The organism is Pseudomonas sp. NBRC 111138, assembly GCF_001320835.1.
Taxonomy (GTDB): domain Bacteria; phylum Pseudomonadota; class Gammaproteobacteria; order Pseudomonadales; family Pseudomonadaceae; genus Aquipseudomonas; species Aquipseudomonas paracarnis.
Genome location: NZ_BCBO01000053.1, coordinates 1 through 40,403, shown reverse-complemented (window position 1 = coordinate 40,403; position 40,403 = coordinate 1). Strand labels below are relative to the sequence as shown.

Annotated in this window: 36 protein-coding genes; 21 read left to right on the top strand and 15 right to left on the bottom strand. The window is 61.4% G+C overall.

Annotation, left to right across the window (positions count from 1 at the left end):
• Both APH41_RS09875 and araH read left to right on the top strand, forming a co-directional pair.
• Window positions 1-497 (top strand): ATP-binding cassette domain-containing protein (locus APH41_RS09875; RefSeq protein ID WP_156359040.1); only part of this gene is annotated, 497 nt, incomplete at its 5' end.
• A gap of 9 nt (window positions 498-506) precedes the next feature.
• Window positions 507-1,475, top strand: coding sequence for an L-arabinose ABC transporter permease AraH (gene araH, locus APH41_RS09870; RefSeq protein WP_054918732.1), 969 nt, complete (start codon window positions 507-509; stop codon window positions 1,473-1,475).
• A gap of 115 nt (window positions 1,476-1,590) precedes the next feature.
• Here araH and APH41_RS09865 read toward each other — a convergent pair whose 3' ends face one another.
• A complete protein-coding gene (locus APH41_RS09865; RefSeq protein WP_054898567.1) occupies window positions 1,591-2,739 on the bottom strand; it encodes an aldose epimerase family protein in 1,149 nt (382 codons plus the stop codon).
• A gap of 138 nt (window positions 2,740-2,877) precedes the next feature.
• Between APH41_RS09865 and APH41_RS09860 the strand changes: the two genes are divergently transcribed.
• Complete coding sequence (locus APH41_RS09860; protein ID WP_054918730.1) at window positions 2,878-3,645, top strand: SDR family NAD(P)-dependent oxidoreductase; 768 nt, start codon at window positions 2,878-2,880, stop codon at window positions 3,643-3,645.
• A 132-nt stretch (window positions 3,646-3,777) separates the two neighbouring features.
• Here the strand turns inward: APH41_RS09860 and APH41_RS09855 are convergent, their stop codons facing one another.
• Both APH41_RS09855 and mug read right to left on the bottom strand, forming a co-directional pair.
• Window positions 3,778-4,374, bottom strand: coding sequence for a glutathione S-transferase family protein (locus APH41_RS09855; protein ID WP_034127278.1), 597 nt, complete (start codon window positions 4,372-4,374; stop codon window positions 3,778-3,780).
• A gap of 30 nt (window positions 4,375-4,404) precedes the next feature.
• On the bottom strand, window positions 4,405-4,938 hold the full coding sequence (gene mug, locus APH41_RS09850) for a G/U mismatch-specific DNA glycosylase (RefSeq protein ID WP_054918728.1): 534 nt from the start codon (window positions 4,936-4,938) through the stop codon (window positions 4,405-4,407).
• A gap of 95 nt (window positions 4,939-5,033) precedes the next feature.
• On the opposite strand from mug, the gene yghU reads away from it, so the two are divergent.
• On the top strand, window positions 5,034-5,861 hold the full coding sequence (gene yghU, locus APH41_RS09845) for a glutathione-dependent disulfide-bond oxidoreductase (RefSeq protein ID WP_034127280.1): 828 nt from the start codon (window positions 5,034-5,036) through the stop codon (window positions 5,859-5,861).
• A 160-nt stretch (window positions 5,862-6,021) separates the two neighbouring features.
• On the opposite strand, the gene APH41_RS09840 is transcribed toward yghU, so the two are convergent.
• The 3 genes from APH41_RS09840 to APH41_RS09830 are packed head-to-tail and all read right to left on the bottom strand — an operon-like array spanning window position 6,022 to window position 8,763.
• The gene (locus tag APH41_RS09840; RefSeq protein WP_034127281.1) at window positions 6,022-6,948 is read right to left on the bottom strand and encodes a sugar ABC transporter substrate-binding protein; all 927 of its coding nucleotides are present in this window, start codon (window positions 6,946-6,948) and stop codon (window positions 6,022-6,024) included.
• A 19-nt stretch (window positions 6,949-6,967) separates the two neighbouring features.
• The gene (locus APH41_RS09835) at window positions 6,968-7,747 is read right to left on the bottom strand and encodes a TIM barrel protein (RefSeq protein WP_054898562.1); all 780 of its coding nucleotides are present in this window, start codon (window positions 7,745-7,747) and stop codon (window positions 6,968-6,970) included.
• On the bottom strand, window positions 7,747-8,763 hold the full coding sequence (locus APH41_RS09830; protein ID WP_054918726.1) for a Gfo/Idh/MocA family oxidoreductase: 1,017 nt from the start codon (window positions 8,761-8,763) through the stop codon (window positions 7,747-7,749). The genes APH41_RS09835 and APH41_RS09830 overlap by 1 nt, the downstream gene beginning before the upstream one ends.
• Window positions 8,764-8,950: 187 nt before the next feature.
• On the opposite strand from APH41_RS09830, the gene APH41_RS09825 reads away from it, so the two are divergent.
• Entirely contained in the window at window positions 8,951-10,912 is a 1,962-nt protein-coding gene (locus tag APH41_RS09825; RefSeq protein WP_054918724.1) for a sigma-54-dependent Fis family transcriptional regulator, read from the top strand.
• 18 nt (window positions 10,913-10,930) lie between these two features.
• On the opposite strand, the gene APH41_RS09820 is transcribed toward APH41_RS09825, so the two are convergent.
• Window positions 10,931-11,980 (bottom strand): LacI family DNA-binding transcriptional regulator, encoded by a 1,050-nt coding sequence (locus APH41_RS09820; protein ID WP_054898559.1) that lies wholly within the window; start codon window positions 11,978-11,980, stop codon window positions 10,931-10,933.
• A gap of 161 nt (window positions 11,981-12,141) precedes the next feature.
• Here APH41_RS09820 and APH41_RS09815 point away from each other — a divergent pair, with 161 nt between their 5' ends.
• The 5 genes from APH41_RS09815 (at window position 12,142) to APH41_RS09795 (ending at window position 16,670) form a co-directional block, all read left to right on the top strand.
• Window positions 12,142-13,224, top strand: a complete 1,083-nt coding sequence (locus tag APH41_RS09815; RefSeq protein WP_054918722.1) for a fatty acid desaturase family protein — start codon at window positions 12,142-12,144, stop codon at window positions 13,222-13,224.
• Window positions 13,225-13,326: 102 nt separating this feature from the next.
• Window positions 13,327-13,653, top strand: a complete 327-nt coding sequence (locus tag APH41_RS09810) for a MocE family 2Fe-2S type ferredoxin (protein ID WP_034127287.1) — start codon at window positions 13,327-13,329, stop codon at window positions 13,651-13,653.
• On the top strand, window positions 13,650-14,849 hold the full coding sequence (locus APH41_RS09805; protein ID WP_054918720.1) for an NAD(P)/FAD-dependent oxidoreductase: 1,200 nt from the start codon (window positions 13,650-13,652) through the stop codon (window positions 14,847-14,849). Before APH41_RS09810 ends, APH41_RS09805 begins: the two co-directional genes overlap by 4 nt.
• A gap of 2 nt (window positions 14,850-14,851) precedes the next feature.
• Complete coding sequence (locus APH41_RS09800; protein WP_054918718.1) at window positions 14,852-15,670, top strand: sugar phosphate isomerase/epimerase; 819 nt, start codon at window positions 14,852-14,854, stop codon at window positions 15,668-15,670.
• A gap of 46 nt (window positions 15,671-15,716) precedes the next feature.
• A complete protein-coding gene (locus tag APH41_RS09795; RefSeq protein WP_054918716.1) occupies window positions 15,717-16,670 on the top strand; it encodes a Dyp-type peroxidase in 954 nt (317 codons plus the stop codon).
• A gap of 106 nt (window positions 16,671-16,776) precedes the next feature.
• Here APH41_RS09795 and APH41_RS09790 read toward each other — a convergent pair whose 3' ends face one another.
• The gene (locus APH41_RS09790; protein ID WP_034127291.1) at window positions 16,777-17,649 is read right to left on the bottom strand and encodes an undecaprenyl-diphosphate phosphatase; all 873 of its coding nucleotides are present in this window, start codon (window positions 17,647-17,649) and stop codon (window positions 16,777-16,779) included.
• A gap of 47 nt (window positions 17,650-17,696) precedes the next feature.
• Here APH41_RS09790 and APH41_RS09785 point away from each other — a divergent pair, with 47 nt between their 5' ends.
• The gene (locus APH41_RS09785) at window positions 17,697-18,335 is read left to right on the top strand and encodes a GNAT family N-acetyltransferase (RefSeq protein ID WP_054918714.1); all 639 of its coding nucleotides are present in this window, start codon (window positions 17,697-17,699) and stop codon (window positions 18,333-18,335) included.
• Between the two features lie 579 nt (window positions 18,336-18,914).
• Here the strand turns inward: APH41_RS09785 and APH41_RS09780 are convergent.
• The gene (locus APH41_RS09780; RefSeq protein WP_034127293.1) at window positions 18,915-19,853 is read right to left on the bottom strand and encodes a GlxA family transcriptional regulator; all 939 of its coding nucleotides are present in this window, start codon (window positions 19,851-19,853) and stop codon (window positions 18,915-18,917) included.
• Between the two features lie 173 nt (window positions 19,854-20,026).
• Between APH41_RS09780 and APH41_RS09775 the strand changes: the two genes are divergently transcribed.
• The 3 genes from APH41_RS09775 to APH41_RS09765 all read left to right on the top strand — a co-directional run bounded on the left by APH41_RS09775 (window position 20,027) and on the right by APH41_RS09765 (window position 22,539).
• Window positions 20,027-20,656, top strand: a complete 630-nt coding sequence (locus tag APH41_RS09775; RefSeq protein ID WP_054898552.1) for a TetR/AcrR family transcriptional regulator — start codon at window positions 20,027-20,029, stop codon at window positions 20,654-20,656.
• The gene (locus APH41_RS09770; protein ID WP_054898551.1) at window positions 20,653-21,330 is read left to right on the top strand and encodes a type 1 glutamine amidotransferase domain-containing protein; all 678 of its coding nucleotides are present in this window, start codon (window positions 20,653-20,655) and stop codon (window positions 21,328-21,330) included. The genes APH41_RS09775 and APH41_RS09770 overlap by 4 nt, the downstream gene beginning before the upstream one ends.
• A 78-nt stretch (window positions 21,331-21,408) precedes the next feature.
• Window positions 21,409-22,539: an alkene reductase gene (locus APH41_RS09765; protein WP_054918711.1), complete on the top strand. Its 1,131-nt coding sequence runs from the start codon at window positions 21,409-21,411 to the stop codon at window positions 22,537-22,539.
• A gap of 185 nt (window positions 22,540-22,724) precedes the next feature.
• Here the strand turns inward: APH41_RS09765 and APH41_RS09760 are convergent, their stop codons facing one another.
• Complete coding sequence (locus APH41_RS09760) at window positions 22,725-23,723, bottom strand: NAD(P)H-quinone oxidoreductase (protein WP_054918707.1); 999 nt, start codon at window positions 23,721-23,723, stop codon at window positions 22,725-22,727.
• A 183-nt stretch (window positions 23,724-23,906) separates the two neighbouring features.
• Here APH41_RS09760 and APH41_RS09755 point away from each other — a divergent pair, with 183 nt between their 5' ends.
• Window positions 23,907-24,293, top strand: a complete 387-nt coding sequence (locus APH41_RS09755) for a DoxX family protein (RefSeq protein ID WP_034127298.1) — start codon at window positions 23,907-23,909, stop codon at window positions 24,291-24,293.
• A 150-nt stretch (window positions 24,294-24,443) separates the two neighbouring features.
• Here APH41_RS09755 and APH41_RS09750 read toward each other — a convergent pair whose 3' ends face one another.
• From APH41_RS09750 to APH41_RS09735, 4 genes are all read right to left on the bottom strand, one after another.
• Window positions 24,444-25,262, bottom strand: a complete 819-nt coding sequence (locus tag APH41_RS09750; protein ID WP_054898548.1) for an alpha/beta fold hydrolase — start codon at window positions 25,260-25,262, stop codon at window positions 24,444-24,446.
• A 93-nt stretch (window positions 25,263-25,355) separates the two neighbouring features.
• A complete protein-coding gene (locus APH41_RS09745; RefSeq protein WP_054898547.1) occupies window positions 25,356-26,747 on the bottom strand; it encodes an alginate export family protein in 1,392 nt (463 codons plus the stop codon).
• Window positions 26,744-27,640, bottom strand: a complete 897-nt coding sequence (locus tag APH41_RS09740) for a VOC family protein (protein ID WP_054918704.1) — start codon at window positions 27,638-27,640, stop codon at window positions 26,744-26,746. Before APH41_RS09740 ends, APH41_RS09745 begins: the two co-directional genes overlap by 4 nt.
• A gap of 826 nt (window positions 27,641-28,466) precedes the next feature.
• Window positions 28,467-29,039: a LuxR C-terminal-related transcriptional regulator gene (locus APH41_RS09735; RefSeq protein WP_003190613.1), complete on the bottom strand. Its 573-nt coding sequence runs from the start codon at window positions 29,037-29,039 to the stop codon at window positions 28,467-28,469.
• 130 nt (window positions 29,040-29,169) lie between these two features.
• Between APH41_RS09735 and APH41_RS09730 the strand changes: the two genes are divergently transcribed.
• Genes APH41_RS09730 through APH41_RS09720 form a run of 3 tightly spaced genes read left to right on the top strand, consistent with a single transcriptional unit; the run spans window position 29,170 to window position 33,234 of the window.
• Window positions 29,170-30,348, top strand: coding sequence for an acetyl-CoA acetyltransferase (locus tag APH41_RS09730; protein ID WP_054898545.1), 1,179 nt, complete (start codon window positions 29,170-29,172; stop codon window positions 30,346-30,348).
• Between the two features lie 3 nt (window positions 30,349-30,351).
• Entirely contained in the window at window positions 30,352-31,881 is a 1,530-nt protein-coding gene (locus APH41_RS09725; RefSeq protein ID WP_054918701.1) for a class I adenylate-forming enzyme family protein, read from the top strand.
• Between the two features lie 33 nt (window positions 31,882-31,914).
• Window positions 31,915-33,234, top strand: a complete 1,320-nt coding sequence (locus APH41_RS09720; protein ID WP_054918699.1) for an MFS transporter — start codon at window positions 31,915-31,917, stop codon at window positions 33,232-33,234.
• A gap of 62 nt (window positions 33,235-33,296) precedes the next feature.
• Here APH41_RS09720 and APH41_RS09715 read toward each other — a convergent pair whose 3' ends face one another.
• Window positions 33,297-37,853, bottom strand: coding sequence for a DUF6543 domain-containing protein (locus APH41_RS09715; protein ID WP_156359039.1), 4,557 nt, complete (start codon window positions 37,851-37,853; stop codon window positions 33,297-33,299).
• Window positions 37,854-38,069: 216 nt separating this feature from the next.
• On the opposite strand from APH41_RS09715, the gene APH41_RS09710 reads away from it, so the two are divergent.
• From APH41_RS09710 to APH41_RS09700, 3 genes are read left to right on the top strand one after another with little or no spacing between them, the layout of a single operon-like run.
• Window positions 38,070-38,624: a histidine phosphatase family protein gene (locus APH41_RS09710; RefSeq protein ID WP_034127306.1), complete on the top strand. Its 555-nt coding sequence runs from the start codon at window positions 38,070-38,072 to the stop codon at window positions 38,622-38,624.
• A 45-nt stretch (window positions 38,625-38,669) separates the two neighbouring features.
• A complete protein-coding gene (gene cobF / locus APH41_RS09705) occupies window positions 38,670-39,425 on the top strand; it encodes a precorrin-6A synthase (deacetylating) (protein WP_034127307.1) in 756 nt (251 codons plus the stop codon).
• A gap of 10 nt (window positions 39,426-39,435) precedes the next feature.
• Complete coding sequence (locus APH41_RS09700) at window positions 39,436-40,152, top strand: alpha/beta hydrolase (RefSeq protein WP_054898540.1); 717 nt, start codon at window positions 39,436-39,438, stop codon at window positions 40,150-40,152.
• The last annotated feature ends 251 nt before the right edge of the window (window positions 40,153-40,403 follow it).

Genomic DNA, 40,403 nt, shown 5'->3' with positions numbered 1-40,403 from the left:
AGGATCGCAAGAAAGAGGGCATCATCCCGCTGGGCAGCGTCGCTGAGAACATCAACATCAGCGCCCGTGGCGCCCATTCCACCTTTGGCTGGCTGTTGCGCGAAGGCTGGGAGAAAGGTAACGCCGACCGGCAGATCCAGGCGATGCGGGTCAAAACGCCGAACGCGGCGCAGAAGATCCTGTACCTGTCCGGTGGCAACCAACAGAAAGCCATCCTTGGCCGCTGGTTGTCGATGCCGATGAAGATCCTGCTGCTGGACGAACCCACCCGGGGTATCGACATCGGCGCCAAGTCGGAGATCTACCAGATCATCCATAACCTGGCGGCCAGCGGTATAGCGGTGATCGTGGTGTCCAGCGACCTGATGGAAGTGATGGGCATCTCCGACCGCATCCTGGTGCTGTGCGAAGGCGCCCTGCGCGGCGAACAACTGCGCGAGCACGCGACTGAATCCAACCTGCTGCAACTGGCCTTGCCACGCGGCCTGGCGAACTGAGAGACGACCATGACTATCCAAAACAACGCGCTGCCCTCGGCACGCAAACCCCTCGATATGCGCGCATTGCTCGATAACTGGGCGATGCTCTTGGCGGCGGTGGGCATCTTCGTACTGTGCGCGCTGCTGATCGATAACTTCCTCTCGCCACTGAACATGCGCGGTCTGGGCCTGGCTATTTCCACTGTGGGCATCGCCGCGTGCACCATGCTGTTCTGCCTGGCCTCGGGGCACTTCGACTTGTCGGTAGGCTCGGTGATCGCCTGCGCCGGCGTGGTTGCGGCGATTGTGATGCGCGATACCGACAGCGTGATGCTGGGCATTGGCGCAGCGCTGCTGATGGGCCTGATGGTGGGGTTGATCAATGGCATCGTGATCGCCAAGCTGCGGGTCAACGCCTTGATCACTACGCTGGCGACCCTGCAAATCGTGCGCGGCCTGGCTTACATCTTTGCCGACGGCAAGGCGGTAGGCGTGTCCCAGGAGCAATTCTTCGTGTTCGGCAACGGCCAATTGTTCGGCGTGCCGGTGCCGATCCTGATCACTATTGTCTGCTTCCTGTTTTTCGGCTGGCTGCTCAACTACACCACCTATGGGCGCAACACCATGGCCATCGGCGGTAACCCGGAGGCGGCGCTGCTGGCGGGCGTGAACGTTGACCGCACCAAGATCCTGATATTTGCCGTGCACGGCCTGATTGGCGCGCTGGCGGGAGTGATCCTGGCTTCACGCATGACCTCCGGCCAGCCGATGATCGGCCAGGGCTTCGAGCTGACGGTGATCTCGGCCTGCGTGCTGGGTGGGGTGTCGCTGAGCGGCGGCATCGGCATGATCCGCCATGTGATTGCCGGGGTGTTGATTCTGGCGATCATCGAGAATGCGATGAACCTGAAGAACATCGATACCTTCTACCAGTATGTGATCCGTGGTTCGATCCTGCTATTGGCCGTGGTCATCGACCGCATGAAACAACGCTGAGCCCAGGCGCTGTGAAAAACCAATGTGGGAGCTGGCTTGCCTGCGATAGCGTTGGTTCAGGCAATAATTGTGTAGCCTGTGCCACCGCTATCGCAGGCAAGCCAGCTCCCACAATTTAATCAGCGGTGAACTTGAAAATAGTGTGTTGGGTGTAAGTCTGCCCAGGATTCAAGCGGGTCGAGGCAAAACTCGGTTGGTTAGGCGCATCCGGAAAATGCTGAGTCTCCAAAGTAAACCCACTCCAATGCTGATAGGTCTTGCCGCCTTTGCCCTTCACCGAACCGTCGAGGAAGTTGCTGGTATAAAACTGTACGCCGGGCTCTGTGGTGTAGAGCTGCAAACGCCGTCCTGATTCAGGATCATGCACCTCGGCGGCCAACTGCTTGACGTCCCCTTTGGTATCCAGCGCCCAGTTGAAGTCGAAGCCACCTTGCTTGGGCTCGGCGAATTTAAGCTGCGGATGGTCTGCCTTGATGTGCTGGCCGATGGGTGTGGGCTTCAGGAAGTCCATTGGCGTGCCCTTGACCGGCGCCAGTTCGCCGGTGGGAATCAAGGTGGCATTCACCGGTGTGTAGTGGCTGGCGTGCAAGGTGGCGACCTGCTTGAGAATGTCGCCATTGCCCGCGCCGGCCAGGTTGAAGTAGCTGTGGTTGGTGAGGTTGAGCACCGTGGGCTTGTCGGTGGTGGCGGTGTAGTCGATGTGCAGTTCGTTGTTGTCGTTGAGGCGGTAGGTGACCTCGGTCTTCAAGTTGCCCGGAAAGCCCATTTCCCCGTCCTTGGACAGGTAGGTGAGGGTGACCCCCACCGAGTCTTTGTCCTTGACCGATTTGGCTTGCCACACCTGCTTGTCGAAGCCCTGGGCGCCGCCATGCAATGAGTTGGGGCCGTCGTTGAGCGGCACCTGGTAGCGTTTGCCGTCGAGTTCGAAGGCGCCGCCGGCCAGGCGATTGCCGAAGCGGCCGATGGTGGCGCCAAAAAACGCGGTACCGCCTTGATAGCCTTGCACGTCGTCGAAGCCCAGCACCACGTCGTCGAGCTTGCCGTGTTTGTCCGGCACCTTGAGCGACTGCAGCACACCGCCGTAAGTGATCACCGTGGCTTGCATGCCGTGGCTGTTGCGCAACACGTATTGTTCGACGGCGGTGCCATCGTTGGTTTTACCGAAGGGTTTGTGTTCGCTGCTAAGGCCGGCTGCGTGCGCGCCGCCGCTGGCGATCAGCATAGACAGCGCGAGGCCGGACAGCAGGTATCGAGGGTGCTTCATGGTCGAACTTCCTTTTGTTGTTTTGCTGGAATAGTTCTACTAATTTGAGATATTTTGTCGATATGACAGCAGATTTATAGCCTTTAACGCCGTTCTTGCAAAATAAAATAAGACTAATTAAGCGGAGCACTGATTGTTATGACTACCCAGCAAGCGATTTATCCCGACCTCAAGGACAAAACCGTGCTGGTTTCCGGCGGGGCTTCGGGGATTGGCGAGTTCATGGTGCGGGCCTTCGCCGCGCAGGGTGCCAAGGTGGCGTTTGTGGACCGTGCACAGAGCCAGGGTGAACGCCTGGCGGCGCTGCTGAACTCCAAAGGGCACAGTGTCGAGTTCGAGTGCTGCGATATCACCGACGAGATCGGCTACCGTGCGGCGATCGGGCGTTTCGAGCACTCCCTGGGGTCGATCACGGTACTGGTCAACAATGCGGCGAACGATGTGCGCCACAGCCTGGAAGAAATCGACTCGCACATGTTCGACCAACTGATTGCGGTCAACCTCAAGCACGCCTTCTTTGCCGCAAAGGCGGTGGTGCCCATGATGAAGGAGGCCGGTAGCGGCTCGATCATCAACCTGGGCTCGGTGGGCTGGATGATGGCCTCGGCCGGCTACCCCGTATACGCCGCCAGCAAGGCTGCCGCTCACGGCATGACCCGAGCCCTGGCGCGTGAACTGGGGCCCAACCATATCCGCGTCAACACCTTGGTGCCGGGTTGGGTGATGACCGAAAAACAACTGGCCATGTGGGTCGACGACGCCGCCAAGGAGCTCATCGCCCGCAGTCAGTGCCTGCCCGGCAGCGTGATGCCGGAACACATCGCCAACATGGCGCTGTTTTTGGCCTCGGATGCCTCGGCGATGTGCTCGGCGCAGAACTTTATCGTCGACGGCGGGTGGGTGTAGCGACACCAACAGGGCTCCCTGTAGGAGCGAGCTTGCTCGCGAAAAACGTCAACGATAACGCGTGTAGCCTGAGTAAACGCGGCGTCTATGAGTTTTTCGCGAGCAAGCTCGCTCCTACACATTAGGGCGAGTTCATTCGATGGGGTAACGCTTGAACGCCGGGTGCTGCTCCAGGCGTTCAGCATGGCGCTTGAGGTTGGGGAACGCATCGGCCTTCACCACCGAGGCCACGGTGAACTGGCTGAACGACCAGGCGACCGCTGCGGTGAGGGAGGCCTGGGTCAGCGCCTCGTTGCCCGCCAGTTGCTTGTCCAGCAACGTATAGGCCGCCAGCAATTGCCCGGTAACGCGCTCAAGCCAAGGCGCATGCAATTTTTCAGCGGGGCGCAGGTTGTGTTCATAGACGATCTGCACGCTTTTTTCACAGGCCGCCAGCGCGAGCCCAAGCAGTTGCAGGTCGCGGGCGCGTGCCGCCGGTTGTTGGGGCAGCAGCTTTTTGTCAGCCGGCGCCAGCGCTTCCAGGTAATCGAGGATCAGGCTCGAATCCATCAGCATCGTCCCATCGTCCAGCACCAGGGAAGGGGCCTTGACCACCGGGTTGATCTGGGCAAATTCAGCGTAAGTACTGAACACCGACAGCGGTTCATGCACAAAGTCCACCCCGTATAACTCCAGGGAAACAGCCACGCGGCGTACGTAGGGCGAGTCCAGCATTCCGACCAGTTTCATGCAGCCTCCATTGCTTACAGGGTGTTGGGCTCACGAGATTAAGGGCGCGGGCCTGGATTGCGCAACGGCGTTGTGCAGCAGCCGATACGCCTGCACCAATTGATCCAGGCTGAACGCCAGGTTGCGCCCGCTGGGGTTGGGCAGCACCCATACCCAGGCGTCGCCCAGTAGCTGCGCTTGCAAACCCCAGGCGACCTCGCGCTGGCCGGTCAGTGCGCTATAGCCGGGCTTGCCGAGGAACGCGACGAAACGCGGGGCATGGCGGCGAACTTTATGTTCGAGCGCCGCAGCCGCGTCCTGGAACTCATGCCGCGCCAACTCGCCTGCACTGGCCGTTGGCCGTGCCACCAAAGTGGTCAATCCGCAACCGTAGTGCAGCAAGGTGGCGCCGTCTTGCGGGCGAATTTCATTGGGCGTGAAACCGGCCAGGTGCACGGTGCGCCAGAAACGATTGCTGCGATTGGCAAAATGCAGGCCGAGGGCTGCCGAGCCCTTGCCAGGGTTGATGCCGCAGAACAGTACGTGCAAGTGGTCGGCGAGGAGGTCGTCGAGTCGATCATTCATGCCGGATCTTCCATGCTGATAGGTGTGACGAATCATCGACCTTTGGTTTAGTCTGGAGCGCTTAGTTGATCGCAAGCGCCTCTGGAGCATTGATTATGACCGAGTACGTACCTGCCAAAGTCTGGACCTGGGACACCGAAAGCGGCGGCACCTTCGCCAGCATCAACCGGCCCATCGCCGGCGCCACTCACGAAAAGCCGCTGCCGGTGGGCAAGCACCCGCTGCAGTTATACTCCCTGGCCACGCCCAATGGGCAGAAGGTCACGATCCTGCTGGAAGAGCTGCTGGCCCTGGGGCACAGCGGCGCGGAATACGACGCCTGGCTGATCAAGATCGGCGACGGCGACCAGTTCGGCAGTGGCTTTGTGGCGGTGAACCCGAACTCGAAGATTCCGGCGCTGATGGACCACAGCGGCGCCACACCGATTCGCGTGTTCGAATCAGGCGCGATTTTGCAGTACCTGGCCGAGAAGTTCGGTGCGTTCCTGCCCACGGAGCCCGCCGCACGGGCTGAATGCCTGTCGTGGCTGTTCTGGCAGATGGGCAGCGCGCCTTACCTGGGGGGCGGCTTTGGGCATTTCTATGCCTATGCGCCGAGCAAGATGGAATACCCGATCAACCGCTTCGCCATGGAGACCAAGCGCCAATTGGATGTGCTGGATAAGCGCCTGGCGGTCAGCCAATACATCGCCGGGGATGAATACACCATTGCCGATATCGCCATATGGCCTTGGTACGGTGGGTTGGTCAAAGGCCGTTTGTATGGTGCGGCAGAGTTTTTGTCGGTGCATGAATACAAGCATGTGATGCGCTGGGCGGATGCGATTGATGCGCGGCCGGCGGTGCAGCGTGGGCGGCGGGTGAACCGGGTGTCGGGGGATGATCAGTTGCCCGAGCGCCATGATGCAAGTGACCTGGATTGATACGATAACCACGTGGCGAGGGAGCTTGCTCCCGCTGGGGCGCGAAGCGGCCCCGCTCTTTGTTTAAAAAGGCTGGGACTGCTACGCAGTCCAGCGGGAGCAAGCTCCCTCGCCACAGTTGCCGCTTCTGCCTTCGATAGTATCCAGCTGATTGTTCGAGTTATTTGTAGCGCTGCTCAAACACCCCCACCTGCTCAGGCGTGATCAGCTCGAAAGGCACCCACACCTGCGCGTCAACTTGCTCGCCCTTGATCATCCGCACCGCCGCTTGCACGGCCTGGGCAGCCTGGGCCTTGGGGTCTTGGAACACTGAGCCCGCCAGCAGCCCGCGCTTGATCGCTGCCAGGCCATCGGGCAAGCCGTCGATGCCGACAATCGCAATCTCGCCCTTGGCCTTGCCCGCTTGCTGCAAGGCCATGGCCGCGCCAATCGCCATTTCATCGTTGTTGGCGACAATGGCATTGAACGGGGTACCGGCCAGCAACCAGTTGCTGGTCAGGTCCATCCCCTTGCTGCGCTGCCATTCGGCGCTTTGTTGCTCGACGATCTTGATCCCAGGAAAGTCCTTGAGCACCTGTTTGACCCCCTCGGTGCGGGCATGGGTGGCGTTCTGCGCAAGGTCGCCCATGACGATCGCCACGTTGCCTTTGCCACCCAGTTTTTGGGCGAGGTAACGCATCTGCAATTGCCCCGCTTCGATGTCGTTGGAGGCCACGGTGACCACGCCCTCAGGCAGCGTACGCTCATCCGGGTGGCGGTTGACGTACACCAGCGGTGTCTTCGCCGCCACGGCAGCGCGGGTGATGTTGGCGGTGGCGGCGGTGTCGACCGGCAGCACGATCACCGCATCGACCTTCTGGTTGAGAAAGCCTTCGACCTGATTGAGCTGGCGCACTACATCGCCCTGGGCGTCTTCGAATTGGATCTGCACGTCCTGGTGTTTCGCTGCCGCCTCCAGGCCGGTGCGCACATAGGTCATGAAGTTATCGTCCACCCGGGCAATGCTCACGCCGATGCGATAGGCAGCGAAGGTCCACTGGCTGAACACCAACAACAGCGCGGCCACTAGTAATGAATAACGGTGCATGAGGCTGTTCCTTTTATTGTTATAGGGTGAATGCCTGACGGAAACGCTCCAGGGCCGACTCGCTGTCGCCGCTGGCCCAGCCCTCCAGGCCGACCACACCGGTGTAACCCATGGCGTGCAAGGCCCGGGCAATGGCCGGGTAGTGGATTTCGCCCGTGCCGGGCTCCTTGCGTCCAGGCACATCAGCGACCTGGATTTCGCCGATGGCGCTGCCAGCGCGCTGGATCAATTCGATCAGGTTACCTTCGCCAATCTGCGCGTGGTACAGGTCCAGGTTCATCTTCAAATGCGGGCTGCCGACGGCTTCGATCAGGGCCAGGGTGTCGTCGGCACGTGCGAACGGTGTACCTGGGTGATCGACGGCGGTGTTGAGGTTTTCCAGCAGGAACACGCGGCCGGCGTCTTCTCCCAGGCGCGCGATTTTTTCCAGGCTCTTGCAAGCGCTCAGCCACATGCGCCCGGTGGTGTGGCTGACGGGCTGCACGGGCAGGCCGCCTTCACCCAGGCCCGTGCCATGCAGATTGAGGCTGGGACAATTGAGGCGCTCGGCAATGCCCAGGGACTCACGGGCGCTGTCGAGCAATTGGCGGATGCCGTCGGGGTCGGTGAGGGTGCCGGTGAGGTAGCCGGTCATCGAGGTGAAGTCCGCGCCGGTCGCCGCCAAGGCATTGATGTCCTTGTCGGCCCAACTCCAGATTTCGGCGCTGAAGCCCAAGGCATGAATACGTTTGACCCGTTCGATGAAGGGCAGTTCGAGAAACACCATTTCGGCACTGACGGCCAATTTGAACGGCATCATTAGCGGGCTCCTTGAACGGCCACGGCCTTGCCGGTTTGGTACGACTCAATGCAGGCACGGGCAATTGCCAGGGCTGCACGCGCATCTTCACCGCTGGCCAGGGGCTTGGCGCCGCTGCGCAGGCAGTCGACAAAGTGGTTGAGCTCGGCAATGTAGGCGTCGCGCAGCAGGTCGGTGTCCATCCGCTGGGTGTCTGCCTGGATGCCCTCGGCCAGGTAGCGCACCAGGTCGCAGTCGTTAAGGCTGCCCATGCTCAGCATGCCCTTGCTGCCGAACACTTCGCCGCGCACGTCGTAGCCATACACGGCCTGGAAGCTGGCTTCGGCGGTGGCAATGGCGCCGTTGTCAAAGCGCAGGGTGACCACGGCGGTGTCGAGCAAACCTTGGCTTTTGAATTGCGGGGCAATCAGCGCGTCGGCCATCACCTGCACCTGTACCACTTCGGCCTCAGGGTTGAGGTAGCGCAAGGTGTCGAAGTCGTGGATCAGGGTTTCGAGGAAGATCACCCATTGCGGTGAGTTGGCCGGGTTGTTCAGCGCCGGGTCGCGGGTCAGCGAGCGTAGCAGCTGCGGCGTGCCAATACGTCCGGCGACGACGTCGAGGTGCGCAGTGCGAAAGCTCTTGGCGAAGCGCCGATTGAAGCCGACCTGCAACGGCACCCGTGCATCGGCAGCGGCGGCGATGGCGCGGTCGGCTTCGTCCAGGGTAATCGCCATGGGCTTTTCGCAGAAGATACCCTTGCCGGCGCGTGCGGCGTTGATCACCAGCTCCGCGTGGCTACGGGCAGGGGCGGCGATGAGCACGCCGTCGATGTCCGGGTCGTCCAGCAGCTGTTGCGGGTCGGTGTAGGCCTTGTCCACCCCCAGTTCTGCTGCCAGGCGAGCGGCCTGGCCTGGGACGGGATCGGCGATGGCGGCGAGGCAGGCACCGGGGATGTGGCGTGCGGCGGTAAGGCCATGGAAGCTGCCCATGCGGCCGGCACCGATCAAGCCCAGGCGGATGTTCTGTGTACTCATGAAGCGACCCCTTTTGTTGTTGTGGGCCCCCAGGACCGTCCTGGGTGACATTGGGGCAGGAGCAAGGCCTGTGCCAATTTATAACTGGCTGATTTATATGGGGTTATTATTTTAATTAAACAAAAAGTGTTCATGTTTGTGACATGTCTATACTGACATGTCGAAAATATGAACATGGATAACCGCAATGACCCAGGCGTTCAGTGTGCAAGACCTCGAATACCTCACGAACCTGGGGCCTGCCGCGCTGAACGACGGGCCCATTGCCGCGTTGGAACAGGCGTGGCGCCAATGCCTGGCTGGCCAAGTCGTGCGTCCCGACGGCGTACGCCAAGTCATCTGGGATTCCTGGCGACGCAGTGTCGAGGCGGGTATCGAGCCCGGTAACAGCGACTACCGCTTTGTTGCGCCTCATGTGCTGGCGGCGACCCTGGCCCACCATCGCGCCCTGATCGCCGCCGCCGCGCAGGTCATGCATGGATTGCTGGCTTACAACCCGCGGGGGCATATCAACCTCACGGATGCCGAGGGCACGACTCTGTATTTTTGCGGGCTGGACATCACCCCGGTGGGCAGTCGCTTGCTCGAATCGGTGCAAGGCACCAACTGCACCGGCCTGGCCCTGGCCGAAGATCGCCTGGTGTATGTGCTGGCTGAAGAAAATTTCGCCAGCGGCCTGCGCCAGCGCCACATGCACTGCGCCGCCGCGCCGATCAAAGATGCCCAAGGCCAGACCCTGGCCATGCTCACCCTGACCGCCGAGCCCGGCTGGTTTCATTTCCATACCCTGGGCACCGTTCAAGCGGCGGCCGAAGCGGTGTCGCGGCAGATGGCGCTGCAGGTGTTGCTGGAAGAACAACAGGCCGTACTCGAAGTGCTCAACGAAGGCTTGGTGGTGCTCGATGAGCGTGGCTGCATCAAGGCGCTCAACCGTTATGCGCGGCAATTGTTCGGGGTAGGGCGTGAGTTGATCGGCAGTCCTTTCCAGCGCCTGGGCCGCAGTGAACTGAGCGACGCGCTGGGTGAGCCTGTGCGCGACCGCGATTGCACCTTCCACTTGCACGACGGCAGCCAACTCGCCTGCCTGGTTTCGGTATGCCCACTGGAGCAGGGTGGGGTGATCGTGTCGGTGCGCGAAAACCGCCGTATCCGCGAGATTACCCGGCGCATTATCGGCACCCAGGCCCGCTATACCTTCGAGACCATCCTGGGCACCTCGCGGGCCATACAAGACGCACTGCACTTGGGGCGTATCGCCAGTCGCAGCGAGTCCACCACCTTGATCCTCGGCGAAAGCGGCACCGGCAAGGAACTGTTTGCCCAGGCCATTCATAACGGCAGCGAGCGTTGCAACGGCCCGTTTGTGGCGGTCAACTGCGGCGCGATCCCACGGGACCTGGTGCAGAGCGAACTGTTCGGCCACGTCGAAGGCGCGTTCACCGGCTCGGCGCGGGGTGGGGCGGCAGGCAAGTTCGAACTGGCGGATGGCGGCACCATCTTCCTGGATGAAATCGGCGACATGTCCTTCGATGCCCAGGTCAGTCTGCTACGGGTTTTGCAGGAGGGTGAAATCACCCGCGTCGGGGCCAAGCAATCGCGGCAAGTCGACGTGCGCATCATCGCCGCCACCCATCGCAACCTGAGCCAGGCGGTGGCCGAGGGTGCGTTTCGTGAAGACCTTTACTACCGACTCAACGTGCTGAACCTGAGCGTGCCGCCACTGCGCATGCGCCGTGACGATATCCCATTGCTGGCGCGGCACTTCCTGCAGCGCTGTGCCCGCTCGCTACGTAAAGCGGTACAAGGTTTCGCGCCGGATGCGTTGGCGTTGCTGTCAGCCCATGGTTGGCCGGGCAACGTGCGGGAATTGGAGAACGTCATTGAGCGGGCGACCAACCTGGCGATGGGCGAGCTGATTCAATCGACCGACTTGCCGCTGGAAACCCCGCAACGCACCACGTTGCGCGCCTACCAGCCCCAGCCCGCGCAGGATTTGAGCAGCCATGAAATGCACGCCATCGTTGCCGCGCTCACCAGCACCCGCGGCAACATTCGTCTGGCCGCACAGCAACTGGATGTGTCGCGGGGCGGTCTGTACAACAAGATGAGTCGGTTTGGCTTGAGCGCCGCCGATTTCCGTGAGCGCTGAAACCTCAAGCCAAACCGATCAGCTGCACAGGTTTTCCGGGGTCACTATCTGCGGCGGTATATGCACGCGGTGCCTCAATGGGTCAAACCCCTCATCACTCTGCAAGCGCACCAGCAACTCCACCAGCGCCACGGCCGTCTGCCGTGGCTGCGAGTCCATCACCACATCAATCAAGCCGTTGCTCAATGCCTGACGCGACAAGGGCGTGGACTCTTGCAGGATGCAGCACAGCGTCGGGCGCTTGGGCAGTTGCGCCAGGGCGTTGATCACACCGTCGCCACCACCGCCCACCACGCATAACCCACGCAAATCGGTATGGCGGCTGAGCAGGTCGAGCGTGGCTTCTTCGGTGATGTCGCAGTTGTCCAGGTTGATCAGCGGCTCCAACGGCTTGAGCCCCGGCGCGTGTTCGGCCAGGTAGCTGTGCAAGCCCTCGACCCGTGCCTGATGGCCGAGAAAACGATGGCCGCCCAACAGGATGCCCACGCTGCCTTTGCGTGCGCCGCAAGTGCGCGCCAACAGCCAGCCCATGGTGCGCCCGACCACGTGGTTGTCCTGGCCCACATAGGGTTCGGCGGCGTGTTCATGGATGTCCGAGAGCAGGGCCACCACCGGCACGCCCGCTGTGCGGATCTGCGCCAGGCAGGCGTTGATCAACGGATGGGCGAAGCTGACTACCGCGAGGGCGTCGCACTGCACGGCCAGTTGTTCGATTTGCGCGACGATGGCGGAGGGCGTGCGGTCGTTGATGTAGTCGAACTGGCAGCTCAGGTTGGCGGTGGCGTGATGCTGCGCTGCCTCGCTGATGGCGTGGGCCAACTGCGCATAAAAGGCTTGGGCTGTGCCCAGCAACAGCACGCCGAAACGGTAGGTGGGCCGACGTTCGCGAATGCGCTGGCCGATCAACCGTGCGGCGAAATAGCCCACCGCTTCGGCGGCCTGGAACACCTGTTCGGCCGTGCCGGGGTTGACCGGCGCGCGGGCGTTCAGCACGCGGTCGACGGTGGCTACGCTGAGCCCCGCATGGGCGGCAACGGTGGCGATGGTTGGGCGTTTGTTGTTGTGCATGGCAGGCCCCTTGAGCGTCTTGATAGAAAACTATCAAGCCCCGCTGGGCCTGGATGATAGCTTGATAGGGAATGGATTCAAGGCCTTGAGGGTGATTTAACCGCGCTCTATCGTGGGTTTCGCAAAGCCCCTGAAACCCACGCTTGCGGAGAACAATAACAATGCCTGGACACACCGCTCACCGCGCTCGGCGCGACTACAGCCTCACCGGCCCCGAAGCGGCCCGCGCCGCCGACAAGGGCCTGGTCTCGGCCCGTTGGTACCAGTCGCCCATCCCGCGCAATCGCATGAAGGCCCTGATGCAACGCCGTGACGGCCCGGCCTTGCGCGACACCGCCCTGTGGTTCTCGACGTTGTTGGCCACCGGTGTCGGCGGCTACTGGTTCTGGGGCACTTGGGCCTGCGTGCCATTCTTTATCGCCTACGGTGTGCTCTACGGTACGGCCTCCAACCCGCGCTGGCACGAAACCGGCCACGGCACGGCCTTCAAGACCCGCTGGATGAACGATGCGCTGTATCAGGTGGCGAGCTTCATGTGCCTCTTCGAACCCCACGTGTGGCGCTGGAGCCATGCTCGTCATCACACCGACACCATCGTCGTCGGCCGTGACCCGGAGATCGTCGAACCGCGCCCGCCAAGCTTATGGATGATGGCCCTCAGCCTGTTCAACCTGCCTCTGGCCTGGAAGACTTTCAGCGGCGTGGCCCGCCATGCGCTCGGGCGAATGAGCGCCCAGGAGCAGGACTTCATCCCCGAATCAGAGTGGCCCAAGGTGTACCGAGATGCACGTATCTGGGGCGGCCTCTACGCCCTGATCATCGGCACCGCGCTGTACCTGCACAGCTGGTTGCCGCTGATGCTGGTGGGCCTGCCCAGCCTCTATGGCGCGTGGCTCGGTTACCTGTTTGGAATCAGCCAACACGTGGGCCTGGCCGAAGATGTGCTCGACCACCGCAGTAACTGCCGCACCATCTACATGAACCGCGTGCTGCGCTTTATCTACATGAACATGAACTACCACCTCGAACATCACATGTACCCGATGGTGCCTTACCACGCGCTCAGTCAACTGCACGAAGAGATCCGCAGCGACTGCCCGCCGCCGTATGCCAACTTGTGGCAGGCCTACCAGGAAATCATTCCGACGATCTGGCGCCAGCGCAGCGACCCCGGCTATTTCGTCCAACGCCCCACCCGTGGCGAGGGAGCTTGCTCCCGCTGGGCTGCGCAGCAGCCCCAATAACCCTTCAGACCTACACCGTACAGACGAATCCAGGGCCGCTTCTCAGCCCAGCGCGAGCAAGCTCCCCCCACAGAGTAAGAGCCAGTCATTGGAGATAAATGTATGAACGATCAATGGATCGACGTCTGCGCCGTGGGCGAAATAGAAGCAGAAGACGTGCTGCGCTTCGACCACGGCGCGCAGACCTACGCGGTGTTCCGTTCAGCCGATAACGAATTCTTCGCCACCGCCGGCCTGTGCACCCACGAGAAAATCCACCTGGCCGACGGCCTGGTGATGGACCATGTGATCGAGTGCCCCAAGCACAACGGGCGCTTTGATTACCGCTCCGGCAAGGCCTTGGGCGCGCCGGTGTGCGTCAACCTCAAGACCTACCCCGTGCGGGTGGATGCGGGGCGGGTGCTGCTCGCCGTCACGGCCGAAGGATGAACGCCCCCCTGATCATCGTCGGCGCCGGCCATGCTGGTGGCCGTGCGGCACTGACCCTGCGTGAAGAAGGCTACAGCGGGCGCCTGATCCTGATCGGCGATGAAGCGCATCTGCCCTACGAACGGCCACCGTTGTCCAAGGGCTTGCTGCAAGGTTCGAGCGACCTGGCGCAATGCAGCCTGTGCGACAGCCAGCAGTTGGCGGCGCTCGGGGTCGAGCATATCGCCGCCAACCCGGTCAGCCGCCTGGAGCCCCAGCACCACCGGCTGCAATTGGCCGATGGCCAATGGTTGACCTACGCCGGCCTGCTGCTGGCCACCGGAGGCCGGGCGCGACGCTTACCCCAAGAGCAGGCCAACGTGTTTTACCTGCGCACCCATGATGACGCGTTGGTCTTGCGCAATGAATTAAAGCCAGGCGCCAGGCTGGTGGTGGTCGGCGGTGGTTTTATCGGCTTGGAGGTGGCGGCGACAGCGCGGGGCCTGGGCTGCGAGGTTACGTTGCTGGAAGCCGGGCCACGGTTGGCAGGGCGGGTTTTGCCGCCGGTGATCAGTGACGCGTTGCTGGCCTTGCACCGTGAGCAGGGTGTGGATGTGCGTTTGAACGTCGCGCTGGAGTGCATCCACGTCGACGCCGTGCAACTGGTCGACGGGCAACGGCTGCCCTGCGACCTGGTGGTGGTCGGCATTGGCATGCAGCCCAACATCGAGTTGGCCGCGGCGGCGGGCTTGGAAGTCGGGCAGGGCATTCGTGTCGACGCGCAGTTGCGCACCAGTGCGGCGGATATCTATGCGGCGGGGGATGTGTGCGAGTTTCGCCTAGCGGACCTTTATCAGCGCCAGGAAACCTGGCGCAACGCCGAAGCCCAGGGCCGTCTCGCGGCGTTGAACCTGCTGGGGCGGGAGCTGGCGTTCGAGACGATCCCGGGTTTCTGGTCCGATCAATACGCGTGGGGCTTGCACACCGTCGGGGTGATGACGGCGCTGATGGTTCGCCGGGAATTGCCAGACGGCGGCCAGCTGCTGTTCTACCTGGACGACCATCACCGTTTGCAGGGCGCCTGCAGTTGGGCCTTGGGTAACCGCGCAGCCAAGGACATCAAGCTGTGCGAGCACTTGATTACTGCCCGAATCCCGCTCAACCCGGCCAGCCTGGCCGACCCTGAGGTATCCCTGAAGCTGTTATTGCGAGGCTGACCATGCACCAGTTGTTAGTATTCCAATCGATGTGGGCCATGCAAACCGAGCCCGGCAGCCTCGAAGCGCAACTGGACCGCATCGCCGCCGCCGGTTATGACGGCATCACCGACCATTACTGGGCACCTGCATCGGTGCAGCGCCTGCACGCGGCGGCCACGGCCAGGGGCTTGCAGATTGAAGGGCAACTGTTCCCGCAATCGGTGGAAGATCTAGCCAGGGCATTGGAGGTGATCAGCCGTCACGGCTGTCACCACCTCACCTTGCAAGCCGACGTGCGCCCGCGTACCCAGGCCGAGGCGGCCAGGCTGATCGACGGCTGGCAACGCCTGGCCGAACAGGTGGACTTCCCGATCCTGCTGGAAACCCACCGTTACCGGCTCACCAACGACCTATTGTTCACCCTCGATCTGCTGGCACAGATGCCCGATCTGAAACTGCTCGCAGACCTTTCCCACTACGTGGTTGGCCGCGAGTTGCCCGAGCCCGGCAGTGTGGAAGACGACGAACAGATACGCACCATCCTGCGTCACAGCTGGGGCTTTCATGGCCGCATCGCCAGCAGCGAACAGGTGCAGGTTGGTCTGGATTTCCCCCAGCACCAACCGTGGGTCGAGCGGTTTACCGGCTGGTGGCGCTACGGGATCGAACACTGGCTGGGCCGCGCTGACAGTCCGCAGAGCTTGTCCTTCACTTGCGAGTTGGGCCCGCCACCCTATGCGATTACCGACGCACAGGGCCGCGAACTCACCGATCGCTGGGCCGAGGCGCTCAAGCTCAAAGCCCTGATTCGCCTGGTGTGGGCCAGTTGCCATCGATGATCTGCTAATCTGCGCGGGTTCACCGCCCTCAGCCTGTGGAATGCCCATGAAAACCTGCCCCGTCCGTCCCCCGCTCGAACCACAATCGGTGTGCCACCCGATCACCAGCAGCGCGATCTTCATGGTCGCCACCCTGGCGCCCGATGCGGTTGAAAACGTGCGGGCCTGGTGCGCCGACATCGCAGGCCTGGTGCGCTCGGTAGGCAAGCGCGTGCCCTCGGGCAACCTGACTTGCGTTTGCGGGTTTGGCTCGGATGCCTGGGACCGCCTGTTCGGCGCGCCGCGCCCGGCGGCCTTGCATCCGTTTCGCGAGTTCGGTGTGCAAGGGCGCAAGGCAGTGTCGACCCCCGGCGACATCCTGCTGCACATCCGTGCCGAGCAGATGGACCTGTGTTTCGAGCTGGCGACCCAGCTGATGGCGGCCCTGGGTGATAGCGTGAAGGTGGTCGATGAGGTCCAGGGCTTTCGCTACTTCGATATGCGCAGCATCATCGGTTTCGTCGACGGCACCGAGAACCCGGTGGGGCGCAAGGCCGAGGCGTTTACCCTGGTGGGCGATGAAGACCCTGAGTTCGAAGGCGGCAGCTATGTGCTGGTGCAGAAATACCTGCACAACATGACCGCGTGGAATGGCTTGACGGTGGAGGCTCAAGAGAAGGTGATCGGGCGCACCAAATTATCGGACATCGAACTGGACGAAGACGCCAAGCCGAGCAACTCCCACAGCGCCCTGACAGTGATCACTGACCAGGACGGTGAAGAAGTGAAGATCCTGCGCGACAACATGCCCTTCGGCCGCCCAGGCGCGGGCGAATTCGGCACTTATTTCATCGGCTACGCACGCTCGCCTCAGCCTCTGGAACAGATGCTGGAAAACATGTTCGTCGGCCGCCCGGCCGGCAATTACGACCGCTTGCTCGACTTCAGCACGGCGGTGACCGGCGGCCTGTTCTTCGTGCCCTCGGCCGACTTGCTCGAAGCACTGGCCGACCGCCAATAACCTGTAGGAGCGAGCTTGCTCGCGAAAAACGTCAACGATAACGCGGGCATTCTGTATGTACGCGGTGGCCTTGGGTTTTTCGCGAGCAAGCTCGCTCCTACAAGGGTCAGGTAAGCAGGCCGGTGCTGACGGCCACGATCAAAAACACCCCCAGCAGCGCACGGTAGATCACGAACGGCCAGGTGGAGAAACGCTCCAGAAATTTCATCAGGCCCCAGATGGCAAAGAACGCCGAGATGCTCGCCACCACCAAGCCAAAGATCAAGTGCGGCCAGGCGTGGGCGGGCAGGTCGGCGCGCAGCAGCACCCACAACTCTTTCAAGCCGGCCAGGGCGATGGCCGGCAAGCCCAGCAGGAAGGAAAACCGCGCTGCCTCTTCGCGTTTGAAGTTCAGGAACAGCGCTGCGGTCAACGTGGAGCCCGAACGCGATACGCCCGGTATCAACGCGCCAATCTGCGCAACTCCCACAATCAAGGCATCGCGCAGGCGCATTTGGCTCACGTCGCGTGTATGCCGGGCACGCAGTTCGGCCACTGCCAGCAGCACCGCCATCACCACGCAGGAAATGCCGATCACCATCAGCCCGCGCAAGGGTGAGTTGCACGCATTCAAGGTCGACGACAACGCCAGGCCGGCGATGCCAATCGGTACGGTTGCCAGCACAATCGCCACGGCGAGCTTGAACCAGCGGTCGTTGTAGTCGCCCCGGCGCACCGCACTGATGCTGCCGGTGGTGACCTGACGCACATCGCGCCAGAAATAGCTGACTACCGCCGCCAGCGCCGCCAATTGCATGGCCGCGGAAAACGCCGAGCCGGGGTCTTGCCAGCCGAGCAGGGCGGGCACAACGCGCATATGGGCGGTGGACGACACCGGCAGCAATTCAGTAATGCCCTGGATCACCCCAAGGATGAAGATTTGCAGGTAATCCAGGGAGGCAAAGCCCACATCCAGGCCGGCGGTACAGACGTTGGTCAAAATACGTGTCCTTGAGCAATAGGGGAAACCGGCGAAGTTTATTCTAAATGTTTCAGGATTTCGGCCAGGGCAACCGCTATTTGCAATCGGTTCAGCTAATAGAAAGGATTCGCCAGGCCATTGGCGTGGGCAGCACTTTTGTGAACAATGGCGCCCTGCGTTTTTCCACCGAGAGCCCCATGCCCGAAACCACCGTCGAATTGATCCAGACCGGCCCCGAAGAAGCTGAACTGATCCGTAATCTTTACCAGTACTACGCCTATGAGTCTTCGGATTGGGAACAGGAAGATGTCGAGACCGATGGGCGTTACTACATCCATGACGAACACCTGGCTCGCTACTGGAGCGACCCGCAATGGAGCGCCAACCTGTTGCTGGTAGACGGCTATATCGCCGGTTTCCTGTTGATCGAAAGCAGCGAACTGCCGGGCATCGACGCCCTGGAACTGGCTGACCTGTTCATCCTCAAGCGCTACCGCCGCAAAGGCATCGGCCGCGCCATCGCCAGCCAGGTGCTGTGCAGCGGCTCGGCCAATTGGTTGGTGCGTTTCTATGATCAGGACGAGGTTTCCCAGGCGTTCTGGCGCACCGTACTGGATAACTTGCCGCGTCCGGTGCAGAGCATTGAACTGGACGATGAGCCGCAGTTGGTGAGCTACCTGATTACCCGGGCTTCGTTGCATTGAGGGGTTGGGGCTTTCTCTCGATGAGCATAGATATCTGAACAAGGCTGTGGCGATCAACCCCGTAACCACGATGCGAAGCGAGCCGCTCGTGATCTTGCTCTTGATCTGCTCTTGATCTGCTTTTGACCTTGATCTTAGGCGCCCCGTTAAACCACGCTGGCCGGAATTCGACAGGGATTTGGGGGGTAAACCGGCAGGGATGCCGGTTTAGCCGCCCCGCGCCATGGATGGCGCGTGGCGGCGGCCCCCCAAATCACTGGCGGATTACGGGCACACCGAGCCTAAGCGAGGTGCCGAGTGGTGGGGCAAGAGCCCTTTGGTTACTTTGGGGCTTTTCCAAAGTGACCCGCCGTCAGGGCGGAACCCTAAGTGGCCGTTACCGCAGGAATGGATATGTACGCAATCCAACTGTGTCGGCTGTCAGGCCGCCTTCGCGAGCAAGCCCGCTCCCACAGTTTGATCGCGGGGTGTCAGGTAGGTAAGTGTCGGCTGGTAGGCCGCCATCGCAGGCAAGCCAGCTCCCACATTGGATCATGGCACTTCAGGTAGATAGGCGTCGGCTGTCAGGCCGTCACGGGCCTAGCCCGGGTTGAACAGCACCTGCTGCATCGCCTGGGGCGGCTGCCCGAAGGCCCTGAGGAACGCCTGGCGCATGCGCTCGCGATCACCAAACCCGGTTTCGCGCGCCACCACTTCCACCGGGTGGCGGCTGGTTTCCATCATTGCCCGCGCAGCTTCCACCCGCAGGGCCTCAATGGCCTTGGCCGGGGTCTGCCCGGTTTCTTCGCGAAACACCCGGCTGAACTGGCGTGGGCTGAGCCGGGCGACGTCGGCCAGTGCGTCCACCGACAAATCATGGGTGAGGTTTTCACGGGCATAGGCCAGGGCCAACTGCACGCGGTCGGACTTGGGGTCCAGTTCCAGCAAGGCCGACAGTTGCGACTGCTCGCTGCCACGGCGCTGGGCAATCACCAGTTTGCGTGCAATGCGACGGGCCAGGTCGCTGCCCAGGTCGTCCTCCACCATCGCCAGCGCCAGGTCGACCCCGGCGCTCATGCCCGCACCGGTCCACACCTGGCCGTCGACAATGAACAACTTGTCCTCTTCCAGGCGAATATCCGGGTAACGCTTGCGAAACGCGGGTGCGTGGATCCAGTGGGTGGTGGTGCGCTTGCCAGCCAGCAGGCCAGCCTCGGCCAGCACAAAGATGCCCATGCATAACGACGCCACCCGGCGCGACTGCGCGGACGCGGCCTTGACCAGTTCCAGCAGGTTGGCTTCCGGCAGGCGAAACTCCAGGTAGCCGCTGACAATCAAGGTGTCATAGCCCTCTGGGCGCAGCGCGCTGGTGTTCACCGAAAAGCCCTGGGAGGTCATCACGGCGCCGCCGCTTTCCGACACCAGGTGAAACTCATAGGCCGGCTCGCCGCGCAGCAGGTTGGCACACTCGAACACCGAGCCCAGGCTGAGGCTCAACGACTGGAAATTCGGGTAAACCATCAGCGCAACGCTGTGCATTGCATCTCTCCAAGGGGCAGGGGAGAGGCGATTGTCGGCGTGTGCCGGGCAAACGGCAACCGACTTTCGTGCGTGTCCGGAATCCTTGCGGATATGACATTGTGAGCCAATGCCGCGCTGCCTAACATGAGCCCAACGCACTAGACGACTGGTCTAATCGCAGAGGGGCAAGCATGAGCAACGCAAGCAGCAGTGCGCGGCAAGCGATTCTTGAACGGGCGCAATCCATTGTCGGGGCCAAGGGGTTTTCGGCGGTGGGCTTGAACGAGATCCTTCAAGCGGCGCAAGTGCCCAAGGGCTCGTTTTATCACTACTTCAACTCCAAAGATGCCTTTGGCGTGGTGTTACTCGATACCTATTTCGACCACTACGTCGAGGGCATGCAGCAGCTGTTCGATCAGCCGGGATTGACCCACCACGCCAAGCTGATGCGTTATTGGCAAGGCTGGATCGACAACCACACCGGCTGCACCGACGCCGGCAAATGCCTGGCCGTGAAGCTTGGGGCGGAGGTCTCCGATCTGTCAGAACCCATGCGGCTGGCGCTGCAACGCGGTACTTCGCGCACCATCGACTTGCTTGCCGTGGCCCTTCAACGCGGCGTCGAAGACGGCTCGCTCAGGTTCGAGCAGGCCCCCGAAAGCCTGGCCAGGCGTTTGTATGCGCTATGGTTGGGAACCAGCGTCATGGGCAAGATCACCCGTACCACCGCGCCGTTCACCGAGGCGCTGCTGCTGACCCAACAGTTGTTGGGCAGCCCTGAAAACCCTGTTATTCACATCGATCGAGGCACTGGAAAATGAAAGTATTAATGGTACTGACCTCTCACGACCAGCTTGGCGATACCGGGCGCAAGACCGGCTTCTGGCTCGAAGAATTCGCCGCACCTTATTACGCGTTCAAGGACGCTGGCGCCGAAGTGGTGCTGGCTTCTCCGGCCGGCGGCCAGCCGCCGTTGGACCCCAAGAGCGATGAACCGGATGCGCAAACCGAGCAGACCGAGCGCTTCGGCAAAGACCCGGCTGCGCAGCAAGCCCTGGCGACCACCGTGAAGCTGGACTCGGTCAATGCCGCCGACTTCGACACCGTGTTCTACCCAGGCGGCCACGGTCCGCTGTGGGACCTGGCGGAGTCGCCGGTGTCCATCGCGCTGATCGAAGCTTTCGAGCGGGCCGGCAAGCCCGTTGGCTTTGTGTGCCATGCACCGGGTGCCTTGCGTCACGTCAAGGCAGTTAACGGTGAGCCGTTGATCAAGGGCCGCCGCGTCACCGGGTTCTCCAATTCGGAAGAGGCCGCTGTGCAGTTGACCGAGGTCGTGCCGTTCCTGATTGAAGATGAATTCCGTAAATTGGGCGGCCTGTATGAGAAGGGCGCCGACTGGCAATCCTTCGTCATTGTCGACGGTTTGCTGGTGACTGGGCAAAACCCAGGCAGCTCCAGCGAAGTGGCCAAGGCCCTGCTGACACTCTGCGCTTAAATTAATCAACCGATCTACGCGGTGGCGACTCCCAGGAGTCGCCACGGTTTTCGTTCGTCCTGAATTTGGAATATCGCCGTGCCTGACTGCATCTTGAACACCCCGATCAAGCTGGGGCATCACCGCTTGAACAACCGTGTTGTACTGCCACCGCTGACCCGCCAGCGCAGCGCCCAGCCGGGTAATATCGCCACCGACCTGATGGCCGAGTATTACCGTCAACGGGCCAGTGCCGGGTTCATGGTCAGCGAGGGTACGCAGATCGAACCCCGGGGCCAGGGCTACGCGTGGACGCCGGGCCTTCATACACCGGCGCAAATCGAGGGTTGGCGCAAAGTCACTGCAGCGGTGCATGCCGAGGGCGGTGTGATCTTCGCCCAGTTATGGCATGTGGGGCGGGTGTCCCATAACGCGCTGCAACCTGACGGTGGTGCCCCGGTGGGCCCGTCTGCGCTGCCGGCGTTGCAAGCCAAAGCCTTCATTGAAACCGGGCCGGGTAGGGGTGAACTGGTGCAGCCACCCGTCCCCCGTGCCTTGACCACGCTGGAAATCGAAGAGCTGGTAGGGCACTACGCCCAGGCTGCGCGCAATGCCCTGGACGCCGGGTTCGACGGCGTGGAAATTCACGCGGCCAACGGCTACCTGGTCAACCAGTTCATCTCGGCCCATTCCAACCTCCGTGAGGATGAGTACGGCGGCTCGCTGGACAATCGCCTGCGCTTGCTGCGCGAGATTGTCGAAGCGGTGTGCAAAGTGGTGGGGCCGGAACGCCTGGGCGTGCGCTTTTCGCCGCTGTTCAGTGGCACCGATCAGGACCGGGTCTACATCGGCCTGGTGGAAGAAGACCCGCACCTTACCTATATCGAAGCGATCAAAGTGCTGGAAGCGTCGGGCATCGCCTATGTGTCCATTGCCGAAGCCGATTGGGACAACGCCCCCGACCTGCCCGACACATTTCGCCAGGCCGTGCGCGCCACCTTCAGCGGCAGGATCATCTACGCCGGGCGCTACACCGCCGAGCGCGGCGCACGGCTGGTAGAGGCCGGGTTGGCGGACTTGATCGCCTTTGGACGGCCCTTCATTGCCAACCCGGACTTGCCCCAGCGGCTGTTCAATGGCTGGCCGTTGAATGCGTTGAAGGCCGAAGGCTTGTATGGCGGGACACAGGCGGGGTATGTGGATTATCCGGTGTATGCCCAACAGCCGTGATAGCCCATGATGGCCTGTGTTTTATCCAGGGTGGGAGGAGGCTTGCCCTAACGCCGGTCAGTTAAACGAACGCTATGCTCGAAGTAATGAAGATCAAATGTGGGAGCTGGCTTGCCTGCGAAAGCGGTCGTGCAGTAACAGATACAGTGACTGACACACCACCTTTGCGGGCAAGTCGAATCGCCTCACTCCACCCGCAACACAATCTTGCCGATATGGTCCCCACCTTCCATCCTCGCATGGGCCTGGGCGGCGTCGGTGTAGGCGTAGACCTGGTCGATAATCGGCAGGCAGCGCCCGGCACTGAGTACCGGCCACACGTGTTCGCGCAGTTGCTGGGCAATCTCGGCCTTTTCTTCCCGCGTGCGGGCCCGCAGCAGCGAGCCGGTGATCACCGCGCGTTTGCCGAGGATGGTCAGCAGGTCGACGTCGTTGGCCTTGGCGCCACCGAGGAAGCCGAGGATCACCAGGTGGCCGTCCATGCCCAGGGCCTTGAGGTTATTGTTGAGGTACGAGGCGCCCATGATGTCGAGGATCACGTTGACGCCTTTGCCATCGGTCTGTTTGGCGATGACCTCGGCAAATGCCTGTTCGCGGTAGTTGATCGGCTCGGCACCGAGCTTGGCAATCGCCGCGCATTTGTCGGCGCTGCCCGCCGTGGCGAATGCCTGGATGCCGAATTCCTGGCAGAGCATCAACGCGGTGGTACCGATGCCGCTGGTGCCGCCGTGGATCAAGGCGCGCTGGCCTTTGCGGGCACCGCCGAGCCCGAACAGGTTGGCCCAGACCGTAAAGAACGTTTCCGGCACGGCAGCGGCCTGAATCCAGTCCATGCCTGCGGGGATCGGCAGCGCCTGGCTGGCCGGCACCGCGCAATACTGCGCATAGCCGCCGCCATTGGTCAGGGCGCAAACCTTGTCGCCCAGGCTGTATTCGTTCACGCCAGTGCCCAGCGCCACCACTTCACCGGCCACTTCCAACCCCGGAATCGGGCTCATGCCGGGCTTCATCGGGTATTTACCCGCGCGCTGCAAGGCGTCTGGGCGGTTGACCCCGGCGGCGTGCACGCGAATCAGAATCTCGCCCGGCCCGGCCACTGGCACGTCGGCGCTGCGCGGCTGCAAGACCTCGGGCCCGCCAGGGGTGGTGATTTCGATCAGGGTCATTTCTTGTGGAAGCGTCATGGAAAAGTTCCTGTAGCGATGAGCGTATGGGTTGGGACCGTAGCGCGGGGTCGGCAGTTCAGCAAGATCATGCCGGGTTCTTCGGGCAATGCAAACGCAGGCTTTCAGCACAAGCCTGCAAGTGCGTCGGCGTGGCTTCGGACACACTGGCTGCCGCTCATTTTTGACGGACACAGGTGGCGTATGAACGAAGCGAGAAATCAGGATATCGGGTTGTTGTTCCTGCGGGTCAGCGGGGCGTTGTTCCTGCTGTGGGTGCATGGGTTGCCCAAGTTGCTCCACTACAGCGAGCAATTGAAGCTGATCGAGGACCCGTTTCACTTGGGCGCCCATGTCACGTTGCTGCTGGCGATCTTTGCCGAGGTGCTGTGCCCGCTGCTGATCGTCGCGGGCGTGCTGGTGCGCCTGGCGTGCCTGCCGATCCTGGCGGTGCTGGTCATCGCGTTGCTGGTGGTGCACCCGGAGTGGACGCTGTTCGAAGGGCAGTTCGGCTGGCTGCTGTTGATCATCTTTACCAGCGTGCTGATCGCAGGGCCGGGGCGGCTGGTGCTGAGCCAGCGCTTTGCCTGAACAAAAAAGGCCGGGCTCGCCCGGCCTTCTGCCTTCTGTAGGAGCGAGCTTGCTCGCGAAAAACGCATAGGCGCCGCGTTCATTCAGCAAGCACGCGTTATCGTTGACGTTCTTCGCGAGCAAGCTCGCTCCTACAGGGGCATCAAGATGTCAACGGTTCAGGAATCCCAACAGGTCTTCATTGAGCTGTTGAGCGTGGGTCACGGCAAACCCGTGAGGCGCATCCTTGTACACCTTCAGTTGCGCGCCCTTGATCATTTCAGCAGCCACCTTGCCGGTGGTTTCGAACGGCACGATCTGGTCGCCGTCGCCATGGATCACCAGGGTCGGCACGTCGATTTTGGCCATGTCCGGGCGGAAGTCGGTTTGCGAGAACGCCGTGACGCAATCCACGGTGGATTTGAGCGACGCGAGCATGGCGATCTGCAGGGTTTGGCTGAGCACACCCTCCGAAACGTGCTGGCCTTTATTGAGACCGAAGAATGGCGTGTTGAAGTCGCTGATGAACTGCGCACGATCCTTCAACAGGCCGGCCTTGATGCCATCGAACACCTCGCCTGGCACGCCTTGGGGGTAGTCGGCTTGCTGACCGAAGATCGGCGTGACCGCGCCCAACAACACCAGGCCGGCGACACGGGCACTGCCGTGGCGGGCGATGTAGCGCGCCACGTCACCGCCACCCATGGAGAAGCCCACCAGGGTCACGTCCTGCAGGTCAAGGTGTTCGATCAACTGGGCGATATCGTCAGCGAAGGTGTCGTAGTCGTTACCGGTCCATGGCTGGTCCGAGCGGCCAAAACCACGACGGTCAAAGGCAATGGTGCGAAAGCCACGGCTGCTCAGGTATTCCATCTGGTATTCCCACATGTCCGCATCCAGCGGCCAGCCGTGGCTGAACAGCACGGGCTTACCGCTGCCCCAGTCCTTGAAGTAGATCTGGGTACCGTCTTTGGCAACGAATGTGCTCATCTGAAACTCCTTGCAGGGCTGAAAAAGGGCGGTGTAAAAACCGCCTCACTATTGCCGTAAACCTGAGCCCAGGCTTGTATGGGTGTGCTTGTCTCACCAACTGAACTTGAGCTCCATGCCCAGGTAATTGCTGTCGTGCCCACCGGCATCACGCAGCGTCTGGCCGACCGCGTAGTGCACCGCTTCGACCGCACCGCTGAGGTTGGGCGTAAAGGCGTAGTCGGTGCGCAGTTGGCCGTAGGCGCCGGTCCAGCGCTCGCCTTGGCCCGCCGTGCCAGCCACGGCCAGGTTGGGCTGGGTGTAGACGGCGTCTGCGGTGGTCTGCCGCCACAGCAGGCCGACGGCGGTTTGCACGCTGAGCTTGGCGAGGGGCTTGACGGTGATCGACGGCTTGACGTGGATCAGGTTGCTGTAGCCGGTGTAGCCCGCCAGGGAAAAGTAATAGCCATTGGGGAACAGCGGGTTGAAGGTGCCGACCCGGCCGTCACCGGCCTGGCGGTCACCGGAAGCGATATCCAGTTGCAGGCCGATACGCGGCTTCCAGGCCAGCGTGTCAAAGGTGTAGCCGGTGCGGCTGCCACCGGCCCAGGCGCGAATCGTCTTGCTGCCCACCGAGCCGCGTTGCAGCATGGCTTCGACGTCCCAGTCGAAACCCTGGGCTGCGCCACCCAGGCGGGCGTCCAGCAACTGGCGCGTCTCTTCGCCGTCGGCGTCCAGGTAATGGGCGGCGCTGCGCTCGTACACGCCGTAATAGGCCGACAGCTCATTGGTGCCGCCCACCAGCCGCTCGACTCGTAGCATGTGGAAGCGCGCGTCGCTGTTGGACTTGTCGTCGAAATGCCGGCCATCCTGGTACTGCACCGGTTGGCTGGCGATCCCGATGAAGCGCCATTGCGGCGTTTCCCAGTCCGCCCACAACGCATCGAAGGACTGCCGCACATTCGGGCCGTCCCGTGACGAGATGAAACGCTGCAAGTCGAAGGCGAAATCCTGGCGGCCAGCCCGTGCCTTGAAGGTGCCAGCGCTGAAGGTCTTCACGTATTCGGCAAAGGCCAGGCGCAGGTCGACGCGGTTCTGGTCGGCACCGCCAATGGTGGTCTTGTCATAGGCCCGCACATCTTCCAACTGGGTGAACAGCCGCCAGTGTTCGTTCAGGTGCAAGTCGGCGTGCACCTGAAAGCGCTGGATCAGGTAGCGGTCACGCGGTACATCCCGCACGCCGAACCCGCTGGCGTCGTTCATCTCGAAACGTTCACGCAAGGTTGCGCCCAACGACAAGTAGGTGAACGGGTTGGCGGCGGACAGTGGGATGTACTTGAGGTTGTCCAGCGGTTGCGTGCGCAATGCCGGGTCCTTGAGCACAGACCAGTCTTCCTGCCAGCGGTTGGCCTTGATCGCCGGGCGTACCAGCTGGTCGTCGGCCTGCACGCTGCCAGCAAGCAACGGCCACAGCACAGCCAGGCTCCAGCCTGCGTGACGAATCATTTTGCCGCGCTGAGTTGGTGGATTTCTGCGACATAACCGCCCGGGAACTCCACCAACGCACTGCGCCGACCTTTGCTGTCGAACGCCGGCACCAGCACTGTGGCGCCAGAGCCAGTGGCCTTGCCCAGGGTGGCGGCGAGGTCGTTGACCTGGTAACCGGTGGTGTCGTGGCCGAACGGGTAGGGCAGTTGGCCGTTGGTGACCAGCACCGCCATGCGCCCGAACGGCGATTCGATCTCGACGCGGCGGTAGTGGCCGCCGGCCTGGCCGACATCAACCCCAGGGGCGTGCTTGTCGTCGCTCACTACCTTGCCGTGGGAGAAACCCAGGAATGCCTTGATAAACCGCTCGGCGCTGTCGTTGGACACATACACACGGTTTTCCGGCACGGTGTCGAAGGCGGCGTAATCCGGGGTCTTGGTGTGCCAGTAGAGCTGCATGTTCACACCGCCCGGCCATTGCACCACGGCATCACGGCCGATGGGGTCGGGGAAATCGCTGACGATTACGTCGGCGCCATTTTCACGCGCGGCCTTGAGGGCCACGTCCATGTCCTTGACCAGATAGCCGTTGCGTTCCTGGCCGAACGGGTGAGGCACGGGGGTGGTAAAGCCGAACAACGACACGGTGCCCGCCGGGGTCTGGAGCAATTGCGAGGTGGTGCTGCTCGGCACCGGCAGCACGTTGACCACGACCTGGGGCGTGCTTTTGCCGCCGAAGGTGGCGAGGAAACTCTGGGCAAAACGGTCCACATCGGCCGGTGCCACATACACATGGCTGGTGTCGTACTGCGGCGCCACGGCCACGTTCGGGGTGGCGGCAAACGCGTTGCTCATCATCGCACTTGCCAGCAGCGTCAATGCCAGCGATACCTTGGTTGCTGTGTTACCCATGCCCGTTCTCCAGCGCTTCTGAGGGTTCGAAAGCCGTGAGGTTAGGGGGGCAGGGCGGTGGGGAATTGTATGGACGTGCTCGGTTGAACGTTTCAGCTACGCGGCCCAGACAGCCGACGCCTGTCTACCTGACGCCCCTCAATCCAAATATGGAAGCTGGCTTGCCTGAGATGACGGCCTGCCAGCCGACGCTTCTCTAGCTGATACCCCACGATCAAACTGTGGGAGCTGGCTTGCCTGCGAAGGCGGCCTGAGAGCCGACCATAATCTTGGATCAGACCGTGTACATATCCATTATTTAGGTCATGGCTGCTTATGGTTCCGCTTTTACAGCGGCTCACTTTTGAAAAGCCGGAATGCCGGCCCAGACAAAAGTAAGCAAAACGCTCTTGCCCCACCACTCGGCACCTCGCTTAGGCTCGGTGTGCCCTCACTCCGGCTTGAATCCGTGGGCCGCCGTCATGGGCCATCCTTGGCCCAGGACGGCTAACCCGGCGTCCTGCCGGGTTACCCACGAATTCAAGCCTGCGTTCGGCCAGCGTGGTTTAACGGGGCGCCTGAGATCAAGATCAAAAGCAGATCAAGAGCGGCTCGCTTCGCATCGTAGTTACCGGTGGCTGCGGCGAACTGCACAGTTGTGTAGATACCTATGCTGCGATGACGACGTTTCAGTCACTGCATCTATTACTGCACGACCGCTTTCGCAGGCAAGCCAGCTCCCACATTTGATCTTCGTTGCGTTGGGCATTGCGTTCGCTTAACTGTGCGGCATTGGGGCTGCCCACACATTTGGATGGCGGGGCATCGGTTAAACAGCCGTTATCGGTCAGGCCACCATAATGATCTTCGACACCAACTCCACCACCGTCTTGGCCTGCAATTTCTTCATCAACCGCGCCCGGTGCACCTCAACGGTGCGGTGGGAGATCGCCAGGCGCAGGGCAATTTCTTTGGATTTGAACCCGTTGACGATGTGCATGGCGATTTCCCGCTCCCGGGGCGTGAGGTCGCCGGTGCCCTGGTGCATGCGGTCCAGGCGTTCGAAGTGCCAGATCATCAGCTTGAACGGGTCTTTGGGGGTGAGGGTGTAGCCGTGGGACTTGGCCCAGAACACTTCGCCATTGTGGTGCTGCATGAAGCGTTCATCGGAATAAAAGCCGTTGTCGCTGTCGAGCAGCCAATCATGGCTGCGCTTGCCGATGGCGTGGTAGTCGGCCTGGGACGGGTAGATCAGCAAGGTCAGCTGGTTGACCAGTGCGTCGCGCGTATAGCCGAACAGCTTCAGGAAAGCGTCGTTGCAGTCGAGAATCACGCGGTCGCTGGTGACGATCTGCGGGGCAGGGGACAGCTTGAACGCCAGGCGTTCGAGGTCGGGAAATTGCTGGGCTAGCGCGGTCATGGGGCATCCTGCCTCGTTGTTCAATGCCCTGGGGCGCTACTTACCCGTGTAAGTAGTTACACGAATTGGCGCACGATCAGGGGTGGGTCATTGTAAGTAAAGTCCGAATCAAGAACAGAAGAAATTGATTATGCCTGCTGATTGCGTCTCCATTGTTGCCGCTGGTCACTCCCGCTTTGGTCGCCTGGAAGGCACGACGCTGGAAGACCTGATCGTCCAGGTGACCCGCGAAGCCCTGAGCGACGCCGAGATTGACGCGTCGCAAATCGATGCGTTGTTCCTCGGCCATTTCAACTCGGGGCTGGTGCCCGACGGGTTTGCCGCCTCATTGCTATTGCAAGCCGACCCCGGGCTGCGCTTCAAACCGGCTACTCGCTGTGAAAACGCCTGTGCATCCGGCTCGGCGGCGATTCAGGCGGGGGTCAATGCGATCCTCTCCGGCAGCGCTGAGCTGGTGCTGGTGGTGGGCGCCGAGAAGATGACCCACACCAGCACTGCCGCGGTCACCCAAGCCTTGGCCGGGGCCGGCTACCAGAACGACCCGGCCGAAGCCGGCCTGAGTTTCCCCCAGTTGTTCGGCCGCGCCGCCCGCCAATACGCCGAGCGTTACCACTGCCCGCTGGGCTCGATGGCGGCCATCGCTACCAAAAACCACTCCAATGCCATGGCCAACCCGCTGGCGCAGATGCATCGGGAGATGAATTTCGAACACTGCAACAACGTGTCCCAAAGCAACCCGTTCGTGGCTGACTCCCTGCGCCTGACCGATTGCTCACTGATCAGCGATGGCGCAGCCGCGATCATCCTCGCCTCGCCCAAACGTGCGCGGGCGTTCCGTCGCGAGGTGCAAATCCGGGCGATGACCCAGGTCAACGACACCTTGCCCATCGCCCAGCGTGACATCCTCGCCTTTGAGGGCCCGCAACGCGCGATCCATGCAGCGCTGCGCGGGGCGAATGTGACCTTGGCTGACCTGAGCTTCGCCGAAGTGCACGACTGCTTCACCATTGCCGAGTTGCTGATCTATGAAGCCATGGGCCTGGCGCCCAAGGGCGAAGGCCATCGCGTGCTCGACAGCGGGGTGGTGCGCGCCGGCGGGCGCTTACCGGTGAACCTTTCCGGCGGACTCAAGGCCAAGGGGCATCCCGTCGGCGCCACGGGGGTGTCCATGCATGCCTTGGCGTTCCGGCAATTGACCGGCGAGCCGATTGGCCTGGCGGTGCCCAACCCGGAGTTCGGCCTGGTGTTCAACATGGGCGGCATGGCGGTGGCCAACTACGCCTCGGTCCTGCAGGCACGCCGGAGCTGAGTCATGAACATTGCCAACTGGCTGCACGACACCCAGCGTCGGGCCCCGCAACGCCCGGCATTGTTCGACGGCAGCGTGCAAGTGGCCGACTACGCCAGCTTCGCCGCCCACGTGCGCCAACGCGCCGCGCACCTGGTGGAGCAGCATGGCCTGGTGCCGGGAGACGCGGTGGCGCTGCTGATGAAAAACAGCTGCGACTACCTGGAACTGCTCTACGCCATCTGGTGGATGGGCGGGGTGGCGGTGCCGATCAACGCCAAGCTGCACCCCAGCGAAGCGGCGTGGATTGCCGATAATGCCGAGGCGCGGTTGATCTTTACCGACGGCGGCCAGGTGTTTTCATCGCGGGATTTGCCCGCGCATTGCACGGAATTGGACGGCCACCCGCTGCCGCCCAGCCATGGTTGGCCCAGCCTGGAACAGCCGGTGCCCCGCCAGGATCACGACCTCGCCTGGCTGTTCTATACCTCTGGTACCACCGGGCGCTCCAAGGGCGTGATGCTGTCGCACGGCAACCTGATCGCCATGTCGCTGTGCTACGCCACGGATGTCGATCAAGTGAGCGCCGACGATGCGGCGCTGTATGCCGCGCCCATGTCCCACGGCGCCGGCCTGTACAACTTCATCCATGTGCGCTGCGGCGCCCGCCATGTGGTGCCGGCCTCCCATGGCTTCGATGCCGCCGAGCTGTTCGGGCTGGCCGAGCACATGGGCCAGGTGTCGCTGTTTGCTGCGCCGACCATGGTCAAGCGCATGGTCGAACAGGCCCGGCGCCAGGATTATCACGGCGCCGGCATCAAGACCATCGTCTACGGCGGCGGCCCCATGTACCTCGCCGACCTGCGCGAAGCAGTCGACACCTTCGGCCCGCGCCTGGTGCAGATCTACGGCCAGGGCGAGAGCCCGATGACCATCAGCGTCTTGCCCCGCGCCTTGATCGCCGAACGCCAGCGTCCCGACTGGGCCACCCTGGCCGCCTCGGTGGGCCACGCGCAAGCCTGTGTCGAGATCCGCATTCTCGATGCCGAGCACCAGCCACTGCCCACCGGCCAACGCGGTGAAATCGCGGTGCGTGGCGCCACGGTGATGCAAGGCTACTGGCGCAACCCGCAGGCCACGCGCCAGACGCTGGTGGACGGTTGGCTGCTGACCGGCGACATCGGCTACCTCGACCCGGCCGGCTACCTGACCCTGACGGATCGCTCCAAGGACGTGATCATCAGTGGCGGCAGCAACGTGTACCCCCGTGAAGTCGAGGAAGTGCTGGCCCAGCATCCCGAGGTGTTCGAAGTGTGCGTGGTGGGCGAGCCCGACGCGCAATGGGGGGAGTCGGTGGTGGCCTTCGTGGTGACCCGCAGCGGCCAGCCGCTGGACGAAGGCGAGCTGACGGCGTGGTTCCTGGCGCGCATGGCCTCGTTCAAAAAGCCGAAAAAATATGTGTGGCGCAGCGATTTGCCGAAGAACAGCTACGGCAAGATTCTCAAGACCGACTTGCGGCATTGGCTGCAAACCGCGAGTATCGCCGCGCTTTAACATGGATCGATAATCAGACAAGGAGTCCCCACGATGGGCAATCCCGCACAAGACACCGTCCGCAAGCGCCGCCGTGCGTTTCTGGGCGCCACCTCCGGCCACTTGATCGAGTGGTACGACTACGGCGTGTATGGCTTTCTCGCGGTCTATATCGGCCAGGCGTTCTTCGTCTCCGATGACCCCACCACCAGCCTGTTGGCCAGCTTTGCCGCGTTTGCGCTGAGCTTTTTTATCCGCCCTTTGGGTGGGCTGTTCTTCGGCCCGCTGGCAGACAAGATCGGCCGGCGCAAAACCCTGATCATGGCGCTGGTGATGATGACCGGCTCCACGGTGATGCTGGGCCTGTTGCCGACCTACGCCAGCCTGGGCATCGCCGCACCGATCCTGTTGATCCTGGTGCGCTGCGTGCAGGGCTTCTCGGCGGGCGGCGAAATCGGTACGGTCACCAGCTTCATCTCTGAATACGCCGGCCCCGGTCGCCGTGGCTTTGCCACCTGCTGGCTGATGGTCACCGCCGTGCTCGGCCTGCTGCTCGGTGGCGCCGTGGCCAACGGCATGACCTGGGTGCTGGGCGCCGAGGTCATGCAGGAATGGGCCTGGCGCGTACCGTTCCTGATCGCCGCGCCCCTGGGCTTTATTTCCATGTACATTCGCCTCAAGCTCGAAGACAGCCCCGAGTTCCTCGCCCTGCAACGCGCCGGGCAAACTTCGCGGGCGCCGCTGCGTGAGGTCTGGCAGTGGAAGCGGGCGATTGCCCTGGTGTTCTTTATCATCACCTTGCACAGCTCGATCTTTTACCTGGTGCTGACGTTCGCCTCGACCTACATGGCCAAGATCCTCAAGTTCGACAGTGGCACCACCTTGCTCTACGTGTTCGTCGCCAGCTTCTCGGCGGCTTTCGTGATGCCGTTTGGCGGGGCCTTTACCGATAAATACGGGCGCAAGCCGTTCCTGATGGTGATCGGCACGCTGGCGACCCTGGCGATGTTCTGGCTGTTCAAATCCGCCCCGACCGCCACCCCGGCGACCTTCTTCGCGCCGTTGATGGCGGTGGCGATTCTGTTCGGGCTGTACGCGTCGTCAACCTATGCGTTGATGAGTGAGCTGTTGCCGACGCGGATTCGCTCCACTGGGATTGCCGTGGCGTATAACGTGCCTGTCGCGGTGTTTGGCGGCAGTGCGCCGTTGATTTCCACCTGGTTGATCAAGGTGACAGGCGACATTACTTCGCCGTGGTATTTCTATGTAGCGACCGGGGTGGTGTCGTTGGTAGCGCTGGTGGTGTTGCGCAAGGAGGACTTCGTGGTCGGTGCCACGCCTAGGGTGGCGTCTGCGAAAACGGCGCTGGCCTGACGCCGTGTTTGCATCTTGGTAATCAAACGGCAGGGTTGCGTTGGCAAACCTGCCGCAACAGGCTATCGGGCTGAATTGGCTGGCAACACGTGGGTCGCGGCCAGGGCAGGGTAGGAGTAATGTGGCCGGTAATCGACAAGTTCTTGAACCATCTCAGGCTCTTTCTGGGTGCCAATATTGAATCGCAGCAGCGTTCCTGATGTCTTTTCCACCGTATTAAGGTGGTTGTTCTTGGCAAAATCCAACTTCACTTTCGAGTCAGCGAGCAACTTTATGTCGCGTGGAGAAAGCGTGGGGTATTTCGCTTTGAATTCCCGATAGTACGTTTTGAACAGGCCCGTTGGGTCTTTGCCCAAAAAATAATCCATGTGCACAGGACCTGCGAATGACTTGGTGGGTATGTTGGTCAGGTTGGAGATTTCATCACCCAGCGAGTTCGGGCCGTTTGCGCCGGAATAGCAGACGCGAAGCACAATGTTTTTATATTTGCTGAAGTCAATTTTTTCCGCACGAAGTTTATTGACGATGTCTTGCGCCGAATAGAACTTGCCGTTTGCGCCTACGACTTTCGCGGGCTCTCCGGTGGCCGGTTCAGTCCCATGTCCGAATATATTGAGCCGTGGGGCGCCTTTGTAAATATCCTCGAAGGTTTGTATGTCGCCATCGATGGCCTTGAAACCCCTCCATGGACCGCCCAACCGAATCACTTCACGTAATGCTGACTCAGGCGAAGGCGCCGCCGGTAAATCACCTACGCGTTTTTCCTGCGGTACCGTATGAATGGCCGCGACTCCAGTACGTGCGGAGGTTTGAGTGGGGTGTGCTCTTGCGAGGTGAAGCATTAACATCGCTATGTTGATGAATAAATCTGTTGCGGCTGCTTCTTTGTTTCCTTCCCTGCTCCCGGCAAGCGTCTTGATATCACTTATGATGCTGTCTGCCTGAAACGGCATACCGATTAAAAAGGCACTCTCTGGCATGAACAGAAATGCCGTATTGAGTAATAGGCCTGCCCCTTCTTTAATCCTTTCCCAGCGACTTTCCCCGTTGGATACGGCTTGGTGTTTGGCCAGCGATGTCAGCGCCCTTGAATTTGCTTCATACAAGTAGCTCATCAGTTGCGCGGTTTGCAGCTCGGACGACAGGTCGTGAGTCGCCAGTGTGGGCGGCGCAGGCGTGAACACGGGCGTATATGTCGGCATATGCGGTTCGCGAAAGCCATCGTGCCTGTAGACGGCGCGGGTTGTCTCATCAGGCAGCCAGGCAAGAATGTCTTTTTGTAGCTCCTTCTGTGTCTGGACAGACTCCATTAGCGCCTGGCGCGAAGGAAACTGCAGCAGAGGGGCGCTGGAATTCAACGGGCGATAAAGAATGTGCGGGCCGACTGTGATGTCCTTGGGTTCGATCAGGAACATGTTTTCGACCACATCGGGCACCGCGCCGGGCAGGCGCATGAGCGCCAACGGGCGCACGGTGATTTCGTTGCCATTGACGAACTTCTTCCCTGGCGTTGGATCCAGTATTGCCTGGAGGTAACGAAAACCCATGGCGTTATCGAAGCCAGCCTCGCCTTTGGCCGTCAGTTCCAGGGCCCTCATTTTCAGTTCAATCGGGACTTGCTCGGCGAACAGCGCTTGGCGCCTGGTTTTTTTTTCAGGATCGTCGAGCAGCTCGCGCCTGACTAATTCGGGGTAGTTCTTGCCGGCATCGATTTGCTGAATCAGCTTACCCAGTTCGCCCTCTTTTCCGAGCTTGGCTAGATGAATGCCCGTCGGTTTGTGACGCACCTCCACCCGACCTTTTGGTAATCCTGAAAGGTTGCGTACAAAGGTTTCGGTGAAGGGCAGGGTGGTGGTTTGGGTTGATCCGAATCCGCTGGCCGGGGCGCCATAGGGAGTGTGAAAGATGACTTCCAGATCCTTGATGTCATAGTGAAAGGGTGGAGGGTTGAGGGCTTTGATCTGTTCCTGGATATAAGTGCTAATGTCCGGAATATCACTGCCAAAGCTCTTGCCCTTGTGCCGGCGCTCGAAGCCCGCCATCTCCAGAAGCAGGTCATGGTAAATAAAGCGATTGGCATCCGAGGCGGTTTTCGACCATTCGGGACGCTTGAGCCCGGACTCTTGGGATGGTCGCGCCACGATCAGCGCGGGATCAGTGTCGGCGTTGGCGTCCCCGTTGTTAATCATGACGTTCGCTTGCAGGTAGAACGCATCAGCGTCGAAGGCTTTCAGGCTGGGCTTGTCGGTGCGGGTCGGTGGTTGCGCCGCGGGGTTTTGCTGTTCCCAGGCCTGCTGGGCTGCATCCAGGGAAGCATAAGGAGTAACCTTTCCGCTGGGTTCGCACATCAGCACAGCGAGGGTGCGGTCCCCAGCCTTGCGTTCGATGAACAGGTTAGGGGTTTGAACGTTCGGGCTGTCTGGGTTGGCCGGGTCAGTGCGGACCATGAAGTGAATGGTTGTCTTGGAGTTGTCTGTGGGGTTGAGGTGCCCGTGGGGAAACCTTGCTACCGTATCCAGTGTTTCGCGCTGTATGTCATTGAGACCTGGGGATTTTAAACTGGCCAGGCGCAGGTTGCTGTGCAGCAGCTGGCCGAGCATTGACCGGCGACTACCCGCGTAAATCGGGGTGACACCGAGCGCTGTGTCGGCACTCAGCCCAGGGGCCGGCTCATTGAACGGCGGCTCATTCCAATACGTGATCTTTGCCGCTCGAAGCGTTTCGTTCAGCTTGCCGGGCAACTCGCTCATAGCCTTCTGTAGCGCTGACCTATCGATAGGAAGTGCAGTACCCGCAGGTTTGCCGGTACGGGCGAGCACGTCCTCGCGCGTATCGACGAATTTGCCAGCGCTGTCGAAAACCGGCGCGGCGCCTCCAGCGACATGGCTGATGATCATTTCCATCAGCGGTGTTTCAATGTGCTCACCTGGATTGTCCGGATCGGGAACGGCGAACGCCAACTGCTCCACATCGAGGTTCAATGACGCATCGATGGCGTCCTTGAGTAATCCCGATACGACCGATTGCAATCCGGGCTCTGCGTTAAACAGACGGTGGGCGATGTCGCTCACGGGGCTGGCGACGGGCGGCTTGGCGGTGGTTACCGGCGCAGGCGCTTGAACGACAATAGGTGTTGGAGGGGGTTTGATGCCTGCAAGTGCTTGTAGGGTTGCCTGCTGCAGTTCGCGAATCCCACGCGAGGTGTCAGCAGAAGGGTTGTTTTTTTTCAAGGAGGGGAAGCCATCGCGGATGAGCCCTGCGACTTGTTCGAGCCACTTCTGCTCTGAGCCGGTTTCCCGAGTCACGCCGTAAAAGTCCAGCATCATAGAGAGATCCAGCGCTTGCTGGGTACGAACGGGCCCCTCGTAGACCGAGCCGCTTCTCCCGTATTTTCGGGCTGCGCTTGAAATGTCGGGTTCAAGGGCCGCCCATTGGGGGCAAGTCGACGTGCGCAAAACAATCGATTTACGGCTGCCGTCAGGGTTTCGTACGTAGCCTTCCAACTGGCCTGTCGGCAAGTGGATAAACAAGGATGAAACCTCGAGATTATGTTCTTTCGCAAACGCCAGGAAAGCGGGGCTGGAGAAGCATTTGCCGAACGCCTCGCGTGTGTGTGCGTAGGTAGAGTCGTCAGGCACATTCAGGAGGGGGAGAAAGGTTAGCGACTGATCATCAATGCGCCTTTGATAGCCGATCCTCGTGAGGATTCTGGCACACTCCCGTGCTACTTCCCGATCAGCCGCCTCGACGCGTTCGGCGGGCGTCGGTGTGCGACTGGAGTCGGCAAGTGTGCCGCTGCGTTCAAAGGTGGCTTGGGTGATCGTCTCCTTCACGCTACGTTGTGCTTGCCTGGCACGCAAGGTCTGTTGCGAGATGTCCAATGGCAGGGGGCCGTTGGGGATGACCAGAGAGGGGAATGTATCGGCTTGCTGGAGTGCCGCGATCACGGCCCGCGGATTGCGCGTGAGCTCGGTTCTAGCGATAGCGTAGAAGTCTCCGACCAGGTAACTGGGAGGCGTGTGTTCGCCGGTGTAGCGGAACCAGGTCGTCGACGGGGCGCCCAGCTCTCTGGCCGCTGCGGCGACGTCCGCCGATGCCTGTGACCAGCCAGGGGTGAACTCCGTGAAGCTGTTGGGGGAGCCATTGATCATGCACGTCATGGTTCCCTCTTGAGGGTTCCAGCTGAAATTGGACAGGTCGATGTGATGGGCTTTGGCAAAGGTTGCAAACGGCTCTGCCCTGAGCGCCTGGTTAAAACGTGCCCACGCTTGGCCGAAGCTGGAAAAAGGCGGAACCTGGGTGAGGGTCGGGGCGGTGAGTGACTGTCTGTTGGTTGTGAGCTCCTCAGCGACCTGACCCATCAATGCCGCGCTGAGCTGCTGTGCCAGCTCGGCATCACTCTTTTCCACCAACGTGCTGACGTGTCCTTGAGTGAGCAGAAATTGAGGCGAACTTGGTGCGCGTCTTGAAACGGGCTCGGATCGACCAGGATTTTCCGGCTGCTGAGCGATGTCATACTTCAGCCTTTCATCCGGGTTGACCGGCCACGCAAAGGTGCCTGTTGGCGTTTGTTGCGAAGATGAGGGTGGAACATGGTTCGTGGCTGCCGGGATCGTCATGGAAGTCTCCGTCTATCGTTATGAAAAGCGCGCCTTCTGTGGCGAATTTTCGTGGCTTTTCTGTACGAAGGTGTTCCGTATCCACTTAATACGAAGGGTTACAGCCGCTGATGCGGGGAGCCGTCATGTGTCACAGTCCTTTGCCTGTTCGTTGTGACAGGTTGAAATACGCCGCCGTTTTCTCCCCGCCGCGTCCCTGAGCAGAGTGAGGTGCCTATGCAAGCAACCCGATTGACTCTCGTATGTCATGCCGTGACCCCCATGCAAAAGCAGGGGCGGTTTCCCGATGACGAGTCGTTACTGATGGATTGGCAGAATGCGCGGCTGTCACTGACGGATCGGTTCCGCAAAAGTGTGCGCCTGATATGCGGGCCCGAAGCGCGGACTCGCCAGACGGCAACGCTGTTCGGTGACCACGCCGTGGTTGAGCCCGCGTTACGCGATGGCGATTTTGGCCATTGGAAGGGGCAGGACACTGCCCAGCTTGATCGCGATGAATTGATGACTTGGCTCACCGACAGCGCCAGCGCCCCCCATGGCGGCGAGTCGGTGGACCACATTTGCGCGCGCGTGGGCGAATGGATGAGGTCACTGGAGTGCCAACCCGGCCATGTGGTGGCCGTTACACATCCCTTGGTCATCCGCGCTGCAATGCTGTACGTCATGCAATTTCCAGTATCGATGTTCTACCTGATCGATGTCGAACCGCTGTCGCGCACCGAGCTGCGTTTCAACGCGGTCTGGCGCCTGCGCCTGGAAACTCACGCCTGATGCGTTGATCATGGCAAAATCCACGCCCCGCACTGAGAGCAACCCATGAAACGCATCCTGATCATCGGCATTGGCGCCGGCAACCCCGACTACATCACGATGCAGGCCGTGAAGGCGCTGAACCGTACCGACGTGTTCTTCCTGATGGACAAGGGCCAGAGCAAGGACAAGCTGATCGACCTGCGCCGGGAAATCTGCGACACCTATATCACCGAGCCCGGCTACCGTTTTGTCGAGGCCGACTGCCCGGAGCGTGTGCGCGGTGAAATCGACTACACCACCGCTGTGCAGGACCTCAACCGCGATAAGCAGCAGACCTTCGAACGCATGATCAACGAAGAAATGGCTGACGGTGAGGTGGGGGCGTTCCTGGCCTGGGGCGACCCGGCGCTGTACGACAGCACCATCCGCATCTTGCAGGCGATTCTTTCCAGTGGTCGCTGTGTCTTCGAGTTTGAAGTGATCCCCGGCATCACCAGCGTGCAAGCCCTGGCGGCGCAGCACAAGGTGGCGCTCAACCGTATTGGCAAGTCCATCGAAATCACCACTGGGCGCCGGTTGGCGGCGGGGCAGGCGAGTGATGCCGATACCCTGGTGGTCATGCTCGACGCCGAAGATTCCTACCGCAGTGTGGCGGATCAGGACCTGGATATTTACTGGGGCGCCTACCTGGGCACGCCGGACGAGATCCTGATCAGCGGTAAAGTGGCGCATGTGGCAGAAGAGATCGAACGGGTACGCAAGGCGGCGCGCCTGGAAAACGGCTGGATCATGGACACCTATTTGTTGCGCAAACCCTGAGGTAAACCCGATGCTCAAACAACTTGCACTCGCCTTGGCCCTGGTGGCCGGCGCCGCTCATGCCGACTCCGGCTTGCACACCGACTTGCCTTTGTCCTACCTGGAACAGACCCAGGGTGATGCGCGCAACCAGCCGCTGGTGATCTTCCTGCATGGGTTTGGCAGCAACGAGGAAGATCTGTTTGGTATCAAGGACGCGTTGCCGTCCACCTGGACCTACCTGTCGGTGCGCGCGCCGCTGCCCGTGCAGCCGCAAGGTTATCGTTGGTTCACCAAGACCGATGAGCCTGAGTACAACGGCGAGACTGATGAACTGTTCAGCAGCGCCCGGCTGATCAAGGACTTTGTGCTCAAGGCTACCGCCAAGTACCACACCCAAAGTGATCGGGTGTTCCTGGTGGGGTTCAGCCAGGGCGCAATCATGTCTTACGAGGTGGCCTTGCGTGAACCCGAGTTGGTACGCGGTATCGCTGCGCTCAGTGGCAGCGTGCTACCGGTGCTCAGGTCTGCGCTCAAACCTGATGCGTCCATGGGCAAGCTGGCGATCTTTATCGGCCATGGCACCTTGGACCAGGCGCTGCCCTTTAGCTCGGCCACGCAGGCGAACAAGGTGCTGACGGGGTTGGGGCTCAAGCCGGAGTTTCATGAGTACCCGGGAATGAATCACACCATCAGCGAAGCGGAAGTGCAGGACTTGAAAGCCTGGCTAGAGAAAAGCCTGAAGTGAAAATGCGGTTAAAAATGTGGGAGCTGGCTTGCCTGCGATAGCCATAGGTATCTACACAACTTCGGCACGACGCTAAATCTGTGGCGAGGGAGCTTGCTCCCGTGACGGCCTGGCAGCCGACACAGATATAACTGATGCCCCGCGATCCAATGTGGGAGCTGGCTTGCCTGCGAAGACGGCCTGGCAGTCAACACAGTTGGACCGTGTACATATCCATTCCTGCGGTAACGGCCACTTAGGGTTCCGCCCTT

What these genes read in the sequence shown, in the direction of transcription:
- APH41_RS09750 (WP_054898548.1), bottom strand. Translation starts at nt 25,262, where the DNA reads ATGAGCACATTCGTTGCCAAAGACGGTACCCAGATCTACTTCAAGGAC.
- APH41_RS09745 (WP_054898547.1), bottom strand. Translation starts at nt 26,747, where the DNA reads ATGATTCGTCACGCAGGCTGGAGCCTGGCTGTGCTGTGGCCGTTGCTT.
- APH41_RS09720 (WP_054918699.1), top strand. Translation starts at nt 31,915, where the DNA reads ATGGGCAATCCCGCACAAGACACCGTCCGCAAGCGCCGCCGTGCGTTT.
- APH41_RS09835 (WP_054898562.1), bottom strand. Translation starts at nt 7,747, where the DNA reads ATGATGCCGTTCAAATTGGCCGTCAGTGCCGAAATGGTGTTTCTCGAA.
- APH41_RS09785 (WP_054918714.1), top strand. Translation starts at nt 17,697, where the DNA reads ATGTTTCAGGATTTCGGCCAGGGCAACCGCTATTTGCAATCGGTTCAG.
- APH41_RS09755 (WP_034127298.1), top strand. Translation starts at nt 23,907, where the DNA reads ATGAACGAAGCGAGAAATCAGGATATCGGGTTGTTGTTCCTGCGGGTC.
- APH41_RS09800 (WP_054918718.1), top strand. Translation starts at nt 14,852, where the DNA reads ATGCACCAGTTGTTAGTATTCCAATCGATGTGGGCCATGCAAACCGAG.
- APH41_RS09860 (WP_054918730.1), top strand. Translation starts at nt 2,878, where the DNA reads ATGACTACCCAGCAAGCGATTTATCCCGACCTCAAGGACAAAACCGTG.
- APH41_RS09795 (WP_054918716.1), top strand. Translation starts at nt 15,717, where the DNA reads ATGAAAACCTGCCCCGTCCGTCCCCCGCTCGAACCACAATCGGTGTGC.
- APH41_RS09805 (WP_054918720.1), top strand. Translation starts at nt 13,650, where the DNA reads ATGAACGCCCCCCTGATCATCGTCGGCGCCGGCCATGCTGGTGGCCGT.
- yghU (WP_034127280.1), top strand. Translation starts at nt 5,034, where the DNA reads ATGACCGAGTACGTACCTGCCAAAGTCTGGACCTGGGACACCGAAAGC.
- APH41_RS09725 (WP_054918701.1), top strand. Translation starts at nt 30,352, where the DNA reads ATGAACATTGCCAACTGGCTGCACGACACCCAGCGTCGGGCCCCGCAA.
- APH41_RS09820 (WP_054898559.1), bottom strand. Translation starts at nt 11,980, where the DNA reads ATGCACAACAACAAACGCCCAACCATCGCCACCGTTGCCGCCCATGCG.
- APH41_RS09855 (WP_034127278.1), bottom strand. Translation starts at nt 4,374, where the DNA reads ATGAAACTGGTCGGAATGCTGGACTCGCCCTACGTACGCCGCGTGGCT.
- APH41_RS09730 (WP_054898545.1), top strand. Translation starts at nt 29,170, where the DNA reads ATGCCTGCTGATTGCGTCTCCATTGTTGCCGCTGGTCACTCCCGCTTT.
- APH41_RS09770 (WP_054898551.1), top strand. Translation starts at nt 20,653, where the DNA reads ATGAAAGTATTAATGGTACTGACCTCTCACGACCAGCTTGGCGATACC.
- APH41_RS09700 (WP_054898540.1), top strand. Translation starts at nt 39,436, where the DNA reads ATGCTCAAACAACTTGCACTCGCCTTGGCCCTGGTGGCCGGCGCCGCT.
- APH41_RS09865 (WP_054898567.1), bottom strand. Translation starts at nt 2,739, where the DNA reads ATGAAGCACCCTCGATACCTGCTGTCCGGCCTCGCGCTGTCTATGCTG.
- APH41_RS09760 (WP_054918707.1), bottom strand. Translation starts at nt 23,723, where the DNA reads ATGACGCTTCCACAAGAAATGACCCTGATCGAAATCACCACCCCTGGC.
- araH (WP_054918732.1), top strand. Translation starts at nt 507, where the DNA reads ATGACTATCCAAAACAACGCGCTGCCCTCGGCACGCAAACCCCTCGAT.
- APH41_RS09740 (WP_054918704.1), bottom strand. Translation starts at nt 27,640, where the DNA reads ATGGGTAACACAGCAACCAAGGTATCGCTGGCATTGACGCTGCTGGCA.
- mug (WP_054918728.1), bottom strand. Translation starts at nt 4,938, where the DNA reads ATGAATGATCGACTCGACGACCTCCTCGCCGACCACTTGCACGTACTG.
- APH41_RS09710 (WP_034127306.1), top strand. Translation starts at nt 38,070, where the DNA reads ATGCAAGCAACCCGATTGACTCTCGTATGTCATGCCGTGACCCCCATG.
- APH41_RS09830 (WP_054918726.1), bottom strand. Translation starts at nt 8,763, where the DNA reads ATGAGTACACAGAACATCCGCCTGGGCTTGATCGGTGCCGGCCGCATG.
- APH41_RS09825 (WP_054918724.1), top strand. Translation starts at nt 8,951, where the DNA reads ATGACCCAGGCGTTCAGTGTGCAAGACCTCGAATACCTCACGAACCTG.
- APH41_RS09735 (WP_003190613.1), bottom strand. Translation starts at nt 29,039, where the DNA reads ATGACCGCGCTAGCCCAGCAATTTCCCGACCTCGAACGCCTGGCGTTC.
- APH41_RS09810 (WP_034127287.1), top strand. Translation starts at nt 13,327, where the DNA reads ATGAACGATCAATGGATCGACGTCTGCGCCGTGGGCGAAATAGAAGCA.
- APH41_RS09815 (WP_054918722.1), top strand. Translation starts at nt 12,142, where the DNA reads ATGCCTGGACACACCGCTCACCGCGCTCGGCGCGACTACAGCCTCACC.
- APH41_RS09780 (WP_034127293.1), bottom strand. Translation starts at nt 19,853, where the DNA reads ATGCACAGCGTTGCGCTGATGGTTTACCCGAATTTCCAGTCGTTGAGC.
- cobF (WP_034127307.1), top strand. Translation starts at nt 38,670, where the DNA reads ATGAAACGCATCCTGATCATCGGCATTGGCGCCGGCAACCCCGACTAC.
- APH41_RS09715 (WP_156359039.1), bottom strand. Translation starts at nt 37,853, where the DNA reads ATGACGATCCCGGCAGCCACGAACCATGTTCCACCCTCATCTTCGCAA.
- APH41_RS09775 (WP_054898552.1), top strand. Translation starts at nt 20,027, where the DNA reads ATGAGCAACGCAAGCAGCAGTGCGCGGCAAGCGATTCTTGAACGGGCG.
- APH41_RS09840 (WP_034127281.1), bottom strand. Translation starts at nt 6,948, where the DNA reads ATGCACCGTTATTCATTACTAGTGGCCGCGCTGTTGTTGGTGTTCAGC.